This window comes from Mycobacterium sp. E2327 (assembly GCF_001672675.1).
In the GTDB taxonomy this organism is placed as follows: domain Bacteria; phylum Actinomycetota; class Actinomycetes; order Mycobacteriales; family Mycobacteriaceae; genus Mycobacterium.
On the sequence record NZ_LZKE01000004.1, the window covers coordinates 1 to 57331 of the forward strand.

The 57331-nt window shown below is 69.1% G+C and carries 51 protein-coding genes, 1 tRNA gene and 2 pseudogenes; 32 read left to right on the forward strand and 22 right to left on the reverse strand.

Annotation, left to right across the window (positions count from 1 at the left end; translation table 11 throughout):
• Positions 1-45 precede the first annotated feature (45 nt).
• From A5712_RS29885 to mfd, 8 genes are all read right to left on the reverse strand, one after another.
• Positions 46-384, reverse strand: coding sequence for a hypothetical protein (locus tag A5712_RS29885; RefSeq protein ID WP_082973192.1), 339 nt, complete (start codon positions 382-384; stop codon positions 46-48).
• 197 nt (positions 385-581) lie between these two features.
• Positions 582-1526, reverse strand: a complete 945-nt coding sequence (locus A5712_RS00420; protein ID WP_156766336.1) for a Ppx/GppA phosphatase family protein — start codon at positions 1524-1526, stop codon at positions 582-584.
• Complete coding sequence (locus A5712_RS00425; protein ID WP_068100068.1) at positions 1520-2008, reverse strand: DUF501 domain-containing protein; 489 nt, start codon at positions 2006-2008, stop codon at positions 1520-1522. The genes A5712_RS00420 and A5712_RS00425 overlap by 7 nt, the downstream gene beginning before the upstream one ends.
• Positions 2001-2621 carry a septum formation initiator family protein gene (locus A5712_RS00430; RefSeq protein ID WP_068100070.1) on the reverse strand — a complete coding sequence of 207 codons (621 nt, stop codon included), beginning with the start codon at positions 2619-2621 and terminating at the stop codon, positions 2001-2003. The genes A5712_RS00425 and A5712_RS00430 overlap by 8 nt, the downstream gene beginning before the upstream one ends.
• Positions 2622-2632: 11 nt before the next feature.
• Positions 2633-3922 (reverse strand): phosphopyruvate hydratase, encoded by a 1290-nt coding sequence (eno, locus tag A5712_RS00435; protein ID WP_068100072.1) that lies wholly within the window; start codon positions 3920-3922, stop codon positions 2633-2635.
• A 44-nt stretch (positions 3923-3966) separates the two neighbouring features.
• On the reverse strand, positions 3967-4695 hold the full coding sequence (locus A5712_RS00440; protein ID WP_142282192.1) for a lytic transglycosylase domain-containing protein: 729 nt from the start codon (positions 4693-4695) through the stop codon (positions 3967-3969).
• 185 nt (positions 4696-4880) lie between these two features.
• The gene (locus A5712_RS00445; protein WP_068100076.1) at positions 4881-5927 is read right to left on the reverse strand and encodes a nucleoside triphosphate pyrophosphohydrolase; all 1047 of its coding nucleotides are present in this window, start codon (positions 5925-5927) and stop codon (positions 4881-4883) included.
• A gap of 82 nt (positions 5928-6009) precedes the next feature.
• Entirely contained in the window at positions 6010-9672 is a 3663-nt protein-coding gene (gene mfd / locus A5712_RS00450) for a transcription-repair coupling factor (RefSeq protein ID WP_068100078.1), read from the reverse strand.
• Between the two features lie 107 nt (positions 9673-9779).
• On the opposite strand from mfd, the gene lysA reads away from it, so the two are divergent.
• Positions 9780-11120: a diaminopimelate decarboxylase gene (lysA, locus tag A5712_RS00455; protein ID WP_068100080.1), complete on the forward strand. Its 1341-nt coding sequence runs from the start codon at positions 9780-9782 to the stop codon at positions 11118-11120.
• 3 nt (positions 11121-11123) lie between these two features.
• Here the strand turns inward: lysA and A5712_RS00460 are convergent, their stop codons facing one another.
• Both A5712_RS00460 and A5712_RS00465 read right to left on the reverse strand, forming a co-directional pair.
• Complete coding sequence (locus A5712_RS00460) at positions 11124-12284, reverse strand: DUF1214 domain-containing protein (protein ID WP_068100082.1); 1161 nt, start codon at positions 12282-12284, stop codon at positions 11124-11126.
• The gene (locus A5712_RS00465) at positions 12281-13543 is read right to left on the reverse strand and encodes a sulfotransferase (RefSeq protein ID WP_068100084.1); all 1263 of its coding nucleotides are present in this window, start codon (positions 13541-13543) and stop codon (positions 12281-12283) included. The genes A5712_RS00460 and A5712_RS00465 overlap by 4 nt, the downstream gene beginning before the upstream one ends.
• Before the next feature lie 121 nt (positions 13544-13664).
• Between A5712_RS00465 and A5712_RS00470 the strand changes: the two genes are divergently transcribed.
• From A5712_RS00470 to A5712_RS00480, 3 genes are read left to right on the forward strand one after another with little or no spacing between them, the layout of a single operon-like run.
• Positions 13665-14270 carry a TetR/AcrR family transcriptional regulator gene (locus A5712_RS00470; protein WP_197519256.1) on the forward strand — a complete coding sequence of 202 codons (606 nt, stop codon included), beginning with the start codon at positions 13665-13667 and terminating at the stop codon, positions 14268-14270.
• 14 nt (positions 14271-14284) lie between these two features.
• The gene (locus A5712_RS00475; protein WP_068100087.1) at positions 14285-15331 is read left to right on the forward strand and encodes a TIGR03617 family F420-dependent LLM class oxidoreductase; all 1047 of its coding nucleotides are present in this window, start codon (positions 14285-14287) and stop codon (positions 15329-15331) included.
• Positions 15332-15333: 2 nt separating this feature from the next.
• Complete coding sequence (locus A5712_RS00480; protein WP_068100089.1) at positions 15334-16227, forward strand: SDR family oxidoreductase; 894 nt, start codon at positions 15334-15336, stop codon at positions 16225-16227.
• A 6-nt stretch (positions 16228-16233) separates the two neighbouring features.
• Here the strand turns inward: A5712_RS00480 and A5712_RS00485 are convergent, their stop codons facing one another.
• Complete coding sequence (locus A5712_RS00485) at positions 16234-16827, reverse strand: TetR/AcrR family transcriptional regulator (RefSeq protein WP_142282191.1); 594 nt, start codon at positions 16825-16827, stop codon at positions 16234-16236.
• 144 nt (positions 16828-16971) lie between these two features.
• Between A5712_RS00485 and A5712_RS00490 the strand changes: the two genes are divergently transcribed.
• The 8 genes from A5712_RS00490 (at position 16972) to pth (ending at position 23240) form a co-directional block, all read left to right on the forward strand.
• Positions 16972-17043: transfer RNA gene (locus A5712_RS00490), tRNA-Gln, on the forward strand.
• 101 nt (positions 17044-17144) lie between these two features.
• Positions 17145-18611: a bifunctional UDP-N-acetylglucosamine diphosphorylase/glucosamine-1-phosphate N-acetyltransferase GlmU gene (gene glmU / locus A5712_RS00495; protein ID WP_068100092.1), complete on the forward strand. Its 1467-nt coding sequence runs from the start codon at positions 17145-17147 to the stop codon at positions 18609-18611.
• Positions 18612-18708: 97 nt separating this feature from the next.
• A complete protein-coding gene (locus tag A5712_RS00500) occupies positions 18709-19689 on the forward strand; it encodes a ribose-phosphate diphosphokinase (RefSeq protein WP_068100094.1) in 981 nt (326 codons plus the stop codon).
• The gene (arsC, locus tag A5712_RS00505; RefSeq protein WP_068100096.1) at positions 19690-20034 is read left to right on the forward strand and encodes an arsenate reductase (glutaredoxin); all 345 of its coding nucleotides are present in this window, start codon (positions 19690-19692) and stop codon (positions 20032-20034) included. It abuts the gene before it with no gap.
• Between the two features lie 98 nt (positions 20035-20132).
• Positions 20133-20744 (forward strand): LpqN/LpqT family lipoprotein, encoded by a 612-nt coding sequence (locus tag A5712_RS00510; RefSeq protein ID WP_068100161.1) that lies wholly within the window; start codon positions 20133-20135, stop codon positions 20742-20744.
• 107 nt (positions 20745-20851) lie between these two features.
• Complete coding sequence (locus A5712_RS00515) at positions 20852-21733, forward strand: oxidoreductase (protein WP_068100098.1); 882 nt, start codon at positions 20852-20854, stop codon at positions 21731-21733.
• A 259-nt stretch (positions 21734-21992) separates the two neighbouring features.
• Positions 21993-22652 (forward strand): 50S ribosomal protein L25/general stress protein Ctc, encoded by a 660-nt coding sequence (locus tag A5712_RS00520; protein WP_068100100.1) that lies wholly within the window; start codon positions 21993-21995, stop codon positions 22650-22652.
• A 12-nt stretch (positions 22653-22664) separates the two neighbouring features.
• On the forward strand, positions 22665-23240 hold the full coding sequence (gene pth / locus A5712_RS00525; protein WP_068100102.1) for an aminoacyl-tRNA hydrolase: 576 nt from the start codon (positions 22665-22667) through the stop codon (positions 23238-23240).
• A gap of 19 nt (positions 23241-23259) precedes the next feature.
• Here the strand turns inward: pth and A5712_RS00530 are convergent, their stop codons facing one another.
• Genes A5712_RS00530 through A5712_RS00540 form a run of 3 tightly spaced genes read right to left on the reverse strand, consistent with a single transcriptional unit; the run spans position 23260 to position 26059 of the window.
• Positions 23260-24171, reverse strand: a complete 912-nt coding sequence (locus tag A5712_RS00530) for an SDR family NAD(P)-dependent oxidoreductase (RefSeq protein WP_068100104.1) — start codon at positions 24169-24171, stop codon at positions 23260-23262.
• Positions 24168-24497, reverse strand: coding sequence for a ferredoxin (gene fdxA, locus A5712_RS00535; RefSeq protein ID WP_068100106.1), 330 nt, complete (start codon positions 24495-24497; stop codon positions 24168-24170). The genes A5712_RS00530 and fdxA overlap by 4 nt, the downstream gene beginning before the upstream one ends.
• The gene (locus tag A5712_RS00540) at positions 24494-26059 is read right to left on the reverse strand and encodes an NAD(P)/FAD-dependent oxidoreductase (RefSeq protein ID WP_068100108.1); all 1566 of its coding nucleotides are present in this window, start codon (positions 26057-26059) and stop codon (positions 24494-24496) included. The genes fdxA and A5712_RS00540 overlap by 4 nt, the downstream gene beginning before the upstream one ends.
• Before the next feature lie 139 nt (positions 26060-26198).
• On the opposite strand from A5712_RS00540, the gene A5712_RS00545 reads away from it, so the two are divergent.
• Complete coding sequence (locus A5712_RS00545) at positions 26199-26798, forward strand: TetR/AcrR family transcriptional regulator (RefSeq protein ID WP_068100110.1); 600 nt, start codon at positions 26199-26201, stop codon at positions 26796-26798.
• 116 nt (positions 26799-26914) lie between these two features.
• On the opposite strand, the gene A5712_RS00550 is transcribed toward A5712_RS00545, so the two are convergent.
• The 5 genes from A5712_RS00550 to A5712_RS00570 form a co-directional block, all read right to left on the reverse strand.
• Positions 26915-28549, reverse strand: a complete 1635-nt coding sequence (locus tag A5712_RS00550) for a fatty acyl-AMP ligase (protein ID WP_068100112.1) — start codon at positions 28547-28549, stop codon at positions 26915-26917.
• 256 nt (positions 28550-28805) lie between these two features.
• A complete protein-coding gene (locus A5712_RS00555) occupies positions 28806-29756 on the reverse strand; it encodes a 4-(cytidine 5'-diphospho)-2-C-methyl-D-erythritol kinase (protein WP_068100114.1) in 951 nt (316 codons plus the stop codon).
• A 60-nt stretch (positions 29757-29816) separates the two neighbouring features.
• Entirely contained in the window at positions 29817-30764 is a 948-nt protein-coding gene (gene rsmA, locus A5712_RS00560; RefSeq protein ID WP_068100116.1) for a 16S rRNA (adenine(1518)-N(6)/adenine(1519)-N(6))-dimethyltransferase RsmA, read from the reverse strand.
• Positions 30728-31855 carry a resuscitation-promoting factor gene (locus A5712_RS00565; protein ID WP_197519257.1) on the reverse strand — a complete coding sequence of 376 codons (1128 nt, stop codon included), beginning with the start codon at positions 31853-31855 and terminating at the stop codon, positions 30728-30730. Before A5712_RS00565 ends, rsmA begins: the two co-directional genes overlap by 37 nt.
• Before the next feature lie 169 nt (positions 31856-32024).
• Positions 32025-32879, reverse strand: a complete 855-nt coding sequence (locus A5712_RS00570; protein WP_068100121.1) for a TatD family hydrolase — start codon at positions 32877-32879, stop codon at positions 32025-32027.
• An 18-nt stretch (positions 32880-32897) separates the two neighbouring features.
• On the opposite strand from A5712_RS00570, the gene metG reads away from it, so the two are divergent.
• Complete coding sequence (metG, locus tag A5712_RS00575) at positions 32898-34439, forward strand: methionine--tRNA ligase (protein WP_068100123.1); 1542 nt, start codon at positions 32898-32900, stop codon at positions 34437-34439.
• Between the two features lie 227 nt (positions 34440-34666).
• A complete protein-coding gene (locus tag A5712_RS00580; RefSeq protein WP_068100125.1) occupies positions 34667-35029 on the forward strand; it encodes a PAS domain S-box protein in 363 nt (120 codons plus the stop codon).
• A gap of 89 nt (positions 35030-35118) precedes the next feature.
• Here the strand turns inward: A5712_RS00580 and A5712_RS00585 are convergent, their stop codons facing one another.
• Together A5712_RS00585 and A5712_RS00590 are read right to left on the reverse strand one after the other, a co-directional pair.
• Positions 35119-35847, reverse strand: coding sequence for a TetR/AcrR family transcriptional regulator (locus A5712_RS00585; protein ID WP_068100127.1), 729 nt, complete (start codon positions 35845-35847; stop codon positions 35119-35121).
• Between the two features lie 132 nt (positions 35848-35979).
• The gene (locus A5712_RS00590; RefSeq protein WP_068100129.1) at positions 35980-36657 is read right to left on the reverse strand and encodes a TetR/AcrR family transcriptional regulator; all 678 of its coding nucleotides are present in this window, start codon (positions 36655-36657) and stop codon (positions 35980-35982) included.
• 524 nt (positions 36658-37181) lie between these two features.
• On the opposite strand from A5712_RS00590, the gene A5712_RS00600 reads away from it, so the two are divergent.
• From A5712_RS00600 to A5712_RS00675, 16 genes are all read left to right on the forward strand, one after another.
• Positions 37182-38414, forward strand: a complete 1233-nt coding sequence (locus A5712_RS00600) for a PPE family protein (protein WP_068100132.1) — start codon at positions 37182-37184, stop codon at positions 38412-38414.
• Positions 38415-38499: 85 nt separating this feature from the next.
• Complete coding sequence (locus A5712_RS00605; protein WP_068100163.1) at positions 38500-39294, forward strand: glucose-1-phosphate cytidylyltransferase; 795 nt, start codon at positions 38500-38502, stop codon at positions 39292-39294.
• Positions 39291-39953: a PIG-L deacetylase family protein gene (locus tag A5712_RS00610; RefSeq protein ID WP_068100134.1), complete on the forward strand. Its 663-nt coding sequence runs from the start codon at positions 39291-39293 to the stop codon at positions 39951-39953. Before A5712_RS00605 ends, A5712_RS00610 begins: the two co-directional genes overlap by 4 nt.
• A gap of 24 nt (positions 39954-39977) precedes the next feature.
• Positions 39978-41024, forward strand: coding sequence for an NAD(P)-dependent oxidoreductase (locus A5712_RS00615; RefSeq protein WP_068100136.1), 1047 nt, complete (start codon positions 39978-39980; stop codon positions 41022-41024).
• Positions 41021-41578, forward strand: a complete 558-nt coding sequence (gene rfbC / locus A5712_RS00620) for a dTDP-4-dehydrorhamnose 3,5-epimerase (RefSeq protein WP_068100137.1) — start codon at positions 41021-41023, stop codon at positions 41576-41578. The genes A5712_RS00615 and rfbC overlap by 4 nt, the downstream gene beginning before the upstream one ends.
• Before the next feature lie 42 nt (positions 41579-41620).
• Complete coding sequence (locus A5712_RS00625; protein ID WP_068100139.1) at positions 41621-42493, forward strand: WecB/TagA/CpsF family glycosyltransferase; 873 nt, start codon at positions 41621-41623, stop codon at positions 42491-42493.
• A 17-nt stretch (positions 42494-42510) separates the two neighbouring features.
• Positions 42511-44016 carry a sugar transferase gene (locus A5712_RS00630; RefSeq protein WP_082973194.1) on the forward strand — a complete coding sequence of 502 codons (1506 nt, stop codon included), beginning with the start codon at positions 42511-42513 and terminating at the stop codon, positions 44014-44016.
• Positions 44016-45482: a flippase gene (locus A5712_RS00635; RefSeq protein WP_068100143.1), complete on the forward strand. Its 1467-nt coding sequence runs from the start codon at positions 44016-44018 to the stop codon at positions 45480-45482. Before A5712_RS00630 ends, A5712_RS00635 begins: the two co-directional genes overlap by 1 nt.
• Positions 45479-47497, forward strand: a complete 2019-nt coding sequence (locus A5712_RS00640) for a glycosyltransferase (protein WP_068100145.1) — start codon at positions 45479-45481, stop codon at positions 47495-47497. Before A5712_RS00635 ends, A5712_RS00640 begins: the two co-directional genes overlap by 4 nt.
• Positions 47494-48945 carry a hypothetical protein gene (locus A5712_RS00645; RefSeq protein ID WP_068100147.1) on the forward strand — a complete coding sequence of 484 codons (1452 nt, stop codon included), beginning with the start codon at positions 47494-47496 and terminating at the stop codon, positions 48943-48945. The genes A5712_RS00640 and A5712_RS00645 overlap by 4 nt, the downstream gene beginning before the upstream one ends.
• Positions 48926-50167, forward strand: coding sequence for a class I SAM-dependent methyltransferase (locus A5712_RS00650; protein WP_068100149.1), 1242 nt, complete (start codon positions 48926-48928; stop codon positions 50165-50167). Before A5712_RS00645 ends, A5712_RS00650 begins: the two co-directional genes overlap by 20 nt.
• Positions 50164-51261: a class I SAM-dependent methyltransferase gene (locus A5712_RS00655; protein ID WP_068100151.1), complete on the forward strand. Its 1098-nt coding sequence runs from the start codon at positions 50164-50166 to the stop codon at positions 51259-51261. The genes A5712_RS00650 and A5712_RS00655 overlap by 4 nt, the downstream gene beginning before the upstream one ends.
• A complete protein-coding gene (locus A5712_RS00660) occupies positions 51258-52373 on the forward strand; it encodes a glycosyltransferase family 4 protein (protein WP_082973195.1) in 1116 nt (371 codons plus the stop codon). The genes A5712_RS00655 and A5712_RS00660 overlap by 4 nt, the downstream gene beginning before the upstream one ends.
• Before the next feature lie 3 nt (positions 52374-52376).
• The gene (locus A5712_RS00665) at positions 52377-53924 is read left to right on the forward strand and encodes a polysaccharide biosynthesis tyrosine autokinase (RefSeq protein WP_068100153.1); all 1548 of its coding nucleotides are present in this window, start codon (positions 52377-52379) and stop codon (positions 53922-53924) included.
• Positions 53921-55399, forward strand: coding sequence for an O-antigen ligase (locus A5712_RS00670; protein WP_068100155.1), 1479 nt, complete (start codon positions 53921-53923; stop codon positions 55397-55399). Before A5712_RS00665 ends, A5712_RS00670 begins: the two co-directional genes overlap by 4 nt.
• Positions 55396-56508, forward strand: coding sequence for a glycosyltransferase family 4 protein (locus A5712_RS00675; protein WP_068100157.1), 1113 nt, complete (start codon positions 55396-55398; stop codon positions 56506-56508). Before A5712_RS00670 ends, A5712_RS00675 begins: the two co-directional genes overlap by 4 nt.
• Here the strand turns inward: A5712_RS00675 and A5712_RS00680 are convergent.
• A pseudogene (locus A5712_RS00680) lies at positions 56491-57156 on the reverse strand (hypothetical protein); the annotation flags it as partial. The gene A5712_RS00675 and the pseudogene A5712_RS00680 overlap by 18 nt on opposite strands.
• On the opposite strand from A5712_RS00680, the pseudogene A5712_RS31590 reads away from it, so the two are divergent.
• Positions 57152-57331: pseudogene (locus A5712_RS31590) on the forward strand (hypothetical protein); the annotation flags it as partial. The pseudogenes A5712_RS00680 and A5712_RS31590 sit on opposite strands and share 5 nt — an antisense overlap.

Sequence of the window (57331 nt, forward strand, 5' to 3'; positions counted from 1 at the left end):
GGGCGCACACCGAAAGCCCCCAAGTCACAGCGATTCTTGGCTAAGTCACATACGCCACACTGGCATCTGGTCGGAGGCGGCACCCTTTGTGCCCGCCTCAGAGCGACACTTGGCCGCCGCACGCAACGCGAGCACCCGTACATGCATTCGGTGTTCGGTGGAGCGCGGGATATAGCCCGGCCCGTACAGCCCGCGCCGAAGCCGGCGCACCCTGTCCCGTTCCGTCTCCCAACGCAGGGCGTCCGAAATGACTTTCGATGCCCGGCCGGGAACGCAAAAGCCTTGCGCTTCAAGCGCATGGAGCATTTCGGCGACGGTTGCCCGCCCATTATGAGCGAGATGCATCGCGAGCACATAGCGCAGTTCGATTCCTCGAAGGTTCATTGCCGCAGGGTCGCATACCGGTACGACAACGCCTCAAGTTGTCGCTATGAGGCGGGCACAAAGGGTGCCCCCTCCGCGCGGGTACTAATGGGGCGGATGTGACTCAGCCGGCGATCCACGCTGCGGCGGCATTTGTCGCTATGAGGTGGGCACAAAGGGTGCCCCCTCCGCGCGGGTACTAATGGGGCGGATGTGACTTAGCCGGCGATCGACAGCACGATGCCGTCCAGGATGTCGTGTTCGCTGACGATCAACTCGTCGATCCCGGCGCGGGCGCGCAGCTCGCGCGCCAACTCCTCCACCACGATCGCGCCGCCGCCGATCACATCGGCCCGGCCCTCGTGCATCGGCGGCAACGCGGCGCGCTGGGAGCGCGGCATCCCGATCAGCCGCTCGCACACCGCCAACAGGTCACCGCCCGGCACGCGTGAAAGGTGAATGGCGGCAGAGTCATACGCCGTCATGTTGTGTGCCAGCGCGGACAGCGTCGTCATCGTGCCGGCCAGCCCCACCCAGGTCCGCGCCCCTTCGACGTCCACCACGCCCAGCGCGGCGTCGAGCCGCTCGCGCACCACCGCTCGCGCGGCCGCCACCTCGTCGGGCGTCGGCGGGTCGGAGTGCAGGCAGCGCTCGGTCAACCGGACGCATCCGATGTCGGCCGAGTAGGCGGCCACCACCCGCTCGCTGCCGAGCACGATCTCGGTGGAGCCGCCGCCCAGGTCGACGACGACGAAAGGGGCGGCAGCGCTGTCCAATTCGCCGACTGCACCGTGGAAGGAAAGCGAGGCCTCCTCCGCCCCGCTGATCACCTCGGCCACCGCACCGGGCAACACCGCACCCAGCACCTCGGCCGTCATCGCAAAGAACACATCGCGATTGGCGACATCGCGCGCCGCCGACGTCGCCACCATCCGCACTCGCTCGACCCCGTGCGCCTTCAGCAGCGACGCATAGTCGGTCAGGGCGGCGCGGGTACGTGCGATCGCGTCGGGGGCGAACTCCCCCGTCGCGTCGACGCCCTGCCCCAGCCGCACGATTCGCGTCTCGCGATGCACGTCGCGCAGCCGACCGTCGCTCACGTCGGCGATCAGCAACCGGATCGAGTTGGTGCCGCAGTCGATTCCGGCGAGCCGGCTCACCACTGCCCCGCCACCAAAACGCCCGCCATCGCCGGGTCGTCGGCGAGCACCGACAACGCCTCGTCCCCAAGGGGATTTACGCCAGGGCCCTTGGCCAGCGAGTGCGCGATCAGCACGTGCAGGCACTTGACCCGATCCGGCATTCCGCCGCCGGAAAACGTCGTGCCCAGCGGTTCGATCGCGTCACGCTCGGCCAGATACGATTCGTGGGCCCGCCGGTACGCGGCCGCCAGGTCGGGATCGCGGCGCAACCGCTCGGTCATCTCGCGCATCAATCCCGTCGTCTCGAGTCGGCTGGCCGCCGCGGTCAGCACCGGGTGGGTCAGGTAGTACAGCGTCGGAAAGGGCGTGCCGTCAGGCAGTTTCGGCGCCGTCTTCACCACGCCGGGTTCGCCGTTGGGACAACGGTAGGCGATCTCGAGCACCCCACGCGGCTCGCGGCCGAGCTGGCGCGCCACCGCTTCCAGATCGCCACGATCAACCACCGGGAGCCATGGGGTTCGGCGGGGCCTCCGGTGGCGGCGGGGCGGCCGGCGGCAAGTGGGGCGCGTCGGCGATGGTGTGCCACAGCGAGGTGTACCACGGGTTGTTGTTCGCCGGTTTCGCCGCGTCGGCGCCGGGCTGCGGGGACGCCGCCGCCGTCGGCGGAAGCTGAACCTGGAACGGAATGTCGCCGGGCATCACGAAACCGAGGCGCTCGCGGGCCTGCGCCGCAATATAAGCCGGGTCGCCGAGCTTGACCTTCTTCTGCTCGAGGTCGGCGATCTGGCGGCGCAGCGCGGCTTCGCTCGCGGCCAGCTGATTCATCTCGGTGCGCTGCGCGAAGTAGGTGCGCACCGGGCCCGCGATGGTCAGCGTCAGCACGCAGATCACCGCGGCCAGCACCGCCGCCCGTCGAGCGGTGAACCCGAGCCGCTGCTCGGAGCGCTGTTCGACGGACTCGGCTGCCTGGCGCTTGATGGGCTCGACGACACGCTCCTGCACCGTCCTCTGCGGCGGCGCGGAGGGCTTGGCGGCTCGACGGCGCCGAACCGAATCACCAGGCTTCCCCGGCCGCGATGCCGGGGAGCGACGTTTCGGATCGGGCTTGGGCGTCAAGCTATTTCAACCTACTTCTGCTCCAGGGCGAACCGTGGGAAGGCCAGATCACCGGCGTAGCGTGCCGCGTCACCGAGGGCTTCTTCGATCCGCAACAGTTGATTGTATTTGGCCACGCGCTCGCTGCGGGCGGGCGCGCCGGTCTTGATCTGGCCGCTGCCGACAGCCACCGCCAGGTCGGCGATGGTGGTGTCCTCCGTTTCGCCGCTGCGGTGGCTCATCATCGTGCGGTAGCCGCTGTGGTGGGCCAGCGCGACGGCGTCGAGCGTCTCGGTGAGCGTGCCGATCTGATTCACCTTGACCAGCAACGCGTTTGCCACGCCCTTCTCGATGCCCTCTTCGAGGCGCTCGGGGTTGGTGACGAAAATGTCGTCGCCGACGATCTGCACCCGGTCCCCGATCGACGCGGTCAGGGCCGCCCAACCATCCCAATCGTCTTCGGACAGCGGGTCTTCGATGGACACCAGCGGATAGGAGCCGAGCAGGCCGGCGTAGAACTCGGCCATCTGCTCGGCGGTGCGCGCGCTGCCCTCGAAGGTGTAGCCGGTGCCGTCGGCGTAGAACTCGGTGGCCGCCGCGTCGAGCGCCAGCGCCACGTCGGTCCCGAGTTTGAAGCCGGCCAACTCGATGGCGCGGCCGATCAGGTCCAGCGCCGCGGTGGTGCCCGCAACGTCGGGGGCGAACCCGCCCTCGTCGCCGAGCCCGGTGGAGAGCCCCTCCTTCTTCAGCACCGACTTGAGCGAGTGGTAGACCTCGGCGCCCCATCGCAGTGCCTCCGCGAAGCTGGGCGCGCCCAGCGGCGCGACCATGAACTCCTGGATGTCGACGCCGGTGTCGGCGTGGGCGCCGCCGTTGAGGATGTTCATCATCGGCACGGGCAAAATGTGCGCGTTGGGGCCGCCGATGTAGCGGAACAGCGGCAACTCGGCGGAATCGGCGGCCGCCTTGGCGACCGCCAGCGAGACGCCCAGGATCGCGTTGCCGCCCAGCCGCGACTTGTCCGGGGTGCCGTCGAGGTCCACCAGAGCCTGGTCGACCAGCCGCTGGTCGTCGGCGGCCAGGCCGATCACGGCGGGACCGATCTCGTCAAGCACGGCTTGCACGGCCTTTTGCACGCCCTTGCCGCCGTAACGCTCACCGCCGTCACGCAACTCGACGGCCTCGTGTTCGCCGGTCGACGCGCCGGACGGAACCGCCGCGCGGGCGAACGTCCCGTCCATCAGAGCTATCTCGACCTCGACCGTCGGGTTGCCGCGGGAATCGAGGATCTCGCGGGCCCCGACCTGCTCGATAATCGGCACTGGGTTCTCCTTGTCGTCGCTGGCGCCGTCAGCGATACATCCTGCTACAGCGGGTGATGCGCCGCATAAGCGGTCGCCCAGTCCCGCACCGCCCGCGCGTAGACGCCGGAGTTGTTGTAGGCCCGCAGCGCGGTGATCCACCCCCGCGGTGTGGCGAGATCTTTTCCACGCCAACACAGGTAACCCGCCGCCGCGAGCGCCGCGTCGTCGATGTTGTCCGGGCTGACGACGCCGTCGTTGTGCGCGTCCACCCCGTACAGCCGCCACGTCTCCGGGATGAACTGCATCGGCCCCATGGCGCGCACCACCCCGGCCTCGCCCTCCGCGCCGTCCTCGCTGTCGACGATGCGCAGCGTGCCCCCGGTGCCGTCCAGGCGAACGCCCCGAATGGGCGGGCTCACGTCACCATTCGGCGACAGCGTCGCGCCCCGGTAGGTGCCGTGGTGGCTTTCGACCTGCCCGATGCCGGCCAGCGTGGTCCACGCGATGTGGCACTTGGGGTTCTCCACCTCGGCGACGCGCGCGGCGTACGCGTAGGCCTCCAGCGCGACGACGGGAATCTCCAACGCCGCCGACCGTTGCTCGGCCCACTGGCGCAACTGATCCGCGGGCCGCCCGCTCAGGTGAGTGTCCACCGGCGGCACCGGATCCCCCGCGGGAGGCGGCACCCCTTCCGGGATGAACAAGCTCAACTGCCAGGTGCAGCTGGAGGCGAGGATCATGGCGGTCGCGCCGATCACGGCGACCGCCCGCAACCAACGCCTCGGCGACACCATGCCCCTCTGTAACTCCCCTGGACTTTCCCTACACAAACTCGACCACGACCATCGTCCCACGCGATTCGGCCGTACCCCGTCGATTACGGCCCCGCGCCCCCCGATGCGGCTTCGATCGTCAGCCAATTTGGCGTTTGCTACCAGCAACTATGGCCGGGTGACGGGCGACACACGGGACCGACCTATTTCCGGCCCCGACGCTTCTTGGAGCCACCCTCCGACGCCTTCGCCCGGGCACCGTCGTCCACCTCCGGCTCGGCGACCCCCTCGCTCAACGGCTCGCCGTCGACGGCCAGCGAGGCGGACGGCCAGTGCGCACGCCACTCCTCCTCGGTCACTTCGCCCAGCGGCGCCACATCCAGCTCGAGCGGCACGCTGTCGCCGCGGCGGCTGGCGACGATCGACCTCTCCACACCGCGGACGGTGTCGACGAACTCCAAAACGGCCGTGCGAAGCGCGCTTTCCGCGTCGACATCGGCCGACACGGAGACCGAGGTGATCTCGGCCGGGATCAAGTCGGCGGGCAGCCCCGCCTTCTCGGCGCGTTGAATCACCTTCTGCGCCAACGCCAAGGCCGGTTGACCGGTGTGAACGTCGTCCATCACCGAATTCCGTGACTTCTCGGCGGCCTTGCGCTCCTCCCACTGCGCCAACTGCTCTTCAAGCGAAATCGATTGCCCCGCAAGCACTCCCGGCACCCGATTGCCGAGCTTGCGCATCAGGGTGACGGCGACGTCGTCGATGGTGAACGGCAGCTGCGGCGCGTCCTCGGCGATGCGGGCGTGAAAGAGCACCTGCAGCAACACGTCGCCGAGTTCCTCGCGCAGCAGGTCGGCGTTGCCGCTGCGGACCGCGTCGAGCAGCTCGTAGGTCTCCTCGAGCAGGAACCTGCGCAGCGAGTCGTGAGTTTGCTCACTCTCCCAGGGCCCCGCGGTGCGCAGCTTGTCCATCATCGCGACGGCGTCGACCAGTCGCTCGCCGCGCGGCGTGTCCGGCGCCGAGATCAGGCGGGCCCCGGCGGCCAGCCGGGCGACGACGGCGGGGTGGTCGGGATCGGATGACAGCAGTACCGGCGCGTCATCCCCGGAGTGCACGGGCCGCGCCGCTGGCAGCGACCAGGGCACCGCGACCGGCATCTCCTCGGTGTACTGCACCTCGCCGGCGAGGTGCTCGATGGCCTCGACCGGCACCAGCGACGGGCGGCGGGGGTCGAACAAGACGACGATCAAGTGCGCCCCTCCTCCTCATCGCTTCGTCCCCCTCGCCGCTCCGCGGCTGGGGGTGCCCCCACTGCATCGTCGGCGGCGCGGATCATCTCGCCTGTCGCTCCTCCCCGGACACCGGTGCTTGCTGTGACCCCGTTATACCAACCTCCACCTGTGGCTTTCCCTGCAGCGCGGTGACCAGGTTGGCCACCATCTGCAGCAACTCGACGTCGCGGAGGCGGGGCGCACCGACACCGCCGGCCCGGGGAATGGGGACCTGGACGGTGGACGTCGTGGCGCGGTAGTGCGCCGCCGGATACATCCGCTTGAGCCGCACCTGCGCCGAATCCAGCAGCGTCACCGGCGACAGCCGCACGGTCGACGCCGACGGGGCCGACACCTCGGTGATGCCGGCGGCGCGGCACAGCAGCCGCAACCGCGCGACGGCCACCAGCCGCTCGGCGGGCTCGGGCAGCGCGCCGTAGCGGTCGACGAGCTCCTCGACCACGGCGCTGACGGCGGCGTCGTCAGCAGCCGCGGCGAGCCGCCGGTAGCCCTCCAGGCGCAGCCGATCGCTGGCGATGTAATCCGGCGGCAGGTGCGCGTCCACCGGCAGGTCGATCCGTACGTCCTTGGGCTCCTCGGGCGTGGTGACCGTTTGCCCGTCGGCGGCGGCCCGGTACGCCTCCACCGCCTCGCCCACCAGCCGCACGTACAGGTCGAACCCCACCCCGGCGACGTGCCCGGACTGCTCGACGCCCAGGACGTTGCCGGCGCCGCGGATTTCGAGGTCCTTCAACGCGACCGCCATACCGGCACCCAGCTCGTTGTTCTGCGCGATGGTCGCCAACCGGTCGTAGGCGGTCTCGGTCAGCGGCGTATGCGGCGGATAGAGGAAGTAGGCGTAACCGCGCTCGCGGCTGCGCCCGACTCGGCCGCGCAGCTGGTGCAGTTGGGACAGCCCGAAGGTGTCGGCGCGCTCGACGATCAGCGTGTTGGCGTTGGAGATGTCCAGGCCCGTCTCCACGATCGTGGTGCACACCAGGATGTCGTATTCGCGGTTCCAGAAGCCCTGCACGGTGCGTTCCAGCCGCTCCTCGGGCATCTGCCCGTGCGCGACGACAACGCGCGCCTCGGGCACCAGCTCACGCACCCGGGCCGCGGCCCGGTCGATGGAGCTGACCCGGTTGTGCACGTAGAACGCCTGGCCGTCGCGCAGCAGCTCGCGTCGCAGGGCGGCTGCGACCTGCTTGTCGTCCTGCGGGCCGACGTAGGTCAGCACCGGGTAGCGCTCCTCGGGCGGGGTCAGGATCGTCGACATCTCCCGGATCCCGGCCAGGCTCATCTCCAGCGTGCGCGGGATCGGGGTGGCGCTCATGGTCAGCACGTCGACGTGGGTCCGCAACGACTTGATGTGCTCCTTGTGCTCGACGCCGAACCGCTGCTCCTCGTCGACGACGACCAGGCCCAGGTCCTTCCAGCGCACCCCGGTCTGCAGCAGCCGGTGCGTGCCGATCACGATGTCGACCGTCCCGTCGGCCAGGCCCTCGATCACCGCGCGGGACTCGGCGGCGTCGGTGAACCGGGACAGCCCCTTGACGGTCACCGGGAAGTCGGCCATCCGGTCGGTGAACGTCTGCAGGTGCTGGTCGGCGAGCAGCGTGGTGGGGACCAGCACGGCGACCTGCTTGCCGTCCTGAACCGCCTTGAACGCCGCCCGCACCGCGATCTCGGTCTTGCCGTAGCCGACGTCCCCGCAGATCACCCGGTCCATCGGCACCGGCTTCTCCATGTCGGCCTTGACCTCGGTGATCGCGGTGAGCTGGTCGACCGTCTCGGTGAAGCCGAACGCGTCCTCCATCTCGGCCTGCCACGGGGTGTCCGGCCCGAACGCGTGTCCGGCGCTGGCCTGCCGTTTGGCGTAGAGCGCCACCAGCTCGCCGGCGATCTCGCGCACCGCGCGGCGCGCCTTGGTCTTGGTGTTCGCCCAGTCGCTGCCGCCGAGCCGGCTCAGCGCCGGCGCCTGCCCCCCGACGTAGCGCGACAGCTGGTCCAGCGAGTCCATCGGGACGTACAACTTGTCGGACCCGCCCCCGCGCTTGGCCGAGGCGTACTCCAGCACCAGGTACTCGCGCCGCGCGCCGCCGACCGTGCGCTCGACCATCTCCACGAACCGCCCGATGCCGTGCTGGTCGTGCACCACCAGGTCCCCGGCCGTCAGCGCCAGCGGGTCGACGGTGTTGCGCCGCTTGGCCGCCAGCCGCTTGCCCTCGGTGGCCGTGGCCCGGTTGCCGGTCAGGTCCGTCTCGGTGATGACCACCAGGTTGGGGGGATCACTCGGGATTATCAGGCCGTCGTGCAGCGGACCCTTGAGCACGCCGACCACGCCGGCTTTGGGGGCGGCGCCCGGTTCCAGCATGGCGGCGGGGGTGTCGGACTCGGCAAGCCGCTCCACCACCCGGTGGGCGGTCCCGGTGCCGGGCGCGACGACGGCGGCGTGCCCGCCGGTGCTGACGTGGGCGCGCAGCATCGCGAAGATGCCGTCGATGTCGTGTTGGTGCCCGCGGGCCGACGGCGCGGTCCGGACGTCGAGTTCCACGGCCGACTCGTCGGAGAGTTGGCTCAACGTCCACCAGGGGTGACCCGACCGAGCCGCCGCGGCGCGCACGTCGTCCAGTTCGGTGAAGCCCGACCCGCCGAACTGCTCCAGGTCGACGGGCGCGTCCGTCCCGAGCGCCGCCACCGACCACGACGCCTCGAGGAATTCGCTGCCCGTCTTGATCAGGTCGGCGGCCCGGGTGCGCACCTTCTCCGGGTCACACACCAGCACCGGCGTGCCCTCGGCCAGTTGGTCGGTCAGCAGCACGTGTTCGCCGGGACGCAGCACCGGCAGCAGCGCCTCCATGCCGTCGACGGTGATGCCCTCACCCAGCTTGGCCAGCATGTCGGTGACGCTGCCGGTGATCGCGGGCTCGGCGCCGGAGTGCCGGGCGGCGAGCGCGGCGGCCCGCTCCCGCACGGCGTCGGTGAGCAGCAGCTCGCGACAGGCCACCGCGACGACCGTGTCGACCTCGATCTCGGGGATCGAGCGCTGGTCGGCGACGGCGAACATCCGCATCTCGCTGACCTCGTCGCCCCAGAACTCGACACGCACCGGGTGTTCGGCGGTCGGCGGGAAGACGTCGAGGATCCCGCCGCGCACGGCGAACTCGCCGCGCCTACCGACCATGTCCACCCGGGTGTAGGCCAGCTCGACCAGCCGGGCGATGACGTCCTCGAAGGCTATTTCCTGGCCGACACTGAGGGTGACCGGCTCCACGGCGCCCAGCCGTGGCGTCATCGGCTGCAGCACCGAGCGCACCGCCGTCACCACCACCTGCAGAGGCGGTCCCAGCCGTGCGTCGTCGGGGTGAGACAGCCGGCGCAGCACCATCATTCGGGCGCCGACCGTGTCGACGGCGGGCGAGAGCCGTTCGTGCGGCAGCGTTTCCCACGACGGGAAGACGGCCACCGCGTTGCCGAGCACGCCGCGCAGTTCGGCGGTCAGGTCGTCGGCCTCGCGCCCGGTCGCGGTGACGACGAGCAGCGGCCCCAGCCGCGCCAGGGCGGTGGCGACGAACAGGCGGGCGCTGGCGGGTCCGACCAGGCTCAACTCGGCCGGGCGGGCGGCCGCGCTGTCGATCAGCTGCTGGAACGTGGGCGCCGTCAGCGCCAGGTCCACGAGCCCCGCGATCGGGGTTTCTGGGCGAGCAGGCCCCGGTCCGGTCATGATGAATCCATTCTAGGGGCGCCTAAAGACGTCAATATTGGCCCCGGCGGCGTCAAGGGATCGTAAGAAAAGCGGCACCGGCCACCGGCCGGGCGCACGTTGAAGTCATGACATTGCTGGACATCCTGCCGTCCCTTGGAAAGGCGGCCCCCCGACGGTTCGACTCGACGATCTGGCCCGTCAACACACACTCCGACGAGGAGGGCCGGCTGTGCGTCGGCGGCGTACCGCTCGTTGACATCGCCGACGAGTTCGGCACCCCGGCCTACGTGATCGACGAGGCCGACTTCCGACTGCGCGCCCGCCGCTACCGTAAGGCGCTGCACGACGTGAGCGTCGTCTACGCGGGGAAGTCGCTGCTGACCACCGCGGTGGCGCGGTGGGCGCGCGAGGAGGGGCTCGGTGTCGACGTCTGCTCGGCCGGCGAGCTGGCCACCGCCCTGGCCGGCGGCGTGGACCCGGCACGGATCGTCATGCACGGCAACGCGAAATCGCCGGCCGAACTGCGCGAGGCCGTGCGCGTCGGCGTCGGGCGCATCGTGGTCGATTCGTGCATCGAGATCGCGTACCTCGCCGGCCTCGCCCGCCGGCGCCAGCCGGTGCTCATCCGGGTGACCCCCGACATCGACATTCACGGACACCGCGCCGTCACCACCGGCATCAGCGACCAGAAATTCGGGTTCACCCTCGCCGGTGACCACGCCGCGGACGCCGCGAAGCGGGTGCTGGCGCATCCCATCCTCGACCTGGTCGGCCTGCACTGCCACATCGGATCGCAGGTCACCGACCCCGCCCTCTACGGCGAGGCGATTCGCCGGATGATCGCGGCGATGGCGGACATCCGCGCGCAGCACGGGGTCGTGCTCACCGAGCTGAACATCGGCGGCGGCCACGCGATCCCCTACGTCCCGGGCGACCGGGAGCTCGACCTCGACGAGCTTTCCCGGGTCATCGAGGATGCGCTGGACGAGGCCTGCGCCGCCGAGCACTTCCCGCGGCCGAGGATCGTGGTGGAGCCCGGTCGCGCCATCAGCGGCCGGGCCGGGGTGACGCTCTACCGGGTGTGCTCGGTGAAGACGCAACCGGGCGGGCGCACCTTCGTCGCCGTCGACGGCGGGATGAGCGACAACCCGCGGGTGTCGCTGTACGGCGCGCAATACACCGTCACGCTGGCCAACCGGCACCCGCTGGGCGCCAGGCTGCGCGTCACGGTGGCCGGGCGGCACTGCGAGGCGGGCGACGAGATCGCCCGGGACATCGAGCTGCCGGCCGACCTGCACCCCGGCGACCTGCTGGCCGTGGCCTGCACCGGCGCCTACCACCACAGCATGGCGTCGAACTACAACCTGGTCGGCCGCCCGCCGCTGGTGGCGGTCAACGAGGGCCGGGCCCGCGCCCTGGTCCGCCGCGAGACGGTCGCCGATCTGCTGGCGCGCGACTGCGGTTAAACCCTATGGCGTGTCCCGCTCGGCGAAGTGGCGTTGCCGCGCCAACAGCGCCGCCGCCCGCTGCTCGCCGGTGACGCGCCGCGACGGGTCGAAGTAGTCGTCGACGCGGTCGACGTCGATCACCGTGGCGGTCGGCGCGGCGGGCTGCTCGGCCGCGGTGGCACGCCAGGTGACGACCCCGCTTCGATACCCGCGCGCGTCGAGCCAGTTGTCCACGCCGACATCCTCGGTGGCCAGCAACACCCGCACCCGGTCTCCGTCGGCGTGCGACTGGCCGAGATTCAGACTCGTCTGGCGGGTGGCGATGTCGATCATCTCGCTCCACCGATTCGTCAGGCAGATGCCGACATACGGGCTGCCGGGGGGGATTTGGTAGTCGATCACCAAGGCCTGGCCCTCGTTCAGTTCCCACGAGATGGGGACGAACCACGCGCCGGCCATGGCCGACGGCGGCTGCATCGGTGGGATGGCGAAATTCTTCGGGAGGGCCCCGAAGACGCGCGCGGGAATGTCGTTGACCCACATGGTGAACAGGTCCCGCGACGCGGCGAGGTGCTCGTCGAACGCCGCGACGGCCTGCGCCACCGATGGTGGTCGCGCGGGCGCCTCCGGATTGAGGCACTCGATGCGGATGGTGCCCTTGGATTGGTGCTGCCAGTCGCCGTAGGTTTGGTAGCAGCAGAACGACTCGGCCCCCGGTGGAAGCTGAAACCAGTTGGCATCGCCCGTTTTTTGCCGGGTGAAGTAGACCTCGAAGGAGCCGTCCGCCGCGATTTCGAGGTCTTCGGACTGGGTCTTGACCGCTTGGGCTTGGTCGTCCTTGCCGGCGTAGACGCCGAAGGTGGTCTGTGCGACCGAGCCCAGCGTTCCGTAAACGCGGTAGTCGTGCGCGTCGTCGATGCGCGCCGACAGGTACAGGGTGTCGGGGTTGGAGTGGCCCCAGTTCCACGGCGCGTACTGGGCGTTGATCAGCGTGGGGCGGGCCGGGTCGCTGCGCAATTGCAGGCCCATGTACTGAATATGGCCGATCAAACGCCCGAGAAGTGTACTGGCAGAAGCTTCGTCGAGGTCGCCCTGCGCCAGCGCGACGCCGAGCAGCTCGTCGTGCAGCTCGCCGAACCGTCGCCACGCCGCCCGCAGCGCATCACTTGACTGATCGGTCATCGCTTGTCCTCGATTCCGTAGAAGTCGCGGTAGTACTGCAGTTCCGGCCAGAGCGCCGCGATGTCGAGCCCGTAATCCTCGGCGCGGTAGATGTTGGGCTTGCGGGTGGACGCGCCCCGCTTGTCCATGAACCGGCCCATCTTGCGGTGCACCTCGGGGGTCAGCTCGATGCCGAAGTGGTCGTAGATCGCTTTGACGCAGGCCATCGGGTCGCGAACCATGCGCTCCATCGGAAAGTCGATGAATTGCTCTGAGCGGTCGACGAATTGACGCCGCAGTTCGACGTTGCGGGCGAGCATCCCCCCGGTGCGCCAGCGCATGTAGCGGCCGTGATCGTGCCAGGCCTGCCAATCCAACCCGTCCTGCACCATCGCGAAGACGGTGCCGGACAGCTTGCAGCTGGAGGCGATGACCTCGGTGGGCTCGCGGTAGGTGGTGACGAAGCGCGCGTCGGGAAAGACGTCGAGGATCTTGTCGATGTTGGCCATGTGCGGTGGGGTCTTCAGCAGCCAGCTCTCCCGCGGGCGCAGTCCCCCGCTTTGCATGTACTGCAGGAGCAGCTTCTCCTCCTGGTAGACCCAGGTGCGGTCCTGATCGGCCAACCACCGGTCGTAGCCCTGGCAGTTGAACATGACGAGGAACGTCTCGCTGTGAAAGGCGTAGGCGTGCAGCAGCGCGCATTCCTGGGCCTCCCACGCGCCGAGCGGGTGCGCGGCGTCGAGATCGGGAGCCAGCGACAGGGTTCGCCGGATCTGCTTCTCGCTGCGCGCGATTCGCGGGTCGGTGCGCATGGTGGCCGGATCCAGCGGCGGGTGCAGCTCGTCGCATTCCCAGGTGAGCGGGAAGCGGAACCGGTCGTCCTGACTGAGCAGGTGATGGGTGATCGTGGTGCCGGTGCGGGGTGCGCCGACGAGGAATACCGGTTTGGCGATGACCTCGTCGCGGATCGACGGATTCCGGCGGATGTGCTCCACGACCAGCAAGCGCTGGCGCAGCAGGTTGGTGATGTGCGTCGCGGCCAGGATTCGGCCGAAGCCGTTGAGCTTGTCCTCGGAATTGATCGAGTCGATGAGCCGGTCCAATCCCGCTTCGAAGCGGGGATCACCGAAGTCGGTCAGGCCGCCCGCGCGCCGGCTGGCCCGGTCCATGAGCGCGTACTTGCGCAGCGGCACGGGATGGGCGCCGACGCGGCGGGCGGCGCGATAGGCGCCGTTGAGGATGCGGAACGGCAGCGGTCTGGGTGGCGTCTCGATGGCCATTGCTAGCGTTCCTCACCGTTGAGCGCGCAGCTGAAATGTGTTGGCGGCCTTTCGCGGTCGCCTCCGGGCGGTCAGGCGGACCGTTGTGCTCGACCTTGCAAAACATTACGATCTGATCGTAATGAAATCAACACCGTTGGAGCGCAATGGCCGCGAGTCCAAGTCGCAGGGGCGGCCGCGCGACGCGCGCATCGACGATGCCGTGCTGCAGGCCACCAACGAGCTGCTCGAAGAGATCGGCTATGCCCGGCTGAGTATTCCGTTGGTGGCTGCGCGCGCCGGCGCCACGCCACCGGCGGTATACCGGCGTTTCCCGACCAAGATCGAGCTCGTCTTCGCCGCGGTGTTTCCCCCGACGCCACGCGCGGAGTTGCCGCTGACGGGCGATCTGCGGACGGTCGTGCGCAGCCTGCTCGAAGGATCGATCCACCTGTTCAGCCGGCCGGCGGTGCACAGCGCGGTGTCGGGCCTGACGGCCGAACTGCCCTCCGAACCGGGATTGTCGGCGCGGCTGCTGGACCGGCTGCAGGGCGGCACCTACGAACGCCTGCAGCGCTACCTCGACCACGCCGCCGCCAAGGGGGCGGCGGTCGACGGCATCGACGCGCGGCTGCTGATGGACATGATCGGCGGCACGGTCATGATGTCGATGGCCACCGAACGCACCCTGGACGATGCCTGGCTCGAGCACAACACCACGCTGATCGTCCGGGGGCTGAGCCGATGACAGCCGGGCGGCCCATGGAGGTCGTCGCCTCCGCACCGGCCCAGCTGGGCCTGGGCGAGATCGGTCCGTGGGCCGCGCGCATGGAGCGCATCGGCTTCGGGGTCGTCCACGTGTCCGAGACCATCCACGACGTATTCGCCGTCGCGGCAATGGCATTGGCCTATACGGAGCGGCTGACCGTGCGGACCAGCATGGCCCTCGCGTTGCCGCGCAGCCCCATGATCACGGCCTATGCGGCGTGGGATCTCGCCGGGTACTCCGACGGCCGCTTCCAGCTCGGCCTGGCCTCCCAGGTCCGCGGGAACATCGTCGGACGGTTCTCGGTCCCGTGGTCGCAGCCGTCGCTGCGGATGCGGGAGTACATCGAGTCGGTGCTCGCGATATTCCACTCCTTCCAGACCGGCGAGCCCCTCGACTACAGCGGGCGGTTCTACCGATTCGACCGCCTCCAGCCATATTTCAACCCCGGCCCGATCGGCTGCCCGGCCCCGCAGATCTGGACCGGCGGGGTCAACAAGAAGATGTGCCTGCTGGCCGGTGAAATGTCCGACGGCTTCGTCTGCCACCCCACCAGCTCACACCCGTCGATCCTCGCGACGCAGACGCTGCCGTACCTCGCCGAGGGCGCCGCCAAGGGCCGGCGTCCCCGGACGCCGCTCGCGGTGGTGGCCAACCCGCAACCGCTGATGGCGGCCACCAACGACGAGCTGGCCCGGTTGCGGGAACACCGCCGCTCGGAGCTGGCCTTTCTCTACAGCACCCCCGCCTACCGGCGACAGCTCGAACACTTCGGCTTCGAGGACATCGGCGAGGCGCTCAGCGGCATGGCGCGCCGCAACGAATGGACCGACCTGCCCAAGCACCTGACCGACGAGGTGTTGGATCGCGTTGTGCCGCAAGGCACCTACGACGAAATCCCCGACGTGCTCGAGCGCTGGTACTCCGGCGTGTGCAGCGGCCTGAGCCTGCCGGTCGCCGACGTACCCGACGACGTCCTTGCGACCCTGATCGATCGCCTCAAGGCCATCCCCACCCTGAGCGAACCGACACCGGGAAGGTAGCGATGAACACAACACAATCGGCCCTGGCCCTGAAATCCGTTGTGGCCCAGCAATGGCGATCGCACAGCCCACTGGCCCGGCGCCCACCGAAGAACTTCGCGGGCCAGTACGGACCGTGGGCACTCGTGTCCGGCGCCAGCGAGGGCATCGGCGGCGCCTGGGCGGATTACGCTGCCTCCCAGGGCTTGTCGGTCGCGATCGTCGCGCGCGACCCTGACAAGCTCGAAAAGAAGCGCCAGGAACTGGTGTCCAGGTTCGGCGTCGAGGTGCTGGTCGTCTCCCAGGACCTGGGGGCGACCGATGCCGTGGAGAACATCGTCGCGGCCGTCGGCGATCGGGAAATCGGGCTGCTGGTGTCCAACGCCGCGCTGGCGACAGTGGGGGGATTCTGGGCCGATGACCTCGATTTCGAGCGGCGTAGGATAAACATCAACTGCTGCAGCCCATTTGGGCTGACGTATCACTTCGGGGCGCTGATGAAGGCGCGCCGTCGTGGCGGCATTGTGCTGATGAGCAGCGGTACGGGGCTGATCGGCAGCCCGTACTACACGCACTACGGCGCGACGAGGGCATACAACATCATTCTCGCCGAAGGGCTCTGGTACGAACTGAAACCCGACAACGTGCACGTGCTGGCCTGCATGGCCGGACTCACCAGTTCCCCGGGGGCCGCCGAGGCGCTCGAGGTCGCGCGGGCCAGGGGCAGCCTCATCAACACGCCCGAAGAAAACGTCGAGGAGGCGGTGCTGTATCTCGGCAAGCGGCCCAGCATGCAGGTGGGGGCGCCGAACCGGCGCATGATGTTCGTCGTCACCCGACTGCTTCCGCGGCCCTTGGGCATCCGCGAGATCGGCAAACATGCCTTGAACAACTTCCTCGACGGGGTGCGGCCCTAGGAAGCGTTACTCGTCCTGCAGCTTGGGGTCCGCTTCCAGGTGGGTCAGGCCGTTCCACATCAGGTTGACCAGGTGCGCCGCGACCACTTCTTTTTTCGGCTCGCGGGTGTCGAGCCACCACTGCGCCGTCATCGACACCGAGCCCACCAGCGCCTGGGCATACAGCGGCGCCAGGTCCGCGTCCAGCCCCCGGCGCGCGAAGTCGCCGGCCAGGATCGAGCTGACCTGGCTGACCGCGTCGTTGAGCAGGCTGGAGTAGGTGCCCGAGCTGATCGCGGCCGGCGAGTCGCGGATCATGATCCGGAAGCCGTCGGTGCGCTCCTCGACGTAGGTGAGCAGCGCCAGGGCGACCCGCTCCACCCGCACCCGGGACCGGTTGTTGGTCAGCGACGACGTGATCATGTCCAGCAGCGCCGACATCTCGCGGTCGACGACGACGGCGTACAGCCCCTCCTTGCCACCGAAGTGCTCGTAGACGACGGGCTTGGACACGTTGGCGCGCAGCGCGATCTCCTCGATCGAGGTGCCCTCGTAACCGCGCTCGGCGAACAGGGAGCGGGCGATGCCGATGAGCTGCTGGCGGCGATCGCTGCCCGTCATGCGGGCGCGCGCCGGCCGGGCTTCCTTGTCGGGCTCTTTATCGAGAACGGCCACGTCAGTCAGCGTATCGGGTCGGCACAACCGCACCGCCGAACCGCGCACCGTCTAAAGTCTCTTGGTGGCGCGGGCCTATGGGGCTTGCAGTCCGTCGTGGTGTAATCGGCAGCACATCAGATTTTGGTTCTGAGAGTTCAGGTTCGAGTCCTGGCGACGGAGCAGCGTGGCTCTTTGCGGCGAGCGTGCAGGAAATGCAACGCTTGAGGGCGTGTCGGCGTACCAACACGCACGCCCGCGCGAAGGGTCCAATAGGAGAGTTCATGTCGTTTCGTGGTGACACCGCGGTCCTGGTCCTCGCGGCCGGACCGGGCACCCGGATGCGGTCCGACACGCCGAAGGTGCTGCACACGATCGCCGGCCGCAGCATGCTGTCGCATTCCCTGCACGCGATCGCCAAGGTCGCGCCGCAGCACCTGGTCGTGGTCCTGGGCCACGACCACGAGCGCGTCGCGCCGCTGGTCGGCGAGCTTGCCGAGACGCTGGGCCGCTCGATCGACGTGGCGTTGCAGGAACGGCCGCTGGGCACCGGCCACGCCGTCCTGTGCGGGCTGTCCGCCCTGCCCGACGACTACGCCGGCATCGTCGTCGTCACCTCGGGGGACACCCCGCTGCTCGACTCCGACACCGTGGCCGGCCTGATCGCCGCCCACACCGCCGAGTCGGCCGCCGTCACGGTGCTCACCACGACGCTCGACGACCCGGTCGGCTACGGCCGCATCCTGCGCACGCAGGACAACGAGGTGATGGCGATCGTCGAGCACACCGACGCGACGCCCTCGCAGCGCCAGATCCGCGAGGTCAACGCCGGCGTCTACGCCTTCGACGTCGCGGCGCTGCGGTCGGCGCTGAGCCGGCTGAGCTCGAACAACGCCCAGCGGGAGCTGTATCTGACCGACGCCGTCGCGATCCTGCGCGGCGACGGCCGGGCCGTGCGCGCCCAGCACGTCGCCGACAGCGCGCTGGTGGCCGGAGTCAACAACCGCGTCCAGCTGGCCGAGCTCGGCGCCGAGCTCAACCGCCGGATCGTCGCCGCCCACCAGATGTCCGGCGTGACCGTCGTCGATCCGGGCAGCACCTGGATCGACGTCGACGTGACGATCGGTCGCGACACCGTCATCCACCCCGGCACCCAGCTGCTGGGCCGCACCCGGGTGGGCGGCCACTGCGTGGTCGGCCCCGACACCACCCTGACCGACGTCAGCGTCGGCGACGGCGCGTCGGTGGTGCGCACGCACGGCTCGTCCTCGTCGATCGGGGACGGCGCCACCGTCGGCCCGTTCACCTACCTGCGACCGGGGACGGTGCTGGGGGCCGACGGCAAGCTCGGCGCGTTCGTCGAGGCCAAGAACTCCGTCATCGGCACGGGCACCAAGGTCCCGCACCTGACCTACGTCGGCGACGCCGACATCGGCGAGCACAGCAACATCGGCGCGTCCAGCGTGTTCGTCAACTACGACGGCGAAACCAAGCGGCGCACCACGATCGGATCGCACGTGCGCACCGGGTCGGACACCATGTTCGTGGCCCCGGTGACCGTCGGCGACGGGGCCTACACGGGGGCCGGGACGGTGGTGCGCGACGACGTCCCGCCGGGGGCGCTGGCGGTGTCCGCGGGACCGCAACGCAACATCGAGGGCTGGGTGCAGCGCAAGCGGCCGGGCAGCGCGGCGGCCGAGGCGGCCGCGAAGGCCGCCGAAGAAAATCCCGAGAATTCAGGGCCCGAATAGACACCGTGAGTTTGGTCCCTGGCAACCCGGCCACATTTCCGTACGATTCGCTACGTACGATGGGGCTTCCATTTCGATCCCGAGGCAGGGCAGTGCGTTGAGCCACGACTGGACCGATAATCGCAAAAATTTGATGCTTTTCTCGGGCCGCGCGCATCCCGAGCTGGCCGAACAGGTCGCCAAGGAACTCGACGTCCACGTCACCGCCCAGACGGCGCGGGAATTCGCCAACGGCGAGATCTTCGTTCGGTTCCACGAGTCGGTGCGCGGCTGCGACGCCTTCGTCCTGCAATCCAACCCCGCGCCGGTCAACAACTGGCTGATGGAACAGCTGATCATGATCGACGCGCTCAAGCGGGGCAGCGCCAAGCGGATCACAGCGGTCATGCCCTTCTACCCCTACGCGCGGCAGGACAAGAAGCACCGCGGGCGCGAACCCATCTCCGCGCGGCTGGTCGCCGACCTGCTCAAGACCGCCGGCGCCGACCGGATCGTGACCGTCGACCTGCACACCGACCAGATCCAGGGTTTCTTCGACGGGCCCGTCGACCACATGCGCGCGCAGAACCTGCTGACCGGTTACATCAAGGACAATTACCCGGACGGCAACATGGTCGTGGTCTCCCCCGACTCCGGCCGGGTGCGCATCGCCGAGAAATGGGCCGACGCGCTGGGCGGGGTTCCGCTGTCCTTCATCCACAAGACCCGCGACCCGCGGGTGCCCAACCAGGTGGTCTCCAACCGCGTCGTCGGCGAAGTCGAAGGCCGCACCTGCGTCCTGATCGACGACATGATCGACACCGGCGGCACCATCGCCGGCGCGGTGAACCTGCTGCGCGAAGACGGCGCCAGCGACGTGGTGATCGCGGCGACCCACGGCGTGCTCTCCGACCCGGCCGCCGAGCGGCTGGCGGCGTGCGGCGCGCGGGAGGTCATCGTCACCAACACGCTGCCGATCGGCGAGGAGAAGCGTTTCCCGCAGCTCACGGTGTTGTCCATCGCGCCGCTGCTGGCCAGCACCATCCGCGCGGTCTTCGAAAACGGCTCCGTCACCGGCCTTTTCGACGGTGACGCCTAGATGGCCGACACCGTCATCTACCACAACCCGAAGTGCAGCACCTCCCGCAAGACGCTGGATCTGTTGCGTGACAACGGGATTGATCCCACGATCGTCCAGTACCTGAAGACTCCGCCGTCACGCGCCGAGCTGGCGCGCATGATCCGCGATGCCGGCATCGAAGTGCGCACCGCGGTGCGCAAGCGGGAACCGCTCTATGCCGAACTCGGTCTCGCCGACGCGTCCGACGACGAGTTGCTCGACGCCATGGCCGAACACCCGATCCTGATCGAACGGCCGTTCGTGGTCACGCCGAAGGGCACCCGGCTGGCGCGGCCGATCGACGCCGTGCGCGAGATTCTGTGAGGTTGCCCGGCGGCGATGCGCGCCGGAACGGCGTGAGAAGGAGGCGGGCAATAAGGCCTGCGGCGATTACCGCCGGTGTCGTGGCGGTCGCGCTGAGCATGCCCGTGGCGGCATGTTCGCCACCGAAAGCCCCTGACTACCAGTCGATCCTGACGCGGAGTTCGACGACCAGCGCCGCCGCCACGCCGACGGATAAGCCCGTTCCGCTGTCGCAGTACCTGCAGGACATCGGCGTCACCGGCCAACAGGTGGCGCCGGGATCGTTGCCCGATCTGAACGTTTCGATACCGACGCCGACCGGCTGGTCGCAGGCGAACAACCCGAACATCGCCAAGGAGACCCTGATGATCTCGCGCGGCGGCAAGTATCCGACCGCGCGGCTGGTGGTCTTCAAATTGCACGGGAACTTCGACCCGGCGCAAGTCATCAAGCACGGCAACGACGACGCCCGGCTGTTCGAGAACTTCAAGCAGCTGGACGCCTCCACCGACAACTACAACGGCTTTCCCTCGTCGATGATCCAGGGCAGCTACGACGTCGACGGCCAGCGGCTGCACAGCTGGAATCGCATCGTCATCCCCACCGGGTCGCCGCCCGCGAACCAGCGATACCTGGTTCAGTTGACCATCACCACGCTGGCCAACCAGGCGGCCGCCGAGGCGACCGACATCGAGGGGATCATCCACGGGTTCGTCGTCGCCGCCAAGTAGTTCGGGCAGCGAGCAGACACAGAATCGCATTGCGCGGAACCCACGGGTGCGATTCTGTGTCTGCTCGCGGGGTTAGGCACGGCGGCCTTTCACTAAGCTCATCAGCCATGACGAACTGGACCGCCGCAGACCTGCCGTCGTTCGCCGGGCGCACCGTGATCATCACCGGCGCCAATAGCGGGCTGGGCGCGGTGACAGCCCGCGAGCTGGCCGGCAAGGGCGCCAGGATCGTCATGGCCGTGCGCAACACGGGCAAGGGCGAGGCCGCCGCGAAGCAGATCACCGGCTCCCAAACCGGCTCCGTCGAGGTGCGCCCCCTCGACCTGCAGGACCTGTCGTCGGTGCGCCGGTTTGCCGACGGGGTGGAGGGGGCCGACGTGCTGATCAACAACGCCGGCATCATGGCCGCCCCCTACGCCGTGACCGCCGATGGGTTCGAGAGCCAGATCGGCACCAACCACCTCGGTCATTTCGCGCTGACCAACCTGCTGCTGCCCAAGCTGACCGACCGCGTCGTCACGGTGTCGTCGATGGCGCATTGGCCGGGGCGCATCGACTTCGACGACCTGAACTGGAAGAACCGCCGCTACTCGCCCTGGCTGGCCTACAGCCAGTCGAAACTCGCCAACTTGCTGTTCACCAGCGAGCTGCAGCGACGCCTCGACTCGGCCGGTTCGCCGCTGCGCGCGCTGGCGGTCCATCCCGGCTACTCGCACACCAACCTGCAGGGCGCGTCCGGCCGCAAGGTGGGCGACGCGCTGATGTCGGCCGCCACCCGGGTGGTGGCCACCGACGCCGATTTCGGCGCCCGGCAAACGCTGTACGCCGCATCGCAGGACCTGCCGGGCGACACATTCATCGGCCCCCGATTCGGCTGGATCGGCCGAACGCAGCCGGTCGCCCGCAGCCGGCGCGCGCAGGACGCGACCGCGGCCGCCCGGCTGTGGGAGCTGTCCGAGCAGCTCACGGGCACCAAATTCCCGCTTTAGGGCATTGAGTGTGAGCTAGGGCTTTCAGTGTGTGCTGAGGGCGCGATTTCGGCGGATTCTCAACCCTGGCGCACCACGCAAAGCCCTGCGTACACACTCGCCGATTCCGCACAATTTCCGCTCCCAGACCCAAATGCGCTAACCTGGCCGGGCGTCACGGCGAGGGTGGCTGGCAAGCCAGCACCGTTATCGACGGAGACCGACTTCAAAGTCGCGACCTTTGCCGTGCTTCCGACCCAGAGCACATAGGAGCGACACAATGGCCAAGTCCGCAGTCAACCAACTCAAGGTGGCAGTGCGAGCCGAGACCGGCAAGGGCGCGTCCCGCCGGGCCCGCCGCGAGGGCAAGATTCCCGCCGTCCTCTACGGTCACGGGGCCGCCCCGCAGCACCTGGAACTGCCCGGGCACGACTACGCCGCGGTGCTGCGGCACTCCGGCACCAACGCGGTGCTGACCCTCGACATCGCCGGCAAGGAGCAGCTGGCGCTGACCAAGGCGCTCGACATCCACCCGATCCGCCGCACCATTCAGCATGCCGACCTGGTGGTTGTGCGCCGCGGCGAGAAGGTCCACGTGGAGGTCAACGTCGTCATCGAGGGCGAGGCGGGCCCCGACACCCTGGTCACCCAGGAGGCCAACACGATCGAGATCGAGGCCGAGGCCATGTCGATTCCCGAGCAGTTGACCGTGTCCGTCGAGGACGCGCCTCCGGGCACCCAGTTCACCGCCGGGCAGATCACGCTGCCCAGCGGCGTCAGCCTCGTGTCCGACCCGGACATGCTGGTGGTCAACGTGGTGAACGCCCCGACGGCCGCCGACCTCGCGGAAGAGGGCGCCGGCGAGGCTGCCGAGGGCGAGGCGGCTCCCGCGGCCGAAGAGGGCGGCGAGGCCGAGGCCTCCGCCGACGAGTCCGAGTAGGCGGCCCGCGACGTGGCCGAACCGCTATTGGTGGTCGGCCTGGGCAACCCCGGAGACAACTACGCGCGCACCCGGCACAACCTCGGGTTCATGGTCGCCGACCTGCTCGCCGCGCGGCTGGGTTCGAAGTTCAAGGCGCACAAGCGTTCCGGCGCCGAAGTTGTCAGCGGCCGGTTGGCCGGGCACTCGGTGCTGGTGGCCAAGCCGCGCTGCTTCATGAACGAGTCGGGCCGCCAGGTCGGGCCGCTGGCGAAGTTCTACTCGGTGGCCCCGGCCGACATGATCGTCATCCACGACGACCTCGACCTGGAGTTCGGTCGTATCCGGCTCAAAATCGGCGGCGGCGAAGGTGGTCACAACGGGCTGCGCTCGGTCGTTGCGGCGCTGGGCACCAAGGACTTTCAGCGGGTGCGCATCGGGATCGGGCGTCCGCCCGGACGCAAGGATCCCGCGGCCTTCGTGCTGGAGAACTTCACCGCGGCCGAGCGCGCCGAGGTGCCCACCATTTGCGAGCAGGCCGCCGACGCCACCGAGGCGCTCATCGAGCTCGGGCTCGAGCCCGCGCAGAACCGCGTCCACGCCTGGTAGGCGGACACGTGCTGCGTCGTCAGACCGGTTCTGCCGGTGAAGGTTCGGCGAAGCCGCGGCCGAACCGCTCCACCATCTGCCAGTACTCCGGCACGTTGCCGTCGCCCAGGTAGTCGACCAGCAGCCGCACCTCGGGCGGCAGATGTCCGTCGACGTCGGTGAAGCCGTACTCGCGGGCAAGGCGGGACGCGAAGAACGATCGGCCGGTGCGGGCCATCCGGTCGGGATCGGTGAACAGCGCGACGACCGCGCGCCCCGGGAACCGCGGGGACTCGCAGATGTCTAGGTCGAGCCCGAACAGCTGGCGCGATCCCGACGGGGCCTCGGTCGCGAAGGCGAGGATGCGTTCGGTGAGCACCAGTCCCGGCCACAGCCCGACCACGGCGACATTGTGCTCGCGCAGTTCGAGGGCGGTGTCGTGGGTGATCTTCTCGATTGCAGCCTTCGCCGCCCCGTAGGGCGTGGAAAGGAGGTAGTCCTCGCAGCCGTGGGAGGAGATGTTGACGATCAGCCCGCCGCCCTGCTCGATCATCATCGGCGCGGCGAGCGCCGAGGTCACGAAGTTCGCGCGCGGCCCGACGACGAGGCTGTCGGTGATCGCCTGGAAGGGCAGCGTCCAAAACGGTTGGGCCACCATCGATGTGAAGTCCGGCGACGCGACGTTGACCACCATGTCCAGCCGCCCCGGACCGCGCCGCAATTCGTCGAACACGGCCTCCACCGCGGCATCGTCGGCGTGATCGCAGGGCCGGGCCACCGCGGCGCCGCCGAGCGCCCGGATCTGATCGGCGGTCTGTTGAAGGCCGGCGCCGTTGCGGGCGGTGAGCCAGACGGTGGCGCCCTGGTTGCCGAGCTCGATCGCGATGCCCTGGCCGATTCCCTGGCTCGCACCGGTGACGAGGGCCACCGCGCCGTCGAGGGGTCGTGTCACTGACACTGTCCTCTACTCGGCTCGAGCCCCTTGATCGCCTGCGGATCATGTTCGCACACACCGACTTTGGTCGCGCCGCCCGGCGAGCCCAGCCGCTCGAAGAAGTCTGCGTTGATCTGCGTGTAGCCGCTCCACTCGTCGGGCACGTCGTCCTCGTAGTAGATGGCCTCGACGGGGCAGACCGGCTCACAGGCACCGCAATCGACGCATTCGTCGGGCTGGATGTACAGCATCCGGGCACCCTCGTAGATACAGTCGACGGGGCATTCCTCGATGCAGGCCTTGTCCTTGAGGTCGACGCAGGGCTCGGCGATCACGTAGGTCATCGCGAGATGTCCTCGAGCGCCTGGTGCGCGGCGTTGTAGCCGGGGGTGAATGTAATGCCCGGGCCCCCATGGCATCCCGCGCCGCCCAGGTACAGCCCCTCGATCGGAATCGGCATGTCGATGAAGCCCTTCGGCCCGGGCCGGTTGGGCCCCATCAGGTCCGGATGCAGCATGCCGTGGCAGAAGTCGCCGGCGGGCGCCGCGAACATCGTCTGCATGTGGTATGGGGCGAACGTGATATGCCGGATCTGGATGTCGCGGAAGTTGGGTGCGAAGCGGGTGATCTTGTCGATGACCTTCTCCGCCATCACGTTCTTGAGGTGGCCGTGCATTTCGCGGGGCGTTTCGACGGGGAACGCATAGGCGAACGCGCTCGCCGCATGCTTCCCCGGTGGCGCCATGCTGGGGTCGTGCACCGACGGTATCTGCATGCCCATCGACGGGTTGTCGGGAATGATGCCCCGCTTGCACTCCTCCCACTGGCGTTGTTGCTCTTCTGGCGCGCCGAATATGCCGATGGACGACTGCATGCCGGGTTCGTTGAGGAAGTCGTACGGCGGAGCGAATTCCGGCAGGCCGTCGAGCGCGAAGTGGATCTGGACGAAGGGCGCGCGGTGGTCGCGACCGCTGAGCCGGGTGACGAGGTCGGCCGGCAGGTGCTCGGCCCCGACCATGTCGATCAGGGTCAGGTCGGGCGACAGGTTGGACACGACGACCGGCGCGCTGATCTCGGAACCGTCCTTCAGGCGCACCCCCGTCGTCCGATCGTTGTCGACGAGAATCTTTTCCACCTTGGCGCGGTATCTGATCTCGCCGCCGTGCGAGACGAACAGATCGTGCAGGTGCTGGCCGAGCGAGCCGATCCCGCCCTCGAGCTTCGTCATCATCGCCGCACCGTCGTTCGGAACGGCGAGCGCGAACGCCAAACATGTTGCGCTGCCCGGGGTGTAAGGACCGCGGTAGGTGGAGTTGATGGCGAGGAAGGCGAGCATTCCGCGCAACACCGCGTGCTTGTCCCTGTCGGGCAGGAAGCGGTCGATGGCATCCATCGCCGACCCGAACAGCACTTCGTGGATGGCCCTGCGCTCGGATTCGTTTGCGGCGCAGGCGTACATCTCGTCGATCGTCTTGGGCGGCGTACGCACCTCGAAGCGGCCGAGCGCTTTCGCCGGGCCCTGGCTCCAGCCGATCATCTCCGCCATCCCCGTGACGGCCTCCGTGCCGAGCTTCTCGGCGAGGTGGGTCATCAGCTGCATCGGATCGCGGTAGAAGATCATGGGTTCTTCGCCGTTGTCGCCGAGGTTGACCGACTGGACTTCGGCATCGACGGTGGGCAGCGTGTCCAGCCCGAGCTCCTTGGTGATTGCGGGGGCGGTGGGAAACTGCACCGAACCCGCGATCTCGTAACGGAATCCATCGATCAACTCGACCGTGGCCGCCATTCCCCCGCTGTAAGTGTTGGCCTCCAGGCACAGGGTGCGCAGGCCGGCGCGCTGCAGGACCGCCGCCGCGGTCAGCCCGTTATGGCCGGCGCCGACCACGATCGCGTCGTAATCCGTCATCGCTGATGCTCCTTCTTCGGAATGGTCTTCGAGGCCACCTGGCGACACACCCACGGCGGGCGGACCCAATATATGTCAGTACTGACTCAATTGGAAGACGTCGGCGCCGTCAGGATCCGGATGTGATGGGATGCGAGGTATGGGCGAGCCGACCAACCTGCACAAGCTGCGCCGCAGCAGGACCCATGAGGCGCTGCGGCAGGTGGCGTTGAAGAGGTTCGCGAGCGAGGGCTTCGGCAACGTGACGGTGCAGCAGCTGGCACAGGAGGCCGGCGTCACCGAGCGCACCTTCTTCCGGCACTTCCCCACCAAGGAAGCCGTGCTGTTCCAGGACTACGACACGCACGTGGAGTGGCTGGCCGAGGCGCTTACGCAACGCCCGCAATCCGAGTCGGTGTTCGACGCCGTGGCGGCCAGCATGGCCAGCTACCCGCACGACATAGAGCTGGTTCGGCAGGCGGCGCTCGCCCGCGCCGAGCTGATCACCGGCGAGCAGATCGCCGGCCACCTGCGGGTGGTGCAATCGTCGTTCGCCGCGGTCATCACCGACTTCGTCAAGCAGCGCTATCCCGACGTGGAGAACATCGAGCTGGTCGCCAACGTCGCGGGCGCCACGCTGGCCGCGGCCATGGTGATCGGGGTGGAGGCGTGGGGGCGCAACGGTTGCGTCGACGACTTGGCGGCCATCTCCGCCACCTGCCTGGACTTGGTGCGATCGGGGCTTTCCCCGCTGGCATGACGCGCGGCCACCCGCGAGCGTGCGTGTCTGTACGGCGACACGCCGCAAACGGCGGCAATCTGCGCACGCTCGCGGCGAAGGGCGAAGGGCGAAGGGCGAAGGGCGAAGGGCGAAACCTAGCTGACCAGCGTGACCGAATTGGACCGGCGCAGCTTGCCCGACGGCGTCTTCGGGATGGTGCCGGGGCCCAGCACCACGACGTTGCGCGGACGCACGTCGACCTCGGCCACCACTTCGTGGGCGACCTGGTGCTCGATGCGGCGCACCTCGGCCGGGTCCTGCCAGGCGTTGGATTCGACCGCGACGGCGAACGTCTCGCGGGAGTGGCCGGCGTCGAGGCGCACCGCGACGGCGCAGCCGGGCCGGACCCCCTCGACGCGGCAGGCGGCCCGCTCGATGTCGGTCGGGTAGATGTTGCGGCCCGCCATGATGATGACGTCCTTGACGCGGCCGCACACCACGACGTGGCCCTCCTCGGTCAGGTAGCCGAGGTCGCCCGTGTCGTACCAGCCGTGCTCGTCCTGCGCCGGGATGAAGCCGCCCATCGTGAGGTAGCCGGGCGTCAGCGACTCGCCGCGCAGCTCGATGACCCCCACGCCGCGCGCGGGCATCACGTTGCCGCTCTCGTCGATGATGCGGGCCTCGAGGTCCTTCAGCAGCGGGCCCAGCGTCGCCAGCCGCCGCGTGTTGCCCTTGGTGGCCGGGACGGCGCGGCGCAACGCGGCCAGCAGGTCGGCGTCGACCTCGTCGACGACGAGCCCGGCGTTGCACTCGGAGAACGACACCGCCAGCGTCGTCTCGGCCATGCCGTAGGCCGGCAGGATCGCCGAGGGCCGCAACCCGAACGGCTTGCCCGCGTCGAGCAGGTCCTCGACGTCGGCGGGCTCGACTGGCTCGGCGCCGGACAGCGCGAAGCGCAGGGTCGACAGGTCGAAGTCGCCGGGCTTGGCGTTGCGGCGCAGCCGCTTGGCCAGCAGCGCGTAGGCGAAGTTGGGCGCCGCGGTCATGGTGCCCTTGTATTTGTCGATGAGCTTGGCCCACAGCAGCGTGTCGCGCAGGAAGTCCATCGGCGTGACCTTGACCAGCTCCGCGCCGAAGTACATCGGGATGGTCAGGAAGCCGACCATGCCCATGTCGTGGAAGCAGGGCAGCCAGCTGACCATGACGTCCTTCTCGACGTCGTACTGGGCGCCGATGAACATGGCCTCGGCGTTCGAGTAGATGTTGCGGTGGGTGATCTGGACGGCCTTCGGGGAACCGGTGGACCCGGACGTCAGCTGCATGAGCGCCAGGTCGTCCTCGCCCACCTCGACGGGATCGATCGGCTCCGATGCGAGCAGGTCGGCGACGGTGAGGACCTTGACGCCCTTCTCCTCCAGCACGGGGATGGCCACCAGGAAGGGCTCAGACACGATGACGGCCTTGGCCTCGATCATGCCGATGACGGTCATGGTGTCCTCGGCCCACACGACCAGGTCGGTGCGCGGTGTCGGCTGGTGCAGCATGGTCAGGCTGGCGCCGCGCATCCACAGTCCCTGCGCAGTGGGCGCGATCTCCACCGGGAAGCCGGCGAGGACGCCGACGGCGTCGCCGAGGCCGATGCCCGCGGCGGCCAGGCCGCCCGCGATGCGGCGGGCGCGCTCGTGGACCTCGCCCCAGGTGTGCCGGACGGGTTCGTGGGGTTCACCGGTGACCATGCCCGTCGTCACGGTGCGGGCATTGCGGAACATCTTGTCGGTAAACCTGCTCACAAAAACCTCCTCGGTTCCGGCAGTTGCCCCAAGGCCCGGAATCTCATGTTCCGCCTGCTGGGTGCCAGTTTGTAGCAGCCACGCGAGCACGATTGCGCAGCGGTTAGGTCTCGGACACGTGATGAGTCAACGAGCCCACCGGTAATTCCGGTGGGCGAAGGAATCGAGTGGTCTTGCTTACCGCTGCTCGTCACCGCCAGTTATCTTAAACTCCTCTTAAGTAACTGCCAAACTGTGGCGCGCCTTGAGTGCGAATTCACACTTCAGTGGGGGCGGGCACCACGCGGGCGCCGGGCACCGGGCCGGTGGCGACCCGAACGGTGCGACACACCCCCGCCCCGGACAGCTGGGTCCCGACGTCCACCGCCGAGGCCGCCGACGTGCACAGGAAGGCACACGTCGGGCCGGAGCCGGACACGATGCCGGCCAGGGCGCCGGCCTCGACGCCGGCGCGCAGCGCCTTTCGCAGGGCGGGGTTCATGCTCACCGCGGCTGCTTGCATCTCGTTGCCGAGCAGCGGCGCCAGTTGCTCGGGGTCGCCCGCGGCCAGGGCCGCCAGCACCGGCCCGGGTTCGGCGAGCCGCGGCGGTTTTCCGGCCTTCCTGAGCCGGTCCAGCTCCTTGAACACCGCCGGGGTGAGCAGCTCGCCGTCGGCGAACGCCAGCACCCAGTGGAAGCTGTTGCGGGACAGCACGGTGGCCAGCTCCTCGCCGCGGCCGGTTCCCAGCGCCGTGCCGCCGTGCAGCGCGAACGGCACGTCGCTGCCGAGCTTCGCGGCGAGGATGCGCAGGTCGCGGCGCGGCACGTTGAGTTCCCACAGCGAGTTGATCGCGACCAGCACCGCGGCCGCGTCGGCGCTGCCTCCCGCCATACCTCCCGCGACCGGAATGGACTTGTCGATCATGATCGAGACGTCGGGCGCTCGGCCGACGTGTTCGGCCATCAGCTCGGCCGCCTGCCACGCCAGGTTGCGCTCGTCGGTGGGCAGCTTGTCGGCGCCCTCGCCGACGACCTCGAGCGACAGCACGTCGGCGTTGCGGACCGTCACCTCGTCCAGCAGCGAGACGGCCTGGAAGACCGTCGTCAGCTCGTGATAACCGTCCTTGCGGCGGTCCCCCACCGCCAGGTACAGGTTCACTTTTCCCGGCACCCGTACGGTGACCGACCCGGTGGGCACCCACTGCGCGGCGGTGTTGCCGTCAGACATTGTTGACCACCGCAGCAGACTAACGCCGCGCCGGGCGAACCACACGCCACGGCGCTCCGGTCAGCTCGCCGAGGCGTGCCCCGAAACGCTCGGCAGCGTGTCGTCCGGATCGCCGGAGCGGCGCAACAGCCGCACGAAGTCGTCGATGGACAGCGTCTCGCCGCGGCGGGCCGGATCGATGCTGGCCGCGAGCAGCCGATTCGCCGACTCGTTGCCCGAGCCGGCCCACTCGGCGAACGCATTGCGGGATGTCTTGCGCCGCTGGGCGAAAGCGATGTCGACGAGTTCGAACACCCGCCGCCGGAAGGCGTCGTCGGTCGGCCACGGCGACGTCGCGTACCGGTCGATGCGAACCAGCCCCGAATAGACCCGCGGGATCGGCCAGAAGACGGTCGGCGACACCATGCCGCAGCGGCGCACCCGCCCAAAGAAGCGGACCTTCACGCTGGGCACGCCGTAGTCCTTGCCGCCCGGCTCGGCCGCCAGCCGTTCGGCGACCTCGGCCTGCACCATCACCGTCACGGACCGAATGGACGGAAATTCGGCGAGCAGGTGCAACAGCGCCGGGACCGCGACGTTGTAGGGCAGGTTGGCGACGACGGCGGTGGGTTCGTCAGGCCCGCCCGGCACCTCGTCCCGGCGCAGCGTCAGCACGTCGCGGTTCAGCACCGACAGCCGGTGTATCTCGCTGTGCGAGTGTTCGGCGATGGTCTGGGGCAGCCGGCCGGCCAGCGCGGGGTCGATCTCGACGGCGGTGACGGTGGCGCCGCGGTCAAGCAGCGCCAGCGTGAGCGAACCGAGGCCGGGACCGACCTCCAGGACGTGGTCGGACCGGCCGACACCGGAGGTTGTGACCACGCGTCGCACGGTGTTGGCGTCGTGGACGAAGTTCTGCCCCAAAGCCTTTCGTGGCCGAAACTCCAGTTCTTTGGCCAGCCGCCTGATCTCGGTGCGCCCGAGTAGCCGGATGGTCAGCTTGCACCAGCTCTTCCGCTGCACACGGGCCAGGCGCCCCAGCCCTGGCGCTGCCGGGTCACCTCGGCGATGGCGATCTGTTCCTCGCGGGTGGCGAGGTCGGCGCGGGGCGCGAAGCGCAACCCGCCGTTGCGCTCCCAGGTCCCTTGGTCGAACTGCACACCGCCGTAGTACCCGTTTCCGGTGTTGATCGCCCAGTTGCCGCCGGCCTCGCAGCCGGCGATGGCGTCCCAGATCGACCCGTTGCTCACCGGCGGCACGTCGGTGCCGGGCTTGGTGCCCACGCGCACCACGGCCTCACGGGCCGGGGTGATCACGGTGTTGGCGATGGGCAGCCTGCCGGTCTCGACGCCGTTGACCGTGGCCACCGCGAACGTCACGTCCTGCGTGCCCGGGCTGCCCGCGTCCTCCACGACCTGGCGGCTGACGTTCATGTCCGGGTCCTCGATCCGGCGCGCGGGCGGCTGCAGCGGGACCCGCTCGGTGACCCGCTGGATCCGGTTACGCGTCACCTGGATCTGCATCCCGTCCACGATCGGGGCCGCCGCCCCGGGCGTCACCTGATCGCTTTCCAGCAGCGGCGCGCCGGCGGCGTTCAATAGCCCGGCGACGTTGGCCGCGGCGAGGTGGACGGTGCGCACGGCGCCGCCGTCGTTGATCTGGACCGTCTTGGCGCTCACGACCGGCAGCGCCATCCCGGCCAGCGGAACGCGACTGCCGCGGGAGGCGGCGGCCGGGGCGGTGTCGGTCATCGCGAGTTGGGCCAACGCCTCGTCCACGGTCGACGCGGTCGTCCACACCTGCTTGGAGTCGTGGCCGTCCAACGAGATCTGCAGCGGCCGGCTGCGCCGCAACACGATGTTGGCGGCGTCGCGCACCTCCACGTCGGCGGCCGGGTAGAGGTCGTCGCGCTCGTCGACCCTGAAGCCGTTCTCCTGGACGATGTCGATCACCCGCGACTTCATCGTCGACACCCGCATCGCGATTCCGTCAACCGTCAGGGTCACCGTCTTGGACGCGGAAACCGCGAGCCCGCCGGCGAAGCCCAGTACTAACAGCAGGCCCGCGACAATGAGCCGCAACATTGGTGATGAATTGTGATGAAGTTTTGTCAATACAGTCAACGCGCGTTACTCCGCCTCAGCAACCAGTTACGAACCACTCAGCAAGAAAATGACTACAAACGACAGCGGGGCCCAAGGGCCCCACCGTTCGATCACAAGACGGTAACGAACCGGCCAATGTTCAGCAACTCCGACGCGTCTCTGTTGGGAAAATCACCGGCCCGCGCGGCTACCCGGCAGCCAGCCCGTAAACCCGGCGGGCATTGCTGGTCGTGACCTGCGCCAAGTCTTCGGGACGGCGATCCAGCAGTTCAGCGATCGCCCGCACAGTATAAGGAAGGCAATAGGGCTCATTCGCTGCGCCCCGATAGGGGTGCGGGGTCAGAAAAGGCGCATCGGTTTCCACCAATAGCTGCTCCGGCGGGATCAGCGCGACGGCCTCCCGCAGTGCGCGCGCATTGCGGAAACTGACCGTCCCGGACAGGCTCAGCAACCACCCGCTATCCACGCAGCGGCGGGCCATCGCGCTGTCCGATGAAAAGCAATGAAAGATCACCGCGTCGGGGGCGCCCTCGGCGGCCAGCACGTCGAGCACCTCGACGTCGGCCTCCCGGTTGTGGATCATCAGCGGTTTCCCGCACCGCTTGGCCAGGTCGATATGCCAGGCGAACGCCTCCCGCTGCGCGGACGGCTCCGCGCAGCCCTCCAGCCGGCCCGGCCAATACAGGTCCATCCCGGTCTCCCCGACCGCCACCACCCGGGGGTGGGCGGCAAGCCGCTCGATCTCGGCCCGGGCCGCGTCGTCCAGGGCGTTCGCGCGGGTCGGGTGCAGCGCCACGGCGGCGTAGACGCGCGGATCCCAGTCGGCGGCGCGCGTCACCCAGCGCGCCGACTCGAGGTCGTCGGCGATGCTGACCGCCGCTTGCACCCCGACCGCCGCGGCGCGGTCCATGATGGCCCGCACCCCCGCCGCGTCGCTCGCGCCGCACGCGTCGAGGTGGGTGTGTGCGTCGATCAGCGGCGCCAGCGGCTCGGGTGCGGGCGGCGCTTGTCGTTCACCAGAGCGGTTGGAACTCACCGCCACACAATAGGGTGAGTCTCGATGAGGCCCTACTACATCACCACTGCGATCACGTACCCGAACGCCGCGCCGCATTTGGGGCACGCGTACGAGTACATCGCCACCGACGCCATCGCGCGGTTCAAGCGGCTGGACGGGTACGACGTGCGCTTCCTGACCGGAACCGACGAGCACGGGCTCAAGGTCGCCCAGGCCGCCGCGGCCGAGGGCCTGCCCACGGCCGAGCTGGCCCGGCGCAACTCGGATGTCTTCCAGCGCCTGCAGGAGCGGCTGAACATCTCCTTCGACCGGTTCATCCGCACCACCGACGCCGACCACCACGAGGCGTCGAAGGAGATCTGGCGGCGGATGGCCGCGGCGGGCGACATCTACCTGGACACCTACTCGGGCTGGTATTCGGTGCGCGACGAGCGATTCTTCGTCGAGTCGGAGACCGAAGTCGTGGACGGGACCAGGGTCGCGGTCGAGACCGGCACCCCGGTGACCTGGACCGAGGAGCGCACCTACTTCTTCCGGCTGTCGGCGTATGCCGACAAGCTGCTGGCGCACTACGAGGCGAACCCCGACTTCATCGCGCCCGAGGTGCGGCGCAACGAAGTGGTCAGCTTCGTCTCCGGCGGCCTGCGCGACCTGTCCATCTCGCGGACGTCGTTCGACTGGGGGGTGAAGGTCCCCGACCACCCCGACCACGTCATGTACGTCTGGGTGGACGCCCTGACCAACTACCTGACCGGCGTCGGCTTCCCCGACACCAGCTCGGAATTGTTCCGGCACTATTGGCCCGCCGATCTGCACATGATCGGCAAGGACATCATCAGGTTCCACACCGTCTACTGGCCGGCGTTCTTGATGTCGGCCGGCATCGAGTTGCCCCGCAGGGTTTTCGCGCACGGGTTTCTGCTCAACCGCGGCGAGAAGATGAGCAAGTCCGTGGGCAACATCGTCGACCCGGTTTCGCTGGTCGACACCTTCGGCCTCGATCAGGTGCGCTACTTCCTGCTGCGGGAGGTGCCGTTCGGCCAGGACGGCAGCTTCAGCGACGAGGCCATCGTCACCAGGATCAACGCCGACCTGGCCAACGAGCTCGGCAACCTCGCCCAACGCTCGCTGTCGATGGTGGCCAAGAACCTGGACGGGGTGGTGCCCGAGCCGGCCGAGTTCACCGCGGCGGACACCGAGCTGCTGGCGACGGCCGACGGCCTGCTCGAGCGGGTGCGGGCCAATTTCGACGGGCAGGCGATGCACTTGGCCCTCGAGGCGATCTGGCTGATGCTCGGGGAGGCCAACAAATACTTTTCGGCCCAGGAGCCGTGGGTGCTGCGCAAGAGCGAGTCCGAGGCGGATCAGGTGCGGTTCCGCACCGTCCTCTATGTCACGTGCGAGGCCGTCCGCATCGCGGCGCTGCTCGTCCAGCCCGTCATGCCCGAGTCGGCCGGCAAGCTGTTGGACCTGCTCGGCCAGGGCGCGGACCGGCGGGCTTTCGACGCGGTCGGCGCGCGGCTGGCCCCCAGCACCGCCCTGCCGCCGCCGACGGGTGTGTTCCCGCGTTATCAGGCGGAGTGAGCCGAAGCAGACCAACGGTACGGAGCATCCGGCGACGCAACCGGGGACGGCTCCGGGCGCGGTCGGGTCGGCGCGACACACCCGGGAAAGTTTCGTTTTTCGGGGCCGCACAAACCCATTCGCAGGAATCTTGCGCGCCATGGGGAAAAGCGTCGGAACTGCGTGAGGCGATAGGCCATAATCAGCACGTGGAGCGACGACGGAACCGGCAACAAAACCAATCGCCGATGACTACCTTGAAGGAGTTGCCCGCGTTGGTCGTCCTGGAGAGAATTCCGATTCCGGTGCTCGCCATCGGGAACGACGGCAGCATCTTGTTCACCAACACCGCCTTCGCGGAGATGGTGGGCTTCGACCCCGAAGAGGTTCTCTCCCTGCGGTTTCACGAGATCTTCCACGAGGCTCCGGAGTCGGACTCCCTGCTTTCGGTCGTGCATGCACTCGCGAACATGGTCGTCGAATTGGCCCATAAGGACGGTTCGGTGGTTCGGGCTTTGATGAGCAAGTCGGCGCTCCTGCGCGCGGACGACCAGTTCGCGCTCGCGGCGTTCCAGGACCTCACCGAGCAATTGTGGGTCGAGGAACGCTAGGCGCCGATCTTTAAACCTTTAGGAATCCGCACGGCCTAATGAGATACCCGTAGTACGAAACGTGCGCCCAGGACCGCGGTCGTAATCGCCTAGCCGGCGTCGGGGACCGCGGCACCCTGGCCCTGCGCCGGTCCGGCCGGCGGTCCGTGGCGCAGCGCCTCCCGGGAAAGGAATTCGCGGAAGTAAGGTAGCGACGCCTCGGTGACGATGCCCGCGAGCATGAGTTCCCAGAATTGATTCGTGTGGGGAGCCAGACCCGCGTCGACGGCCGGACCCGCATCGCGCCCCGACACGCCCTTGGCGGCCATCGCGTTGTACAGCAAACGCGTTCCGAACATGGCGCCGACGATCGACTCGCTGATCACCACCGGGTCGAGATCCTCCCGGACGTCGCCTTCGGCGGCCGCCCGCTGGGCCTGGGCCGCCATCAGCTCAACCATGTTGGCGCAGAACCGCATGGCCGCTTCGTTGAATCCGGTCAGAGCGGCCGTCAACTGCTCGGCGGCGCGGGCGGTCTTGTCGGAGCTGAGCACGTTGGCGATGGTGAAGGTGCCGTGGATCATGTTCTCGAGCGCGGGCGACGACGACCCACACACGTTGCGGAACGCGACGAGTATCGTCTCGGAACCTTCTTCGATGATCGCCGAAGCCAGCGATTCCTTCGAGTCGAAGTGGTGGTAGAGGGCCCCCTTGGTCATGCCGGTCCGCTCGATGATCGTGTTCCAGCCGGCCGCGGCGTACCCGACCTCGCCGAAAACGTCTATCGCGGCGTCGAGGATCTTCCGCCGAGTGGCTTCCGATCGAACCTGGCGCGCCATCGCGTCTACACCTCCGGAGTTCCGTCGATGTCCCCAGACGCGGATCTCGACAACTTCACCAACCTTCCGGCCGGAGCGGTAAGCGTAACAGCCGCCCACCCGCGGGCCCGATCGCGCGACCTGCCCATGGCGTTATCCGGAATCCGTGCCCGCCGAGGTGGAGTTGATGGCCAGTGCCGCGCGGCGCCTGAGGAATTGGCGGAAGTAGTCGATGCGCTCCGGTTGCAGGATTCCGGTCAACATCAGGAGCCAGCACTTCTCCAGGTCGTGCAAGAACCGCTCCGGTTCCTCCAGGTTGCTGGTTTGGCGCAGCCCCATGTGCAGGGACACCACCAGGCGTCCCACGTCCTGCGGGTCACAATGCTGGCCGACGTCGCCCTCCGCGATGGCCTGCTCGACGACCCCCGCGAGCGCCTTGGCCCACTCCTCCAACAGCTTCTTCTGCAGCCCTTCCGACCGGCCGACCGACTCGAGCAGGTTCAGCCCCGCCCTGACCCCGTCGGTTCGGATATCGCCGGAGGCGATCAGATACGAAAAGTCGATCAGGGTCTCCAGGCCCGAAAGCCCACGAGTGAGGAGCTCCTCCACCGCGACGGCCCCGGCGGCCGTCTGCTTCTCGATGATCGCCACGGCCAGCGCGTGCTTGGAACGGAAGTGGAAATACATCGCCCCCTTGGTCAGCTCCGCTTCCGCGAGGATGTCGTCCAGGCCGACGTCGTGATAGGCCCGGCGAGCGAACTGATGCGAAGCGGCCCGCAAAATCTGTCGCCGCGTCGCGTCCGCGCGTCCGTCGGTCGAATGGGCGGTCATCGGAACCGAGAACTCAACTGTCCGGTTCGGGTCGACCACGCCGGTGCATGAGCAAGGCGGGTGATCATTCCGGGGCCAGTGCCATGGCCCGAATCGATCGCTTCCACGTTCACGATGCCTTCCTCGAGCAGGGCACACACCTCGTTCTCAGGGCCAGCACTCGGCGGTGTGCCTCGGGCGGCATATGGGCCGTCTTTGAGGTTAGCAGTCAGGGGTCGTTCCACGGCATTCAACGCAGCGGGTCGCGTTAACAAAGTCACAAATACTGTTGGTAAGACAACATGGTGTATGCCGAACCAAAAGTATGTATAATCGCTTTCTATGTGGCTCTCAGTTTCTTCGCCTGGTCAGCGCCCCTTTTGCGGACCGCGGGCGTGCGGTGCTGTTCGATCGCCGCGCCGACCGCTGCGCGGGGCGACCCGCGCCGACCTCGGACGACGTGTGTCGTTCGTCACGTCGCGGGCGTCCGTCGCTGCCGGCGCCAACGCGGCCGGCGGCGCATCGACGGGCGGGGACCACTCGAAATGATCGACTTTGGCGCTCTTCCGCCGGAGATCAACTCCGCGAGGATGTACGCCGGCCCCGGCGCGGGGTCGCTGACGGCGGCCGCGGTGGCCTGGGACAACCTGGCCACCGAACTGCATTCCGCCGCGGCCGCGTATCGATCGATCATTTCGGGCTTGACGGTCGGGCGGTGGCTGGGCCCCGCGTCGCTGAGCATGGCATCTGCGTTCGGACCGTACGTCGCGTGGACGGCCGGCGCCGCCGCACGGTCCGCGGAAGCCGCCGGTCAGGCCAGGCTTGCAGCGGAAATATATGACGCGGCCTGGGCCGCAACCGTGCCTCCGCAGGCGGTCATCGCCAACCGGGTTCAACTCGCGTCGTTGATCGCCACCAACTTCTTCGGTCAGAACCTGCCGGCAATCGCGGCCAACGAGGCCCAATACGCCGAGATGTGGGCTCAAGACGCCGTGGCGATGTACGAATACGCCGCCAATTCGGCGCTGGCCGCGGAGCTCACAACGTTCACACCTGCGCCGGAGGTCGCCGACCCGGCCGCCGCGGCGGGCCAGGCCACCGCGGTCTCCCAGGCCGCGGCCGGGGCGGGCACCCAGCAGGTCTCACTGGCCGGCCTGATGTCCACGGTGTCCTCGATGTTGCAGAGCCTGGCGACACCCGCCGCGGCGAGCGCTGGCGCGGAAACGCCCTGGGGGACGCTGGTGGGCGGGCTCACCTCCGGGACCGGCGGCCTGTCGATGTCGAGCTTCATGAGCAACCTCGAAAGCAACCTGCCGGCCCTGCTGCCGGGCTATCTGATGGTTGCCGCGACCCCGCTGTACGGCCTGTCCAGCGTGCTTGGCATGGCCCAGACCCTGCAGGGCCTGGCGACGACGGCGGCGAGCAGCGCGGCCGCCGGCGCGGCCGACGTCGCCGGGCAGGCGGCGGCCGAGGCCGCCGGCGCGGCGGAAGCCGCAGGTGCGGGCGTGGTGGGCGGCCTGGGTCAGGCCGCCGCGCTCGGCCCGCTCTCGGTGCCCGCCAGCTGGACCAGCGTGATCCCGACCGCGCAGCTGACCAGCGCCGGCGCGATATTGCCCAACGCCGGCGTTCCCAACGGCATCGGCGCCGTGCCGCCGAGCATGCTGGGCGGCCTGCCGAGCGGCGCCGCGGGGCGCCAGGCGCCCGGTCCGCGGTACGGGCAGATACCGACGGTCATGGCACAGCCGCCGTCCGGCGGCTACGGGGCGGCGATCGTATGACCGGCCCAAATCGCGAAATACCAAAAGTATCGGTTTTGGCCATCAGGCGGGAATTCGGTCTCGATTCATCGAAGGGATGGGCGTCATGAAAGTCGTGCTCTTCTGTGGCGGTTACGGCATGCGCATGCGGACCGCCGAGGGCGACCAGGTTCCCAAGCCGCTGCAGATGGTCGGGCCCCGACCGCTGCTGTGGCATGTGATGCGCTACTACGCCCACTTCGGGCACAAGGAGTTCATCCTGTGCCTGGGCTACGGGCAGGCCATGGTCAAGGACTTCTTCCTCAACTACCGCGAGATGGAGTCCAACGACTTCGTCATGCGCGCCGGTCAGATCGAGCTGCTCGATTCCGACATGTCCGACTGGAGCATCACCTTCGTCGACACCGGGCTGGAGTCGCCGATCGGCGAGCGGCTGCGGCGGGTGCGCAAGTACCTCGGGAACGACGAATACTTCCTGGCCAACTACGCCGACGTGCTGACCGACGCGCCGCTCGACACCATGATCGACCGGCTCAAGACCAGCGGCGCGGCCGCGTCCATGTTGATCGTGCCGCCCCAGTCGTCCTTCCACTGCGTCGACGTCACCGCCGGCGGTGACATCAAGGAGATCGCTCCGATCGCCAAGTTCCCGATCTGGGTGAACGGGGGCTACTTCGTATTGACCCAGGAGGTCTTCGACCTCATTCCGGAGAACGGCGACCTCGTCGGCGATGCCTGCATGGCGCTCGCCGGGACCGGCCGGCTCCTCGGCTACCAGCACGACGGCTTCTGGAAACCGGCCGACACGTTCAAGGAACGCGCCGAACTCGACGCCGACTACAACACCGGAAACCGCCCCTGGATGGTGTGGGAGCAGACTCCTGCGAGACGTTCGGCATGATCCAGCTGAACACGGGCGCAATCGACTCGATTGCCGTCATCGGCGCGCACTGTGACGACATCGTCATCGGTGCGGGCGCGACGCTGTTGCAGATCGCCCGCCACAATCCGGGTGTCGTCGTGCACGCCCTGGTGCTCACCGGCGCCGGCACCGAACGCGAGATAGAGGAAAAGAACGCCTTCGCGACGCTGTTCCCGCGCTCGGAGGTGCGGTTGACGGTGGCCGACCTGCCCGACGGTCAGCTGCCAGGCCACTGGGAAGCGGTGAAGCGCCAGCTGGCCCAGTTCCGCCGCGAATGCCAGCCCGATCTGGTGATCGGTCCGCACCGCCACGACTACCACCAGGACCATCGCTTGGTCGCCGAGCTCATCCCGACCGAGTTCCGCGCGCAGCTGGTGCTGGGCTACGAGATTCTCAAATGGGAGTCCGACTTGCCCAATCCCACTCTCTACGTGGGCATCCCGACGGAGATAGCCCACCAGAAGGCGCAGCTCCTCGCGCAGTCGTACCCGTCGCAATCGGGCCGCGACTGGTTCGACGACGAGGCGTTCCTCGGCCTGATGCGGGTAAGGGGCGTCCAGTGCCGGGCGCGCTACGCCGAAGCCTTTGTGGGCGAGAAGGCGGTCATCAGCCCCTTCGACGCTCAGTTCGACAACTGATCTTTCGACGGGAGGGATGACACCATGCGAGTGCTGATCACCGGCACGGAGGGCTATCTCGGTTGCCTTCTGGCGCCGCTGCTCCTCCAGGACGGTCACGACGTCGTCGGTTTGGACACCGGCTACTACCGGGCCGGTTGGCTGTGCCCGGGGCCGCTCGCCGACAGTGCCCACCCGGTGACGCCGCTGACCCTCATCAAGGACATTCGCGACGTGACCGTCGCGGACCTGCGCGGGTTCGACGCGATCGTGCACATGGCGGAGCTGAGCAACGATCCGATCGGAGACCTGATCGGCGACGTCACGTACGAGGTAAACCACCGCGGCAGCGTGCATTTGGCGGAGTGCGCCAAGCGCGCCGGTGTCGGCCGATTCGTCTACATGTCGTCGTGCAGTGTGTACGGGATCGCTGACGGCACGGTCGACGAGACCAGCCCCATCAACCCGCTGACCCCGTACGCCAAGTGCAAGGCCCTGGTCGAGCGGGACCTCACCGCGATGGCCGACGACGACTTCTCGCCGGCATTCCTGCGCAACGCAACGGCATTCGGCGCCTCGCCCCGCATGCGCTTCGACATCGTGCTGAACAACCTGGCGGGTTACGCCTGGACCGAACATCGCATCGCGATGACCAGCGACGGCACCCCGTGGCGGCCGCTGGTGCACGCCCTCGACATCGCTCAGGCCATCCGGTGCGCGCTGCGCGCCGACCGGCAGACCGTGCACAAACTCGTGGTCAACGTCGGCAGCGACGAAAACAACCGCACGGTGCGCGAAATCGCGGAAACAGTCAGCGCCGAGTTCCCCGGCTGCGAACTCACGTTCGGCCCGCCCAACGCGGACAACCGCAGCTACCGGGTGGCGTTCGGCAAGATCCGTGCGGTCTTCCCCGACTTCCGCGCCGAGTGGGACGTCGCGGCCGGGGCGGCGCAACTGCATCGCGTGTTCCAAACCATCGCAATGGATCCCGAGACATTCCACGGCCGCGGGCACACCCGCCTGAAGCAGATCGAATACCTGCTCAAGACGGGGCAGGTCGACCAGCGACTGTTCTGGAAGGAGACGCAGTGAAGTACACGCCCACGGCTGTCGCCGGGGTGACGATCATCGACATCGAACCCCATCGCGACCATCGCGGCTTCTTCTCTCGATCCTTCTGCGCCGACGAATTCCTGACCTACGGGCTCATTTCCGAAGTGGCACAAACCAACCTGTGCTTCAACTACACCCGGGGGACGGTGCGCGGCCTGCACCGGCAGGCGCCGCCGCACGCCGAGGCGAAACTGGTGCGTTGCGTGCGCGGCGCGATCGCCGACGTCGCCGTCGACATCCGGCCCGAATCGCAGACCTACGGCAAGCACGTGATGGTCGAGTTGACCGCGGAGAACCGTCGCGCGCTGTTCCTGCCGCCCTACGTCTTGCACGGCTTCCAGACGCTGACCGACGACACCGAGGTCATGTATCAGGTCAGCGGACCCTATGTGCCGGAAAGCGAAGAGGGATTCCGCTGGGACGAAACCGAATTCGCCATCAAGTGGCCGCTGCCGGTCACCGTCATGTCGGAGAAGGACGCCAGCTGGCCTCTTATGGATGAGACGGCGGCGGCCGAGAGCGAGGCGTCATGACCTCGTACCGCCCGGCCCGAGAGCGCCTGGGATAGGTTTGCCATGGGCCACGAATCCTCAGCAGCCCCGGTGCGCATGGTCGTCAGCGGGAGCGTCGTAGAACGCTGCGACACCGACCAGGTGCTGTCCATCATCTCGGCCCGCCTGCGCTCGCGGGCGGGCGGGCTGGCGGTGGGCTCGGTGAACCTGGATCACCTCCACCACTTCCGCTCGCTTGGCGCGACGCCCGCGAGCCGGCTGGAATGGCTGTTGCTGGCCGACGGCATGCCCATCGCGTGGCGGGGGCAACTGCTGACCGCAAAGCCGTGGCCGCGCGTGACCGGCGCGGACTTGCTGCCCGCCGTGTTGGCGTTGGCCGAGTCGACGGGTCAGCGGGTCGGCTTCTTCGGCGGCAGCGCCCAGACCCATCGGCTGTTGGCGCGGCGCCTGCGGGCGCGCTATCCCGCGCTGGTGGTCTCGGGCATGTGGGCGCCCGACCCGGCCGACATCGAATCGGGCTCCGACGCCCTGGCCGCCGATATCCGCGCGGCGGGCACCGACATCCTGGTGGTCAGCCTCGGCAAGCCGCGCCAGGAGCAGTGGGTGGATCGGCACGGATTCGCCACGGGCGCAAAGGTTTTCCTGCCGTGCGGTGGTGCCATCGACTTCCTGGCCGGCATGACCAGCCGGGCCCCGAACTGGATGCAGCGAGCCGGCCTGGAATGGTTCTACCGGTTGACCCGCGAGCCCCAGCGGCTGGCCCGCCGGTATCTGCTGCAGGGGCCGCTGGCCTTGCTGCGCGCATCGCGCGCCCAGCTGATCTGCTACCCCGGCGTGTACTACGCGGGGATGCCGGCCTCGGAAATGCTTGAAAGCACCGAAACTATTGAAACCACCGAAACCCTCGTCGCCGCAGCGCAATCGGCGACGGCGTAACCGAGAGAACGGCCATCATGACGACCACGCTTCCAGCCGACACCGGCCCGGCACCGCTTGCGGTGCTGCCCGCGCCGCGGGCCGGCGCCAAGGCCGTCGCCCGTTGGCAGCAGCGGTACTCGGCTCGCCTGCGGGTCACCGACTCGATGATCGTCTGCGCCGCCGTCGCGCTCGCCCAGTTCGTCCGGTTCGGGGACTCGCCGAACACGTCCGGGTACCCCGGGCCCGTCATGACGCTGTTCTCGGTTCTCTTTGCCGCGCTGTGGCTTTCGTCGATGTCGATGTTCCAAACCCGGTCCACCCGGATCATCGGCGCGGGAATCGACGAATACCGGCGCATCGCCAGCGCCTCGTTCTGGACGTTCGGGTTCATCGCCATCGTCACGCTGCTGGCCAAGATCGAACTGGCCCGCGGCTATCTGGCGGTCGCGCTTCCCGCGGGCACCCTCGGGTTGCTGGCGAGCCGCAACCTGTGGCGCAAGCACGTCTGGCGCAAACGGGCGCAAGGGCAATACCAGTCGCTGGTATTGGCGATCGGGGATCGCCCGGGCGTTTCGCACCTCGCCCACGAGCTGATCCGCAACCCGAACGACGGCTATCTGGTGGTCGGCGTCTGCATCGCGGGCTACGGCCCGCCGCGCGGCGAGGTGCTGACGGTGCAGGGACGCAAGATCGCGATCCTCGGCGACGAAACCACCGCGGTGTCCGCGATCGCCGGCTGCGGCGCCGACACGGTGGCGGTGACGCGCACCGAACACTTCGGCGTACACGGGATCCGCGACCTGATGTGGCGACTGGAGACGATGGACGTCGACCTGGTGGTGGCGCCCGGGGTGGTGGACGTCGCCGGGGCACGGCTGACCCTCAAGCCGATCGCGGGATTCCCCCTGCTGCATGTCGACAAGCCGCAATACGAAGGGACCCAACGGTTTCAGAAGCGCGCCTTCGATTTCTGCTTCGCCCTGGCCGCGCTCGTCGCGACCTCGCCGCTGCTCGTCGCCGCCGCCGTCGGCATCAAGGCGACGAGCAGGGGGCCGGTCTTCTACCGGGCGGAGCGCATCGGCCTGGACGGCAAGCCCTTCACGATGTTCAAGTTCCGCACCATGGTGGATGGCGCCGACACCCAGGTCGAACGGCTGATGCCGCTCAACGAGGGCGCCGGCGGCATGCTCTTCAAGATCCGCCAGGACCCGCGGGTGACGCCCATCGGAAAGGTACTGCGCCGATTCAGCATCGACGAGTTGCCACAGTTCATCAACGTGCTCAAGCAGGACATGAGTGTCGTCGGACCGCGCCCGCCGCTGCGGCGCGAGGTCGAGAACTACGACGGCGAGGTCAAACGCCGCCTGCTGGTGAAGCCGGGCGTGACCGGGCTGTGGCAGGTCAGCGGCCGGTCGGACCTCTCGTGGGAGGACTCGGTGCGGCTCGACCTGTCGTATGTCGACAACTGGTCGATGACGGGCGACCTGCTGATCATCGCGCGGACGCTCAAGGCCGTGCTGAGTAGCGACGGGGCGTACTGATGGCGCACAACACCACGATCGAGCCGGCCCCGACGGCGTCGGTGCCGCGGTCGCGGATCGCGCACGCGTTCTCCGTCCAGCTCGTCTGCCGGGCGCTGGGGATGCTGGCCTCGGTCGTCTCGGTCGCGATGACGGCCCACTACCTCGGGCCCGGGCGCTACGGCCAGCTCACGATCGCGGTCGCCTTCGTCGGAATGTGGGCGAGCCTGGCCGATCTCGGCATCGGCACCGTCATCGTGCGCCGGGTGACCTCCGGGACGGGCGACCTGGAGCGGCTCGTCCGCATCAACAGCGGACTATCGCTGATGTACTGCCTGCCGCTCGCGGCGCTGGCGGCGGGTTCGGGTCTGCTGCTCTACCGTGACGCCGACGTGCGGGTGATGCTCGTGGTGTTGTCGGGCCAGCTGCTGATGCTGACGATGACGACGCGGTTCGAGCCGGTGTTCCTGTCCACCGTCCGTTTCTCGGCCGTGGCGATGTCCGACGTGCTGGGCCGGCTGGGCACGCTGGCGATGGTCAGCTACCTGGTGGCCGTACGGGCCGACGTCGTCTGGTTCGCGGTCGCGCAGCTGATACCGCCGGCGCTGCAGCTGCTGATCCAGGGCACCGCGGCGGCCCGGCACATCTCGTTGCGGCCGATCTTCGCGCCACGAGAGATCGCGGACCTGCTGCGGGAGAGCGCATTTCCGATCGGCGTGGCGGTCGTCGGCGTCCTGTACTGGCGCACCGACGGCGTCATCCTGTCGAAGGTGAGCACGCATTCGGAGGTCGGCGTCTACGGGTTGGCCTACACCGTGGCGTTCAACACGCTGATCGTGTCGATGTTCTTCCTCAAGGCGACGCTGTCGACGGCCACCGAACTGTTTTCCCGCGACGTCGCCGCGTTCGCCAAGTTCCTGCGCCGCTGCATCGAGCTGATGTACTTCGTGGGGGTCCCGGTCGCCGTCATCGGCACGTTGCTGGCCCGGCCCCTGATCGAGTTGTTCGGCGACCGCGAATTCGTCGAGCGCGGCGCGCCGACGCTGGCGACGCTATTCGTCGCGGTGGCTTTGCGTTTCGTCACCGGCACCCTGGGCCAGGGGCTGTTCGCCTGCCATCAGCAGAAGTTCCTGTTCCGGTTGTCGATCGCGACGCTGGCGTTCAACGTCGCGCTGAACGTGGTCCTGGACGGGCCGTTCGGCGCGGTGGGCGCCGGCCTGGCGCTGGTGGGCACCGAGCTGTTCGGCATGGTGCTGGCCACCTGGTGGCTGCGCCGCGAGTGCGACTACCGCACGCCGGTGGCGTTCCTGCTCCGGCTGCTGGTCCCCACGGCGGCCAGTGTCGCAGTGGCACTGCTGCTTTCGGGCCACCACGTCGCCCTGACCGTGGCCGCCGCGGCCGCCGCGTACCTGGCCACCAGCGCGGCGGTCGGGCCGTTCGGCTGGTCGTCACTGGCCGCGCTGCGCCACAGGCCGGTGGTCGCATGAGCCGCGAACTGGACCGCGCGTACCTCAAGCCCCCGGTCGGCACGCTCACCAGGTCCGGCCGGCCGATGGTGGTCATGATCGTGACCTACAAGAGTCACGACCTGGTGGAGCAGTGCCTGGCCGGCGTCGCCGAACACCTGCCCGACCTGCCGGTGTACGTCTACGAGAACAGCGGCGACACCTATCCCGGTCGCGAGGAGCTGGCGGCCCGACACCCGGAGGTGCACTGGGTGTTGGGTCCGGTCAATCTCGGCTTCGCCGCGGCGTTTAACGCCTTGGTCGAGCACACCCCGCCGGACGCCGACCTGCTGCTGCTGAACGCCGACGCCCGGTTGCAGGGGCCGCTCGCGCGGACCCGGGAGCTGCTTCGCCAGGAGAAGGTCGCCGCCGTGGCGCCCATGGTGCACGACGACGGCGCCCCCGGCCCGGAGCGATGGGACATCGCGACGCGGCGCCGGACCCTGAGCCGGGCGCTGGTCGCGGCCGCCGGTTATTCGGATCTGCTGCGCGGCACGCCAATTTCGCACCTGTACGCCCGCCAGCCCGGCGAGTCGGAAAGCATCGACGGCTACGTGGGCGGCGCCTGCCTGGCCATCAACCGTGCGGCCTGGAACGAAGTCGGCGGCTTCGACGAGGAGTTCTTTCTTTACGGAGAAGAAACCGATTGGCAGGCCCGCGCCAGTGCGGCGGGCTGGCGCATCCTGCTGGCCAACGAAATCGACGTCGACCACGGCAATCCGGCGACCGCCGGCCGGTTGGAGGAGCCCGATGCCGCGCACGGCGCGGAGGTCTCGACGCCGGAACGTCGCCGCAATCGCGACCTGTTGCGCGCCAACATCGCCCTGTTGCTCGAACACCAGGACGGCGTACATCACGCGGACCTGTATTTGGCCGGCACCACCCTGCTGGAGCGGCTGCAACGCTCCAAGCGCGACGCCCGGCGGCGCGCCTTGAGCCACATGGCAACCGGGCGCACCGGCAAGCCGGCTATCGTGATCACCACCAACCGCCTGGTCTACGGCGGCGCCGAACGCCAAAAAGCCTTGCTGGCAGCCGAATTGGATCGGCGCGGTTACCCGGTCACCATCGTCTGCATGCAGCGGTTCGGCCCGCTGATCAAGGAGGTCCCGCACAGCGTGCGGGTGGTGCGCCAACCCTGGTGGGCACCGGCCGTCGACGTTCCGCCCGGCCCGGCGGTGCTGATCAGCGGCGACACCAACACCGAGACCGGGTTCGCCACGCTGTGGCGCGCGGGCGGCGGCGACCGGCGCTGGCTGGTCGCGCCGCACGTACCCCCGGAACCGGACCGCCCCATCTACTCGCGGCCACTGGCGGCAGCCATGCGCCGCGCCGACGGCTTCGTCGTGCTCGCCCAACGCCATTGGGACATGCTGGCCGCGCAGCACCGGCTCGGCGGGCGCCGTTTCATCGCACCCAACGGGGTGGCGGTGACGGGTGAGCCGCAGCCCCGCGTGCGGGCCGCCGGTCACCCGGTGCAGTTGGTGATGCTCTCGCGCATCGTCGAGCACAAGAACCCGCATCTGCTGATCGATGCGCTCGGTGGCCTGACCGACATGCCCTGGGAGCTCTCCATATTCGGCGATGGACCCGACCGGGATCGGCTGCAGGCGCGCACCCCCGCCGAGCTGCGCGACCGGGTGCACTGGCGCGGCTGGTCGGCCGGGCCGGGTCCCGCGCTGGCCGAGGCCGACCTGTTGTGCGTGCCCAGTCGCTCCGAGGCGTTCCCGCTGGCCATCCTGGAGGCGATGGCGCGGGCGGTACCCGTTGCCGCGTCGGCGATTTGCGCCGTCCCGGAGATGCTGGACTTCGGCAAGGCCGGTTTCGTCGTCGAGCCCGTCACGGTGGCGGCGTGGCGTGAGTGCCTCGCCCAGATCCTGGCCGACCCCGCCGCGCTGCCATCGGTGGGACGACGTGGCCACGAGCGGATGCGCCTGCATTACACGGTGGAGGCGATGGCCGACGAGTACCTCGAAGCCATCGAGGCCGTGCTGTGAGCGCGTTGGGGCTGAACTGGAAATCGGCCCGCCGCACCAAGCGTCGCGAACGGACGGCCGTCATCGAACCGACTCCGTGGTACGAAACGGCGATCCTGGGCGGTGGGCCGGCCGGGACTGGAGCGCTGGTCTGGGCGGCTCGTCACGGCCGGCTGGGCGCGTGGCTGGACGGCGGCGTCGCGTTGGTCGAGCAGGCCGACGAGCTGGGCGGCACGCTCGGCCGATACGCCCTTAAGGCCGACTCGCGCGGCACCTCCTTCCTGGAGTGCCTGGACGGCCCGGATTGCTCCCCGTTGCTGGCCGACGTCGGCGCCGATCCCATTGCGCAAGAACTGGAACGCTTCCGGGCCACGCATCCCACGCTGGAGCTGGTCGATCGCTTCGAGCGGCGCCTCGGTGCAGCCATTCTGGCCGAGTTCGACCGGCATCCGAACAGCCGCGCCTTCACCGGCACACGCGCCGAGGCGATCCGGCTACAGGATGACGGCTCGGTCGCGGTGTTCACCGCCGACGCCGACGGGCGGCGCACGCTGGTCCGCGCCGCCAGCGCGGTCGTCGCGATCGGCGGGCGGCCGAACGCGTCCTGGTCCGAGATCGAGGTCACGCCCGGCGTCCACCTCGGGGACTGGCGCGAGAAGATCGTGTCCAGCCACCGGCTCCTCAGCCGAGGCGGCGCGCAGGAGGTGGCGAGACGGCTGGCCCGCGTGCATGGCAGCCCGCGCGTGGTCATCCTGGGCGGGGCGCACAGCGCATTTTCGGCGGCATGGATACTGCTGGAACAGATTCCGGGGCTGAGCTTCGGTCCCCGCGGCGTCCAAATCCTGCATCGCAGCGAACCCCGGCCCACTTATGCGTCGCGTGCCGCGGCCCACGTCGACTTCTACGAATTCTCCGAATCCGACGTGTGCGCGGCCACCGGGCGCGTGCATCGGCTGGGTGGGTTGCAGGGCGACGCCCGCGAAGTGTGGCGGCGCATGCATCGCAAGCCCGGGGCCGAGCCGGACGACCGCGCGGTGGCCATGCCGATCGGCGGCCTGTCCCGCGCGGACCTGCTCGGCCTGCTGACCGACTGCGATCTGATCATTCCGGCCCTGGGCTACCGCCTTGCGGCTCCGCCCATTTACAACGCGCGCGGGACGCGAGTCCCGTTGGCACACAACGGCCCGGCGGTCGACACGCACGCGCGGCTGTTGGACCGGTACGGCACGCCGATCGCGGGGGTCTTCGGGGTCGGGCTGGGCAGCGGGTTTTTGCCCTGGGGCGCCATGGCCGGGGAAGAGTCCTTCTCCGGCCAGCAGAACAGCCTCTGGCTTTATCAGAACGGCCTGGGCAAGCTCATTCACGACAGCACCCGACGGCGGGCGCAACGCCTCGCCTTGAACGTCGAACCCGCCCAAACATCCAGCCGCACAGAGAATTGGGAGCCATATGCTTTGCCGGTTGTGTGACTCGGAGCGCCTGCTCAGCGTCGTGGACCTGGGCGCCACTCCGCCGTGCGAGAAATTCCTCACCGCCGAGGAACTCGACCTTGCGGAGCAGACCTTCCCGCTACACCTGCGGTTGTGCGAGGACTGCCTGCTGCTGCAGATACCGGCGCTGATCACGCCCGAGGACACCTTCACCGAATACGCCTACTTCGCTTCGTATTCGGACAGCTGGGTGCAGCACGCCAAGCGCTTCGTCGACGACGCCGTCCAGCGCCTCGGCCTTGGCCCGGATTCGCGGGTGGTCGAGGTGGCCAGCAATGACGGCTACCTCCTGCAGCACGTCGTCGCGGCGGGCGTGCCATGCCTGGGAATCGAGCCGTCCGAGAACGTCGGCGCCGCCGCCCGCGCGCGCAACATCCCCACGCTGACTGCGTTTCTGGACGAGGACACGGCGACCCAGGTTCGTGAGGAACACGGGCCCGCCGACCTCGTCGTCGCCAACAACGTCTACGCGCACATCCCCGATCTGCGCGGCTTCACCCGCTCGCTACGCAAGCTGATGGACGACGACGGCTGGCTGAGCATCGAAGTACACCACGCGCTGAACCTGGTGCGGCTGGGACAGTTTGACACGATCTACCACGAGCACTTCCAGTACTACACCCTGTTCTCGGCGATCTGCGCGCTGGCCACCTCGGGCCTCGCCGTGGTCGACGTCGAGCTGCTGCCCACCCACGGCGGGTCGATGCGCATCTGGGCCCGCTCGGCGGATATCGCCTCGCGGCCGACCGAACGGGTGGAGCGGGTGATGCGCGCCGAAGAAGCCGCGGGTCTGCACCGTGCCGACGGCTACCTGCAGCTGCGTCCCCGCGCGGAGGCGATCCGGCACGACCTGCTGCGCTTCCTGCTGGATTGCCGCGCCGACGGCAAGCGCGTCGTCGGCTACGGCGCGCCGGGCAAGGGCAACACCCTGCTCAACTATTGCGGGATCCGAACCGATCTCCTCGAATACACCGTCGACCGCAACCCGTACAAGCACGGGCGCTTCACCCCGGGGACCCGGATCCCGATCTACGAACCCGAGCGCATCGCCGAAGACCGCCCGGATGTGGTGCTGGTGTTGCCGTGGAACCTCGAGGCGGAGCTGACCGAGCAGCTTCGCTACGTCGCCGACTGGGGCGGCCAGCTCGTCTTTCCGCTTCCGACCCTGCACACCGCGGAAATTGGTAGCGTGCGCCGATGAGGACCTGCCGGGGGTGCGGCGGCACCGATCTGCGACGGGTCCTCGACCTGGGGACCGTGCCGGCCGGCGACGACTTCCCGCCGGTCACCGAACCCGTGCGGCCCGAGGAATCGTCGCATCCGCTCGCGATGGAACTCTGCGGCCGCTGCGGCCTGGCCCAACTCGCCGACGACGACACCGCCGTCGCCGAGCCGCGCGGCATCGAGCCGCAGGCCCTGCGCAACCAGGCGGCCGAGGCCGTCCGGCGCGTCGCCGACGCGGGCTGGCTGCGCGGCGCCACCGTACGGGAATTCGGCAGCCCGCACGGCGGAACGTGGTTGCCGCTGCTCGCGGAACGCGGTTTCGCCGAGGCGGAACGGGCCGATGTCGTGCTCGACTCGTTCGGCATCATGCACGAGCCGGACCAACGGCAGGCCTTCCGGCTCCGCGCGGAGGCCACCTCGCCCGACGGCGTGCTGCTGCTGCAATTCCACTCGCTGTTGACGATCGTGACCCAGGGGCAATGGGATGCGTTGCGCCACAGCCATTACGCCTACTATTCACTGACGGCATTGACCGGTCTGCTCGCCGCGGCCGGCATGAGCGTGGCCTCGGCGTGGGAGTTCGATCTCTACGGCGGCACCGTACTGGTTGCCGCCGTGCACGGCCAGGTCGACCCCGACGAACGCACCGGGGAAATCCTGCGGCGCGAGCAAACCGCCGGCATCACCGAAGCGGCGGTCGTCGGCGGTCTGCAGCGCGACGCCGAGCGCCACGCCACCCAGTTGCGCGACTGGCTGCGGGAGCAGGCGAATGACCGGCGCACGGTGTACGGGTACGGCGCCGGTTCGCGTGTGCCGGCGTTGTTCAACATCGCCGGCGTCGACCGGCACCTGTTGCGGGCCGTCGCCGACGCGTCACCGGCGAAGCAAGGACGCCGGATTCCCGGGACCGACGTCGGCATCATCTCGCCCGAACAGCTCATCGCGGCCGACCCCGATCGCGTCATGCTGACATTGCCGGATCTGTACGACGAAGTGCGGCGGGCCTACCCGCAACTGGAGGGGCGCTGGTCGATCGACCCCGGCGCGGTCAGGGACCGGGCATTGCTATGAATCCCATTCGGGTGCTTTGGCTTTCGCCATGGATGCGGCCGCTCGCGCGCGTTCAGGTCGAAGCGCTGCGGCGGCGCGGAGCCGACGTGCTGCTGGTGACGTCCGACCAGCACCCCGAGTCGGACGCCGCCCGCGACTACGAGCTGGTGCTCGACCCGCGGTTCCGGGCGGCCGCGAGCTGGCCGTCGAGTTTCGCCGCCTGGCGGCGCATCCGCGACTACCGGCCGCAGGTGGTGATCACCGAGCTGGTCCGCGATCCACGCTGGATGGCATTGGCCGGGGGTGTGCCCCGGGTGCAGCTGGTCCACGACGACAGCCCCCACGACGCCGGCGAAGCGCGGCCGGCCTACGAGCGTGCGGTGTTCGACCGCTGGGGCGCCCGCTCGGCGGCCACGGTCACCTACAGCGACTACGTCGCGGAAGCCATCAGCACCCGGCGAGACGTCGCCCGGACGCCCGTGCACACGTTGCCGCTCACCAGCGACCTCGACGTCGACCTGGTGCCGGCGCCGGTCCACGCCGAGGGGCGACGCGATTTCGTGATGGTGGGCCGGCTCAACCCGTACAAGAACATCGACGTGGTGCTGCAGGCCTGGCAACGGCACGTGAGCGGCGACGGCTGGCGCGGCGACGACCTGGTGCTGATCGGCGACGGACCGATCGCCCTGCGAAGCGCGCGGCTGCCGCAACACGCGCGGTGGTGGCCCGGCGCGTACCGCTACGCCGACGTCGTCGAGACGCTTTCGGCCGCAAAGGGTTCGGTCGCCCACTACCGGCGCGCCTCGCAGAGCGGGGTGCAGGTGCTGTCGATGCAGCTGGGCGTGATGCCGATCGTGTCCACCATCGGCGGGCTGCCGGAATACCAGCCGCCGGGCGGCCCGACCGTCGACGTCGACGACGTCGCGGGGCTGGCCGCAGCTTTCGACAGGCTGGCGGACCCGGCCACCGCCGCGCGCCTCGGCGCCGAGGCCGCGCACCACTACGCGGAGCGCTTCAGCGTCGACCGGGTCGCCGACCGCATGCTGGATATCCTCACAGAGGTCTTGGTCACGCACCCGCCGCACGGCGCGCGTGAGCTCGAGAGCGCCGGCAGGCGCCGGGAAAGGTTTTAGCCGATGGATTTTCGCACGTTTGTCCGAACGTTGACGGCCCACTGGAAGCTGTTCGTCGGGGCGCTGCTGGCCTGCCTCGCCGGGGCCGCCGCCGTCACCGCGTTCCAGACGAAGAGTTATCAGTCGTCGGCCACCGTCCTCATCTCGTTCTCGGGCGAGACCGACCTGGCCCAGGTGTATCAGGGCACGCAGGCCGCGCAGGAGCGGCTGTCGTCGTACGCCGCGATCGCCGGCGGCCACGCGGTCGCGGAGCGCGCGGTCAAGCAGTTTCACCTGCCCATCGGCGCGGACGCCCTGGCGAGCGCGACCCACGTGGAGTACACGCCGAAGTCGACTCTGTTCACCATCTCGGTCACCGACACCGACCCGAATCGTGCCGCGACACTGGCGAAGGCGATGGCTGACACGTTCACCGGGCTGGTCGGCACCCTCGGTGTGAACCCGAAGGACCCGGTGGCGCTGGTGAACAGCTCACCGCCGCAGGCGCCGCCGGCGCAGACGCCCCCGCCATCGGCGCCCGCCGCGCAGGACGCCGACGGCCAGCCGGCGACGCAAACGGGCGCCGAGGCCACCCCGTCGGCCGAACCCTCGGTCGTCCCGCAGCCGGCGCAGCCCGCGGCGACGCCGCCCCAGCCCCTCGCCCCGAACATGCCGATCGCCCGGGCCACCATCGTCGAGCAGCCCGGCGTGCCGGACAGCCCCATCAAGCCGGTGCCGGTGCGCAACATGGCCATGGGCCTTGCCGCCGGCTTGCTGCTGGGCACCGGGGCGGCGTTGACCCGCGAGGCGGCCGACCGCTCGGTGCGTGACCGAGCCAAACTGGAGCGGCTCTCCAATTTGCCGACCCTGGCCGAACTACCCGGAAAGCGCGGCAGCGCACCGCGGTTCGGAACCGACATCTCCTTCGACGACGCGGTCCGCGGCCTGCGGGCGCGCCTGCTGCGCGCGCTCGAACCGGGAGCGCGCCGGGTGCTGCTGACGGCGCCGTTCGGCGGGGAGGGAACCACGACGACGGCGGTGAACCTGGCCCGGGCATTCGCCGAATCCGGCGAAGAGGCGCTGCTCGTCGAGGGCGACACCCGCCGACCGGTGATCGCCGGCCTGCTGAAGGTCGACTCCGGCGAGGGCCTGGGCAACGCGCTGTCCGACCCCGACATTGCGGCCGAAGCCGTTAAGCCGACGTCGATTCCGCGGCTTTTCATCCTGGCGGCGCGGGCCGTCCGCCGGGACACGCTGCCCAGCAGCGCGTACCTGCCGGAGGTGCTCGACAAGGTGCTGGCCGACGTGTCGGCCACCTTCGACCGAACGGTGATCGACGGCCCACCGGTGCTGGCGACGGCCGACTCGGGCCTGCTGGCCGGCGCGGCGCAGGCCACGGTCCTGGTCGTCCGCGCGGGGCGCACCACCGAGGACGAACTCACCGACGCGCTGACCGCGTTGCGCGCCGCCGGCGCCGACGTCGTCGGCACCGTGCTGACCGACGCGCGGATACCCCGGCACGCCCGGGCCGCGGCCCGGACCTACCGGACCAAGGTGGGCCGCCCGGGGTGATCCTGTATCTGCGCAATCGGCACCGGTTGGCGATGTCCGGGGCCGTGCTGACGGCATTCGCCCTGGGGTGCTTCGTGTTTGGCGTGCTGTCCGTGCGCAACACCACCCAGGGCGTGATGCTGATCGGCCTGTCGTTCTGCCTGGTGATCTACTGGACGAGACCCGCGACGATGATCGGCGTCGCCCTGTTCCTGGCGTTCGCGGCGCTGCCCCAGGGCCTGCACGTCGCCAAAGTGATTGGCCCCGTGTCGATCAACGCCTATCACGTGGCGCTGGTGCTGGCCATCTGCTTCGTGCTGCCGGCCGTGCGGCTGCGCTTCTCCGAATACCTGCTGCCCGGGATGTTCGTGCTGACGGTGGCCTACTTCGCCGCGGTCGGCTTCGCGATGGGCCACCCCGCCCCGATCGTGGTGCGGGAGGCCACCTTCCTGCTCGAGGTGGTCGGTGGTTTCGTCCTGGCGCTGGTGATCGTGTACGGCGACTACGTCAAACTGTCGGTGCACGCGATGGTCCTCACCCTCTGGTTTTCCGCCGGCATGGCCGTCGCCAGCTCCTCGGGCGGGCTGCGGCTGGCGGGGCGGTTGGAAAGCCTGCAAAGCGACACCGGCGACACGGCAAACCGCGTCATCACCGCCACCCTGACACCGTCAATCGCCGTGCTGGCCGCGCTGGTGGCCGCCCAGATCGTCGGCCGTCTCAAGCCCGTCTGGTACCTCGCGCTGGGCCTGCCGGCGCTGATCATCTCGGTGCTGGCCTTCTCCCGCAACACGCTGATCGCCCTCGGGGTGGCGGCGGCGGTGGCGTTCTTCGCCACCCTCGGCTGGTCGTCGCTGCGCCGGGCGGCGAGGCTGGCCATCGCCGGCGCGGGGATCCTGGCCGTTGCGGTGCCCGGCGCGCTGTTCCTGCTGCAGCACTCGACGGCCGGGGACTGGCTGGGCGATCAGATCACCGGGTTCAGCCACCGCGTGTTGGGCGGGGTGTCGAGCAATGCGCTCGCGGTCGACTCCTCGACGCTGGCCAGGCTGGCCGAAGACGCCAACCTCAACCGCGCCATCGCCAAGGCGCCGGTGTTCGGCCACGGCCTCGGCTACGCCTATCAGGAGCCGTTCGGCAACGACCCGGACGAATTCACCAACACGTTGGGCACCACCTATTCGCACAACTTCTACCTGTGGTGGCTGGCGAAATCCGGCGCGGTGGGCATGGCCGCCTTCGCGGTGTTCGCGCTCACCCCGCTGATCCGGGCGCTGCGCAGCGCATCGGCGCCCGCGAAGGCCAGCGCCGCCGTCAGCGCCGGCCTGCTGGTGATGAGCGTCGTCGACCCGCTGCCCGAGGACCCGGCCAACGCCATGACGCTGGGCATGGCGCTGGGCGCGGCCCTGGCGTTCGCCCGCCTGTGGCAGCGGTCCCGCGTGCCCGGCGAGGACGTCGAAACCACTACCGAGCCCCTGATCCCGGCCGGGGCGACGCGGTGAGCGGGCCGGTGCGGGTGCTGGTGGTGGGGCCGGCACCCGCGGACGCGAGTAGCCGCGGCGGCATGGCGACGGTCGCCGCCCTGATGGCCGCGCATCCCGACGAGCGGATCCACGTCAGCGTCGTGCCCACCTACGTGGACCGGTCGCGATGGGTGCGACTGCTGGTGGGCGTGCGCGGAATGCTCTGGGCCAGTTGGTTGCTCATTCGCCGCCGCGCCGACGTGCTGCACGTGAACATGGCCCACGGCGGCAGCGTCGTCCGCAAGGCGGTGCCGTTGTGGGCGGCGCGGCTGGCGGGCGTGCCGGCGGTGGTACACGGTCACAGCTACGACTTCGGCGGCTGGTTCGATCGGCTGCCGGCACCGGCGCGGGCGGCGGTGCGCCGCGCCCTCGTCGCCGATCACTGGGTGGTGCTGGGCCGGCGCCACGTCGACGAGTACGCGGACCGGTTAGGGCTGTCCGGCGATCGAATCAGCGTGCTGCACAATGCCGTTCGCATCCCGGAGACACCCGTGGCCCAAACGGGCGTTGGCCGGATACACGCCGTGGCGCTGGGCCGGATGGGGATGCGCAAGGGCAGCTACGACATCGTCTCGGCCGTGGCCGCGCTCGACGGGTCGGTCCGCGAGCGGCTGCGGATCACGCTGGCCGGCGACGGCGACGTCGACGGGGTCCGCGCCGCGGTGGCGGCGGCGGGTGTGGGCGACACGGTTCGCGTGGCCGGCTGGCTGGAACCCCCAGACCGCGACGAACTGCTCTGCACCGCAAACATTTTCCTGCTCCCCAGCCGCGACGAGGGCCTGCCGATGGCGCTGCTGGAGGCCATGGCGCACGGCCTGGCGCCGGTGACGACCACCGTCGGCAGCATCGGCGAGGCGGTGAGCGACGGGGTCACCGGCATCGTGGTGCAGCCGGGTTCGCCCGCCGAGATCGCCGACGCGCTCAGCGCGCTCGTCACCGACGACGGCCTGCGCGCGCGGCTGGGCGCCGCCGCGCGCGCCCGCGCCGTCGACTTCGGCCTGCCGCGCTGGCACGAGTCACTGGCCCGGCTGTGGACTCGCCTGGCCGCCGATGCCCGCGGCGGGACCAGGTCACTGCCCGTTGGCTGAGGTGGTCGAGTCGCGCGGAATGTCCAGCGTCGCAATCGGATACAACCCCGCACCGTCGCGCCCGTCGCGCGCCAACGACATCGGCGCGTAGTTCACCACGTGCGAGGCGCCCGGCTTGTGCTGCTGCCAGTCCACCGAGGCGCGCAGCGTGTAGTGGCCCGGCGCCAGGCCCGCCAGGTCGACGCGCACCGACTCCGTCGTCGTCGCCGGGACCGCCTCCTCGCGTGAGGAGCTGGTGTCGTCGCTGACCAGCGCCTTGAGGTTGACCGTCGCCGACAGGCTCTTGACCACCGCTCCGGTGAAATCCACCAGCTTGTAGCCCGGCGTCCACTGCTCGGTGGCCGCGGCCGAGCCGTAGTTGGTCCAGGCGACGGATATGCTCGCCGTCTTGCCCTGAATCGACTGCGAGCCCGGCCGCGCCTCGACCGAATACCGGTAGCCCGCAGAGATACTCGCCTGGGCCCACAGCAAAAACAGGCTGGGGTCCATCGCCGACCGGGAGTCGCGGTCCGCGAAGTTGGCGCTCGACGTCATCGACACGTGGTACCTGACCACGTCGTGCAGGGCCTTCTCGTAGTAGGACCGCGGATCGGTCCCGTTGGGCAACTGGCACCACTCGGTGATCACCGGCGCCGAGGCCAGCCGCTCGGACTGCCTCGGCGTCCAGGCGCCGTTGCCGGCCTGGGCCGAATCCAACGACTCGCAATACGTGCGGTCGAACGACGCCGCCGTCAACGCGATCAAGCAGCGGCTGGCCTCGGCGCCGGTGATCACCGAGTGGTGCCAGTTGCCCAACGGGACCGATCCGCGGTCCTACTACGAG

Excerpts from the sequence above, each read along its gene's own strand:
- A5712_RS29885 (WP_082973192.1), bottom strand. The coding sequence starts at position 384 with ATGAACCTTCGAGGAATCGAACTGCGCTATGTGCTCGCGATGCATCTC.
- mfd (WP_068100078.1), bottom strand. The coding sequence starts at position 9,672 with ATGACCGGACCGGGGCCTGCTCGCCCAGAAACCCCGATCGCGGGGCTC.
- lysA (WP_068100080.1), top strand. The coding sequence starts at position 9,780 with ATGACATTGCTGGACATCCTGCCGTCCCTTGGAAAGGCGGCCCCCCGA.
- A5712_RS00460 (WP_068100082.1), bottom strand. The coding sequence starts at position 12,284 with ATGACCGATCAGTCAAGTGATGCGCTGCGGGCGGCGTGGCGACGGTTC.
- A5712_RS00465 (WP_068100084.1), bottom strand. The coding sequence starts at position 13,543 with ATGGCCATCGAGACGCCACCCAGACCGCTGCCGTTCCGCATCCTCAAC.
- A5712_RS00470 (WP_197519256.1), top strand. The coding sequence starts at position 13,665 with ATGAAATCAACACCGTTGGAGCGCAATGGCCGCGAGTCCAAGTCGCAG.
- A5712_RS00475 (WP_068100087.1), top strand. The coding sequence starts at position 14,285 with ATGGAGGTCGTCGCCTCCGCACCGGCCCAGCTGGGCCTGGGCGAGATC.
- A5712_RS00480 (WP_068100089.1), top strand. The coding sequence starts at position 15,334 with ATGAACACAACACAATCGGCCCTGGCCCTGAAATCCGTTGTGGCCCAG.
- A5712_RS00485 (WP_142282191.1), bottom strand. The coding sequence starts at position 16,827 with ATGACGGGCAGCGATCGCCGCCAGCAGCTCATCGGCATCGCCCGCTCC.
- glmU (WP_068100092.1), top strand. The coding sequence starts at position 17,145 with ATGTCGTTTCGTGGTGACACCGCGGTCCTGGTCCTCGCGGCCGGACCG.
- arsC (WP_068100096.1), top strand. The coding sequence starts at position 19,690 with ATGGCCGACACCGTCATCTACCACAACCCGAAGTGCAGCACCTCCCGC.
- A5712_RS00510 (WP_068100161.1), top strand. The coding sequence starts at position 20,133 with ATGCCCGTGGCGGCATGTTCGCCACCGAAAGCCCCTGACTACCAGTCG.
- A5712_RS00515 (WP_068100098.1), top strand. The coding sequence starts at position 20,852 with ATGACGAACTGGACCGCCGCAGACCTGCCGTCGTTCGCCGGGCGCACC.
- A5712_RS00520 (WP_068100100.1), top strand. The coding sequence starts at position 21,993 with ATGGCCAAGTCCGCAGTCAACCAACTCAAGGTGGCAGTGCGAGCCGAG.
- fdxA (WP_068100106.1), bottom strand. The coding sequence starts at position 24,497 with ATGACCTACGTGATCGCCGAGCCCTGCGTCGACCTCAAGGACAAGGCC.
- A5712_RS00540 (WP_068100108.1), bottom strand. The coding sequence starts at position 26,059 with ATGACGGATTACGACGCGATCGTGGTCGGCGCCGGCCATAACGGGCTG.
- A5712_RS00545 (WP_068100110.1), top strand. The coding sequence starts at position 26,199 with ATGGGCGAGCCGACCAACCTGCACAAGCTGCGCCGCAGCAGGACCCAT.
- A5712_RS00555 (WP_068100114.1), bottom strand. The coding sequence starts at position 29,756 with ATGTCTGACGGCAACACCGCCGCGCAGTGGGTGCCCACCGGGTCGGTC.
- metG (WP_068100123.1), top strand. The coding sequence starts at position 32,898 with ATGAGGCCCTACTACATCACCACTGCGATCACGTACCCGAACGCCGCG.
- A5712_RS00580 (WP_068100125.1), top strand. The coding sequence starts at position 34,667 with ATGACTACCTTGAAGGAGTTGCCCGCGTTGGTCGTCCTGGAGAGAATT.
- A5712_RS00585 (WP_068100127.1), bottom strand. The coding sequence starts at position 35,847 with ATGGCGCGCCAGGTTCGATCGGAAGCCACTCGGCGGAAGATCCTCGAC.
- A5712_RS00590 (WP_068100129.1), bottom strand. The coding sequence starts at position 36,657 with ATGACCGCCCATTCGACCGACGGACGCGCGGACGCGACGCGGCGACAG.
- A5712_RS00600 (WP_068100132.1), top strand. The coding sequence starts at position 37,182 with ATGATCGACTTTGGCGCTCTTCCGCCGGAGATCAACTCCGCGAGGATG.
- A5712_RS00605 (WP_068100163.1), top strand. The coding sequence starts at position 38,500 with ATGAAAGTCGTGCTCTTCTGTGGCGGTTACGGCATGCGCATGCGGACC.
- A5712_RS00610 (WP_068100134.1), top strand. The coding sequence starts at position 39,291 with ATGATCCAGCTGAACACGGGCGCAATCGACTCGATTGCCGTCATCGGC.
- A5712_RS00615 (WP_068100136.1), top strand. The coding sequence starts at position 39,978 with ATGCGAGTGCTGATCACCGGCACGGAGGGCTATCTCGGTTGCCTTCTG.
- A5712_RS00625 (WP_068100139.1), top strand. The coding sequence starts at position 41,621 with ATGGGCCACGAATCCTCAGCAGCCCCGGTGCGCATGGTCGTCAGCGGG.
- A5712_RS00630 (WP_082973194.1), top strand. The coding sequence starts at position 42,511 with ATGACGACCACGCTTCCAGCCGACACCGGCCCGGCACCGCTTGCGGTG.
- A5712_RS00635 (WP_068100143.1), top strand. The coding sequence starts at position 44,016 with ATGGCGCACAACACCACGATCGAGCCGGCCCCGACGGCGTCGGTGCCG.
- A5712_RS00640 (WP_068100145.1), top strand. The coding sequence starts at position 45,479 with ATGAGCCGCGAACTGGACCGCGCGTACCTCAAGCCCCCGGTCGGCACG.
- A5712_RS00650 (WP_068100149.1), top strand. The coding sequence starts at position 48,926 with ATGCTTTGCCGGTTGTGTGACTCGGAGCGCCTGCTCAGCGTCGTGGAC.
- A5712_RS00655 (WP_068100151.1), top strand. The coding sequence starts at position 50,164 with ATGAGGACCTGCCGGGGGTGCGGCGGCACCGATCTGCGACGGGTCCTC.
- A5712_RS00660 (WP_082973195.1), top strand. The coding sequence starts at position 51,258 with ATGAATCCCATTCGGGTGCTTTGGCTTTCGCCATGGATGCGGCCGCTC.
- A5712_RS00665 (WP_068100153.1), top strand. The coding sequence starts at position 52,377 with ATGGATTTTCGCACGTTTGTCCGAACGTTGACGGCCCACTGGAAGCTG.